The organism is Paraburkholderia sp. RCC_158, from assembly GCF_041355255.1.
Taxonomy (GTDB): Bacteria; Pseudomonadota; Gammaproteobacteria; order Burkholderiales; family Burkholderiaceae; genus Paraburkholderia; species Paraburkholderia graminis.
Genome location: NZ_JBFUPM010000006.1, coordinates 227213 through 284161, shown reverse-complemented (window position 1 = coordinate 284161; position 56949 = coordinate 227213). Strand labels below are relative to the sequence as shown.

Genomic DNA, 56949 nt, shown 5'->3' with positions numbered 1-56949 from the left:
CTGAAGTCCGGTGACAGGCCGCTCTGCGCTTCAAAGCCGGCTTGCAAACCGGCCGCATGATCGCGCGACTGCCCGAGAAGATCCATGTCGACGAGCAGGTCGACGCCTTGTCCCATTCGGCACGCGCAAAGCACCCACAGCGCGACAAACGCACGATACGCGTTATTGCCTTCCGCGCTGCGTGCATAGTGTTCGCACGCGATTGCATAGGCGTCATCGGAAGCGGGCACAGCGGGCGGCAATTTAACGTCGCACAAGTCGATGATCTGTTTGACCAACGGTTCCGCGCGATTCAATCCGAGTACGCGAAACGGCGCGGCCACAAAAAACGGATTGCGCCACTGCTGATTCAGCAGCCAGCCCGAAGCAAACTGCGACGCGGGATTGCGCAGCACGCCGACGTGCATCGCATCCGGAAACGCCTGTCTGAGCCACGGCAATCTTCCCGACGAGCGACAGAACTTGAACACCGGCACACTGCTCTGCTTTTGCGCGTACTCGCAAAGGCTGCGCAAATACGCCGCCAGCGCGGGGAATTCGGCGTCCGGAACATCGCCGAAACGGTCTATGCCGAATGTTCTCCGGTATCCGCTCACACCGCGCACGCCTTCCTGCAGGAACGGCCGGTATTCGTCGAAATACGGCGCATCGAGCGGCGGATGTCCCGAGGTTAGCGTCGGGAGGCTTGCGGACACGTCGGCGAGACTCAGATCGGCGAGCACGTTGCTAAGCGGCTCGTAAAACCCCGTCGCGCCGTTGAGCGCGCGAAGACAAGACCACACCCAGGTGCCGCCGCTGCGCCAGCCGGTATGCAGAAATATGGCTTTCATTCGTCTTCTTCCTCGAGACCGGCAAGCAGATCGTCGACGGCGCGATAGACCCGTTCGACGATCTCCGGACCCACCTTGCGCTCCAGTTCGCGGTATTGCGCCTCCAGTTCCTTCGAGATCACACGCACGAGTTCGACGCTCGTATCGGTGAGCGAAACCAGCACGCGGCGCTGATCTTCCGCGAAACGCTCTTTCGTTATCAGCTCCATGCTCTCCATACGCGCGAGTACGCCCGCCATGCTCGGACTCGAGATCGTGCAGATGTCGGAGATATGACGCGGCTCCATCGGGCCGTGCTCATTGAGCGCGCGAATCACGCGCCATTGCTGCTCGGTCAAACCGTGCGCCGTGATCAACGGACGAAAGCGCTCCATCATTTTTTCCCTGGCGCGCAGCAGCAGCATCGGCAGGTTGCGGTGCAAAACTCGTGTGGAAGCAGACGAAGACATAGTGGGCGATGAATGAAAGCAGCCGTCGAAACTTAAGGGAAAACCCGCGATCAGCCGACTGGCTATTGACCCCGGATCATATCAAGCGCAATACTACTAACATGTTAGTGTTTATGTCGAGTCTCCATTCAGAGGCATAGCCAGTTCATGTTTGCACTTGCCGATTATCTGTTGCACCCGGAAGGCGACGCGTTGCCTCGCGATGTCGATGCGCAAACCGCGGCGGCGCTGCTCGCGCGCGGCATGGCGTGCCGGCCGCCCGTGAGCGGCGCGGTCTACGGCACCTTGCTCAACGACCGTGCCGCGCTCGACGCGCTCGGCGATGCGATGCATGCCGCGCCGTACAAGGCGCCGCCGAAAGCGCCGGTTCTTTATCTGAAGCCGCGCAATACGCACGCGGGGCATCGGGCGAAAGTCATCGTGCCGGACGATGAGTTGGGCGTCGCGCCGGGCGTCGAGTTAGGCGCTTCGCTTGGCATCGTGATCGGGCGCACTGCGACGCGCGTCAGCGCGGAGCGTGCGTTCGACTATATCGCGGGCTACACGCTCGTAGCCGATCTCAGCGTACCGCATGCGAGCGTATATCGGCCGTCGGTGCGATTCCGGGCGCGCGACGGTTTTTGCGTGATCGGACCGGCGCTCGTTGCAGCGCGGCACGTTGCGAATCCCGACGAACTCGCCATTACGGTTGCGCTCAACGGTGCGCATGTGTTCACGGCGAGCACGGCGTCGTCGGTGCGCAATGTGGCGCAATTGCTCGCAGATGTCACCGACTTCATGACGCTCGCGCCAGGCGACGTCATCACGACCGGTGTGCGGCACGGCTCGCCCGTCGCGCATCGCGGCGACGAGGCGACGTTGTCAGTCGGCGCGCTGCCGCCGCTTCACGTCTCGTTTGTCGGCGCAACTCAACACGACGGAGAACAGTCATGATGCGCGGCCGCGTGGCCTATGCAGGCGCAATTCACGAAGCCTATCCGCACGCGCGAGGCGTGCAGCTTGCGGACGGACGTATATGCGCCGAAGAGCAGGTCGTCTGGCTCGCGCCTGTCGAAGTCGGCACCATCTTCGCACTCGGATTGAACTACGCCGAGCATGCGAAAGAATTGCAGTTCAACAAGCAGGAAGAGCCGCTGGTGTTCCTGAAGGGACCGGGTACGGTGCTCGGTCATCGCGGCTTCACTCGCCGCCCCGCCGATGTGGCCTTCATGCACTACGAGTGCGAACTCGCTGTGGTGATCGGGCAAACCGCGCGCAACGTACAACGCGAACATGCGATGCAGCACGTGGCCGGCTACATGATCGCCAACGACTACGCGATCCGCGACTACCTCGAAAACTATTATCGCCCCAACCTGCGCGTAAAGAATCGCGACGGCGCGACGATACTCGGCCCATGGTTCGTCGACGCTGCGGACATTGAGGAGGTCACGCAACTGGAATTGCGCACGTTCGTCAACGGCACGCTGCAACAACGCGGCAACACGCGCGATCTCGTGACCGACATTCCCGCGCTGATCGAATACCTCAGCGGCTTCATGACGCTCGCGCCGGGCGACGTGATTCTGACCGGCACACCGGAAGGCATCGTCAATGTGAATGCCGGCGACCAAGTGGTGTGCGAGATCGACGGTCTGGGCCGCCTCGTCAACACGATTGCATCCGATGCCGATTTTGGCCGCGCGTGATCGGCGCATAAAGAAAAGGGACAACGCAATGCGAATCGAACATCTGATCGACGGCAAGACAGCCGGCGCGAAAGACTACTTTGAAACGGTCAACCCGGCGACGCAGGAAGTACTCGCCGAAGTGGCGCGCGGCGGCGAGGAAGAAGTGCATGTCGCCGTGCGAGCCGCGAAAGAAGCCTTTCCCGCATGGGCGAGCAAGCCCGTCGCCGAACGCGCGAAACTGATCCGCAAGCTCGGCGAGTTGATCGCGAAGAACGTACCGGATATTTCGGAAGCCGAAACAAACGATACAGGCCAGACGATTTCGCAAACGCGCAAGCAACTCGTGCCGCGCGCGGCGGACAACTTCAGCTATTTCGCCGAGATGTGCACGCGCGTCGACGGCCATACCTATCCGACCGACACGCATCTGAATTACACGCTGTTCCATCCGGTCGGTGTGTGCGCGCTGATTTCGCCGTGGAATGTGCCGTTCATGACAGCCACCTGGAAAGTCGCGCCCTGCCTTGCGTTCGGCAATACGGCGGTGCTCAAGATGAGCGAGTTGTCGCCGCTGACCGCGTCGATGCTCGGCAATCTCGCGCTGGAGGCCGGCATTCCGGCCGGCGTGCTGAACGTCGTGCACGGCTTCGGCAAGGAAACCGGCGAGCCGCTCGTCGCGCATCCGGACGTGCACGCAGTGTCGTTCACCGGATCGACCGCGACAGGTAACCGGATCGTGCAGACCGCGGGGCTCAAGAAGTTCTCGATGGAACTCGGCGGCAAATCGCCATTCGTTATTTTCGACGACGCCGATTTCGAACGCGCGCTCGACGCCGCTATTTTCATGATCTTTTCGAACAACGGCGAGCGCTGCACTGCCGGCTCGCGCATTCTGGTGCAGAAGTCGATCTACGTGAAGTTTGCGGAGCGCTTTATCGAGCGCGCGAAGCGCCTCACGGTAGGCGATCCGCTTGCCGACAGCACGATCATTGGGCCGATGATCAGCCAGGGGCATCTGGCCAAAGTGCGCAGCTATATCGAACTAGGCCCGAAAGAAGGTGCGACGCTGGCGTGCGGCGGCCTCAATACGCCTGATTTGCCCGAGGCCATGCGCAAAGGCAACTTCGTAATGCCCACGGTTTTCGTCGATGTCGACAATCGCATGCGCATCGCGCAGGAAGAGATCTTCGGCCCGGTCGCGTGCCTGATTCCATTCGACGACGAAGCCGACGCGATCCGGCTCGCGAACGACATCTCGTACGGCCTCTCGAGCTATATCTGGACCGAAAACACCGGACGCGCGCATCGCGTCGCGGCTGCCGTCGAAGCCGGCATGTGCTTCGTCAACAGCCAGAACGTGCGCGATTTGCGGCAACCGTTCGGCGGCACGAAGGCGTCAGGTGTGGGACGCGAAGGCGGCACGTGGAGCTACGAAGTGTTCCTCGAACCGAAGAACGTATGCGTGTCGCTCGGCTCGCATCACATTCCGCGCTGGGGCGTCTGACACGCCGGACAATTTCACGCGAGGCCCGCAAGGTCTCGCGGCACAGAAGAGGAGACCGCGATGGGTAAGCTCGCGCTGGCAGCAAAAGTGACACACGTGCCGTCGTTATATCTGTCCGAACTCGACGGTCCGCATAAAGGTTGCCGTCAGCCCGCCATCGACGGCCATCATGAAATCGGCCGGCGTTGCCGCGAATTGGGCGTGGATACGATTGTCGTGTTCGACGTGCATTGGCTCGTCAATAGCGAGTACCACATCAATTGCGCGCCGAAATTCGAAGGCGTCTACACGAGCAACGAACTGCCGCATTTCATCAAGAACATGCCGTATGCGTATCCCGGCAATGTGGAACTCGGCAATCTGATCGCCGAAGCCGCGAATGAAATCGGCGTGAAAAGCCGCGCGCATAGCGAAACCACGCTTGAGCTCGAATACGGCACGCTCGTGCCGATGCGCTATATGAACAGCGATCAGCATTTCAAAACCGTGTCGGTCGCCGGCTGGTGTATGTGGCATCAATTGGAAACGAGTGCGCGCTTCGGGCTCGCGGTACGCAAGGCAATCGAAGAGCACTACGACGGCACCGTTGCGATTCTCGCGAGTGGGTCGCTGAGTCATCACTTTGCCGACAACGGCACCGCCGAGCAGTTCATGCACAAGGTGTGGAGCCCCTTTCTCGAACAGATGGACCGCCGGGTTGTCGAACTCTGGCAAGGCGGTGACTGGAAAACCTTTTGCGACATGCTGCCGCTCTACAACGAAAAATGCTGGGGCGAAGGCGGCATGCACGACACAGCAATGCTGCTTGGCGCGCTAGGCTGGGACCGCTATGACGGCAAGGTGGAAGTCATCACGCCGTATTTCGGCAGTTCGGGAACCGGGCAGATCAATGCGATCTTTCCGGTTACGCCGCTGCCCGCCTGAATCGAAACGGAGGAGTTATCGTGCCGCATCTGACACTGGAATACAGCGCTAATCTCGCCGATGGAGAAAGTATTAGCCGCTTATGCAATACGCTCGCTGAATGCCTCGCCGCGCAGCGCGACCAGGAGAAGAGCGTTTATCCAATCGGCGGCATTCGCGTGCGCGCGCTGCGTTGCGAGCACTATTGCATTGCCGATGGACGCGCGGATGCAGCGTTTCTACACGCGAACCTGAAGATTGCCGCAGGCCGCTCCGACGCGATAAAAAAAGCAACCGGCGACGCGTTATTCGAAACGATCAAGCAGCACTTCGCCAATGAGTTTGAAACGAGCGGGCTCGCGTTGTCGCTGGAAATCAACGAGTTCAGCGAAGCCGGAACGTGGAAACACAACAACCTGCATGCGCGGCTCAAAGCGCAGTAGCGAGCCGGCACACACTCATAGCGGCTCAATAGAGAACCATCATGCTAGACCAACAAACTATTCGCGAACTCGCGGCGCAGCTCGATCATGCGGAGAAGACGCGCACGCAATTGCGCCACTTTTCCGCGGCGTATCCGCAGATGACGGTCGAAGACGGTTACGCGATTCAGCGCGAATGGGTGAAGCTCAAGCTCGCCGAAGGCCATGTAATCAAAGGACGCAAGATCGGCCTCACGTCGCGCGCAATGCAACGCTCATCGCAGATCGACGAACCCGATTACGCGCCGCTGCTCGACAGCATGTTTATCGAAAACGGCCAGGACATTCGCGCGGATCGCTTCATTGCGCCGCGTGTCGAAGTGGAACTGGCGTTCGTGTTAAGCAAGCCGCTCAAAGGCCCGGGCATCACGCTATTCGATGTACTCGACGCCACCGCGTACGTCACGCCCGCCGTTGAAATCATCGACGCGCGCATCGAGCAGTTCGACCGCGGCACGCGCGCGCCGCGCAAGGTGTACGACACGATTTCCGACTTCGCGGCCAATGCGGGCATCGTGCTCGGCGGGCGTCCGGTGCGTCCGCTCGATGTCGATCTTCGCTGGGTCGGCGCACTGCTGTATAAAAACGGCGCCGTCGAAGAAAGCGGACTCGCGGCCGCAGTGCTCAATCATCCGGCGACGGGCGTCGCGTGGCTCGCGAACAAGATTGCTCCGTACGACGAAATGCTCAACGCAAACGACGTGATTCTGAGCGGCTCGTTCACGAGCCCGATCGCCGCGAAGGCGGGCGACACCTTTCACGTCGACTATGGTCCGCTCGGCGGAATTGGTTTGAATTTCATTTGAGTGCGCACATGTCCTTGCCGCAAAACACATTCAAGCGCGCGCTGCGCGAAGGCACGCCGCAATTCGGCTTGTGGGCCGCGCTCGCCGATGCCTACGTGACCGAGTTGCTCGCCACCGCCGGGTTCGACTGGCTGCTGATCGACAACGAACACGCGCCGAACGACGTGCGCAGCACGCTCGCGCAATTGCAGGCGGTGGCCGCGTACGCATCGCATCCGGTCGTGCGGCCGGTGCGCAGCGACAGCGCGCTGATCAAGCAGTTGCTCGACATCGGCGCGCAGACTTTGCTTCTACCGATGATCGACACCGCCGAACAGGCCGCCGATGCCGTCGCGGCCACGCGCTATCCGCCGCACGGCATTCGCGGCGTGGGCAGCGCATTGGCGCGCGCGTCGCGCTGGAACCGCGTGCCCGATTACCTGAACCGCGCCGCCGACGAACTGTGTGTGATCGTGCAAGTGGAGACGGTGCAAGGCATGGACAATCTGCCGGCGATTGCAGCGGTCGACGGCGTCGACGGCGTTTTTTTCGGTCCTTCGGATCTGAGCGCGTCGATGGGTCTGCTCGGCAAGCCGGGCGATAGAAGCGTGCGCGAAGCGATTCGCGGCGGCATACAAACCGTGCGGCGTGCGGGCAAGGCTGCCGGTGTGCTCGCGCCGGATCGCGCGATCGCCGACGAGTATCTTGCGGCAGGCGCTACGTTTGTCGCGGTCGGAACGGATACGGGGTTGTTGAGCCGCGCGGCGTCGGATCTGGCCGCGTCGTATAAAGGCCAAGCTCAGACGGATGCGGCCGTGAAAGGCGGGTACTAAAAGCGAGCGAGCGGCCGACGATCTAAACGCCGCTCACTCCCCCGCCGGCCAGGGCAACCCTTGCGCCGACCAGTCCAACTCCACCCCAATCACCGAGCGCTCATCCGCGAACTGCGCCGCAAGCGTCACTGCAATACACGGTCTTCCACTCGCGAGCGAAAGATAAGGATTACTGGCAATCGCCACACCCGGCAGCAGCACGGCATTGCGATAATACGGCCGATGATCCCACCGCGCATCGCGCGGATTGGCCACCGGATGCAGCGACGCGCCTTCCATGCTCCACGCCGGCCCCGGCACTTCCGGGCCGACCTGCCGGCCGGAATCGTCGAGAACAAAGCAGCTCACACAACGCTCGAACGACGCAAGTGCAGCGAACGCGCGCTCCATCGCGGCCCCCGCGTGCAGCGCGTCCGCAGCCTCGCGCAGCGCGAGGCGATACGGCTCCACCACAGACTCGAACAACGCATGCTGATGTGCGCGGCCTTGCGCGATGACATCGAAAGCATCGTCGATTCGCAAATGCACCGAGCCTGGCGGCGCGATCTCCGGCGCGGGCCGCCCGAGCAGATAACCTTGCGCGAAGTCCACATTCGATTCGACCGCGAGTATCAGTTCCTCGGTCGTCTCCACGCCCTCCACCACGACTAGCATGCCCGCCTGATGCAGCAGCGACACGAGCTTCGGCAAGATCGGCTGCTCGGTGCCGTGCCCGGTCGCGCGTATCAGTTCGCCGTCGAGCTTGACGATGTCCGGACGGATGCGCAGCAGCCGGTCGAGGTTCGATTGACCGGCGCCGAAATCGTCGACGGCAATCAGGAAGCCGTGCTCGCGGTACAACGCCGCCGCGCGCGACATCTCGTCGACGCTGCCGCCGTGCGATTCCAGAATCTCGAGGATCACCTGCTCCGGCGCGAGCCCCACTCTGCGCACGATCCCGGTGAGTTCATCGGCATAGCCCTCGGCGACGAAAGTGGCCGGCAGAATGTTGAGGAAAAGCCAGCCGTCCGAGGGCAGCGACGCGCGCGCGTTCGCCAGATGCACGGCATGACTCGCGCGGTCGAGCACCCCTTCGTCGTTGGCGGGCTTGCGCGCGAACAGCACCGCGGGCGGCAGCAAGGTGCCGTCGTCGAGTTCGCCGCGCAACAGCGCCTCGAAGCCGACCTGCTTCTGATGCGACAAACTGAAGAGCGGCTGAAAGTGCGAGGTCAGGTAATAGTCTTCCCATTTATGCCGCGAGCCGCCGGCGCCCGCTGTGCCGCAGGCGTCCTCGATCAGCAGTTGCAGCGGCGCGTCCGGCACCGGCCGCTCGGCGCACACGCGATTCCTGCCGGATTGCTTCGCGCGCAGCAACGCTTCGTCGGCGCGATCCAGCAGGACCATGATGTTTTCGTCGCCGCGATGCTCGGCCACGCCGAAGCTCGCGGTCAGATGACCGTCCGGGCGTTCGAGCGCGGCAATCGCGCCGCGCAGCCGCTCGGCAAGCCGCAGCGCGCCGGCAAGTCCATCGCAGGACAGCACCGCGAATTCCTCGCCGCCGATCCGGCTCACACTGTCGCCGCGCGTGGTTTGCTCGAGCAGAACCTGGGCGACCTGGCGCAACGCGAGGTCGCCCACCGCATGACCGAACCTGTCGTTGAGCGACTTGAAATTGTCGATGTCGAGAAAAATCGCGCTGGCCTCGCCGCCGCGCGCGAGTTCGGCGAGGCGCCGCTCCGCCTGCGCGACGAACGCACGGCGGTTTTGCAGGCCGGTCAGCGGATCGGTCGCGGCCAGTTGCGCGAGCTGATCCTCGAGCAGAAAGTGATTGCGCCGGAACCCGTAAAAACCGAAATGAAAGACGACGGCGGTCGGCATGCCGATCGCGGCGATCCACATCCACACGACCACGTCGACGTCGGCCGTGTGCGGCGCGGCGGGCAGCAAGCCGATCGCCGCCGCATAGAAAAGCGCGCTGCCGACCACGAAATGCGTCGGCGTCAGCCACAGCGGCGCGGCGCAAACCGGGATCACGACCATCGCCGGCAAGGTCCACAGCAACGGCTGCTGCACGCCCGCCACGTTCAGCGCGAGACCGGCGACGAGCGTCAGCGAGAAGGCCACGCCGATCGCGCCGAACGTCCACGTCGATTTCGCGAGCGGAATGGCCAGCACCAGCAAAGCCAGCACGAGCGCGCAGCCGAGCCGGTACGCGAGCGGCTCGGCGGGTCCGGCAACGAGGCCGCGCGCCGCCACCAGACAGAGAAACGCGACGACTGTGAACGCCATCGTCACCGTCGAAAGCGGGCGCTGATGTTCAAGCGAGCGCTGGTGAAAGCGCTGGCGCAGGCCGGCATCGGCGGAGTGCTGCGGCGAGGTCAGGAGCATAGGAAGGGCTAGCAGGCGGGTCCGGTCACTCTACCGATGTATATCGGCAATCATCGGACGAATATTTAGCCCTTCGTGAAAATAACCGCGCTTCAGCCCTCGCCGACGCCCGTTGCGTATTTGCGGCAATGCTCGAGATAGCCGGCCGCGTGAGTGCTGACCAGTTGGACGATGCTCTTCCACAGCCAGCCGGGCGCATCCAGCGTTTTCGAGCGGTTCTTGCGCAACTCGGCCAGCCATGCCTTGCGTTCGGCGAGGTCCATCTGCCGCGCGTGCGCCTTGCCGACCACGAGCGCGAGAAAGCGCGCCGCCCTCGTCGCTTCGTCGCGGGTCAGTTGCTCGATGGTCAGCTTCATGTCCTGCGGCAGCAGTTCGCGCAACACGACGGGGCGGTCCGTGAGGCGCGCGGGCCTCATCCGTTCGCCGAGCGATGGCGACAGATGCCGCGCGCCTTCCACCACGCGCTCGGCGTGATCGCGCGGCATTCTCACCCCCGAGCAGCGCGGCGCCGCGGCCTGCGCGGCTTCCTTGATGTCGACGAGGCATAGGTCGTCGCCGTCGGCCGCGGCGCCGTCGATGTCGAGCAGCACCGCGTAGCGCAACCGTCCGAGCGAGCTGCAGCCCTTGACCCAGTACGCGGCGTCGAGCACCTGGACTTGCGCGTCGGCGCCCGCCCCGCGCAATGCGGTCGCGAGCGCTGCGATCGACCTGGTCCTGCACAGCTTGTCGATCTCGCGGCGCTCGGTTTTGTCGAGCGGCCAGAAACGCGAACCCAATGGAATATACGGCTCGGCGTCGTCGATACGCTCTTCGGCGAGATGACGCCACGTACGATGGATCGCCTCCTTCATCACGACGCGTACCGCCTCGGGTTTTTCCGCGTGAATGTCGGCCTCGCCCGCGGTTTCGTCGAAGGCGCGTTCATAGCCGTCGGCGAGCGCTTCCATCATGTGGACGATCGTCACGCCGGGCAGATCGGAGCCGCGCGCGGCCGTCGCAAGCGAGAGCCCGAGGCGAATCAGATCGTGCGCGGGATTGCCGATCACCGTCTGATCGAAGTCGCGCATCTGGATCTCGACGCGCCCGTAGGCATCCGCGACCGGCCCGATGTTGCCGGTATGGCAATCGCCGCAAATCCACACCGCCGGACCTTCGGGCAGCGCGTGGCCCTCGATGCCGTCGAGCCACTCATAGAACCGGCTCGTGCTGCCGCGCACATACGCATGCGCCGAGCGCGCCATTCTCGCGTTGCGGCGCGCGGTCAGGAGCGGCTGCCGGCCGTCGGCGCGAGGCATTTTCCTGGAACGCTTGCTGGGAGATTTCTTCGCCAGCTTGCTGGTTGCGACGGGCTTCTTCGGCATCGTACGGTCCGCTCTTATCGATCTGCGAAGCCGGCGACATTCGCCGTCGCCAGCGCTCGCGGCGCGCATTCGTCGCGCGCGCGTGCACTCGACATCCAGCAGAAAACGAGCCTATCGCATGAAGGATTCTGTAAGGACGCGCAGCGCAACAACGACCATCGCGCGAACGATGAACCGCCGCAAAAGCAAACACGCAAAGGCTCGCTTCGACAGAAATGCGCATGCGCTTATTGCCGCTTTCGAATGCGCGCGCGAGCGGCGCAGGTAAAACTTGCGAGCGTTTAAGGTGCGCGCGCAACTAAACGGCATACGCGGCGTATCGGCCCTTTACGCGGAGAATGTGAAACGGCAGACTGGACACCCACCTCATTAACGCGATCTCGTGGAGCGACGCATGCCCTTTCCGGCACAAGATCATGGCTGTACAGGCTGGAGCGGCGAAATGGCGCGGCGCATCAGTGAATTCGACTGGGCGGCGACCGGCGTCGGCGCGATCGCGGACTGGCCGCGCAGCCTCACCGCCACGGTGCAGTTGCTGCTCGCTTCGCCGGTGCCGCTCGTGCTGCTGTGGGGCCGCTCCGGCTACATGATCTACAACGACGCCTACGCGGTTTTCGCGGGCGGACGGCATCCGTATCTGCTGGGATGCCCAGTCGAAACAGGCTGGCCCGAAGTCGCCGAATTCAATCGCCACGTCATGACTACGTGCCTCGCGGGCGGCACGCTCTCGTATCGCGACAAGGAACTCGTGCTGCTGCGTGAAGGCAAGCCCGAGGACGTGTGGATGGACCTCTACTACAGCCCCGTCGCCGACGACAGCGGCGCGCCCGCGGGCGTGCTGGCGGTCGTCGTCGAAACGACTGGGCGCGTGCTGACCGAGCGCTGGCGGCAACGCGCCGAAGCGGAGCTGCACGAGACCAACGAACGTCTGCAACTCGCGCTCAATACAGGCGCGGTGCTCGGCACTTGCGTCGTCGACATGCAGACCGGAAAGATCACCGGCGACGAGCGCTTTGCCCGCACGTTTTCGTTCTCCGTCGAAGAAGCGGCGCGAGGCGTCGACCACAGCGCCGCGGCCCGAATGATTCATCCGGACGATCAGTCGCTGCTCGAACGCCTGAGCGCGGATGCGCTGCAAGAAGGCAAGCCGTTTCGCGCCGAGTACCGGATTCGCCGCCCTGACGGCGACTATGTGTGGGTGCAGGCAAACGGCCAGTGCGAGTTCGACGAACACGGTCAGCCGACACGCTTGCCGGCTGTGCTGATCGATATTCACGAACGCAAGATCGCCGAACAGTCGCTGCGCCAGTTGACCGAGACGCTCGAACAGCGCGTGGCCGACGCGGTCGCGGCGCGCGCGCTCGCCGAAGAACAACTGCGCCAGGCGCAGAAAATGGAAGCGATCGGCAGTCTCACCGGCGGCGTTGCGCACGACTTCAACAACGTGCTGCAAGTGATCAACGGCAACCTGCAGATGATGGCCGCCGACGCGAGCGGCAATCCGGCCACGCTGCGCCGTTTGTCGGCAGCGACCGACGCGGTGAAGCGCGGCGCGAAACTCGCCGCGCATCTGCTTGCGTTCGCGCGGCGCCAGCCGCTGTCGCCCACTGTGCTGAACCCGCGCCGCCTGCTTGCCGGCATGAGCGAGATGCTGCATCGCGCGCTCGGCGAAACCATGCGGATCGAAACCGTATTGAGCGACCATTTGTGGCACGTACAGGTCGATCGCAACCAGTTGGAAAACGCGCTGCTCAATCTCGCCATCAATGCACGCGACGCGATAAAGGCCGACGGCACGCTCACCGTGCGCGCCGCGAACCGCGTGCTGGACGCAGCGTTTTGCAGCGACAAGCCGGAGCTTTCGCCGGGCGAATACGTGGTGTTTTCCGTCACCGATACCGGCGCGGGCATGCCGCCCGACGTGCTCGAGCATGCGTTCGAACCGTTCTTTACGACCAAGCCTCACGGTCATGGCACGGGCCTGGGTCTCAGCATGGTGTTCGGCTTCGTGAGGCAGAGCGGCGGGCATACGCTGATCGAAAGCGAGTTGGGGCGCGGCACGACGGTATCGCTGTTTTTCCCGCGCTGCTGCGAGCCCGAAACGGCCGAAGCCGCCGATGAAACCAGCGCGCCGGTGGGCGGCGGCGAAACGGTCCTCGTGGTCGAGGACGATGCCGACGTGCGCCTGACCGCCGTCGAAATGCTGGTGCAGCTCGGCTATAAGGTGCTGACGGCGTCGAGCGGCGACGCGGCGCTCGAATTCATCGACAGCGATGTGCCGATCGACCTGCTGTTCACCGACGTCGTCATGCCCGGCAAGATCAAAAGCGTCGAGTTGGCGCGGCGTGCCGCGGCCCGCTCGCCGTCGGTGCCGACGCTGTTCACGTCGGGCTACACGCGCGATGAGATCGTCCACCACGGCAAGCTCGACGCGGGCATCACGCTGCTGTCCAAGCCCTACCGCCGCGACGATCTCGCGCGCAAGGTGCGCGGCGTGCTGCGCGCCGCCGCCGGCGGAGCTGGCGGCACGGCGGCTGTCGGCAAGATGACGGATCGCGAAATCGCCGCTTGTGTGCCGAGCGTTGCGTATGATCCGGCGAGTGGCGATGCGTCGGGCGTCGCTACGTCGGGCGTCGATGCGCCGGGCCTCGCCACGCCGTTGACTCCAACACCCAAGGCAGCCGCAAACGAGAGCGAGTCCGCATCGACCGACGCGCCCGCGCGCTCGCCGGCTCATGTGCTGCTCGTCGAGGACGACGCCGATTCGCGCGAGGCGCTAAGCTGCCTGCTCGGCGCGCTCGGGCTCGATTGCACGTCGGTCGGCAGCGCCGAAGAAGCGCTGCCGCTGCTGCCGGCGCAGCGCTACGACATTCTGTTCACCGACATCACGCTGCCCGGCATGTCGGGCGACAACCTCGCGCGCGCCGTGTTGCGCGAGCAGCCGGATGTGCAGGTGCTGCTGGTGTCCGGCTATGGCGCACAGGCGCCGATCGGCGAGCGCATCCCCGGCGCGCGACTGCTCGGCAAACCCTTCGACCTCGCGCAACTGCGGCGCGAACTGGCGCAATGGGTCAATCCGATCGAAGCGGCATCGTAACGCCGGCACGGCCACGCAAGCGATGAGCTTTTAGCCCCATGCCGCGGAATGCGGCATATATTGTTTTATATCGATGCAAGCACACACGGCGCGAAGTGCGCGACACCTGCGCGCCCTGGTATGATGCCGGGCACGCCTGTTCCGCTGTCGAATGGGCGCCTTGCGAATGGGCGCCTTGCCCTCCGCCGCTTTTTGTCACGAGAGTCATCATGCCTGCTCAACACGACCCCGCCGCCAGCCCGAGTCCCGCGAAGGCGACGCGCAAAGAGCTGTCCATTACGGTGCGCAATCTTCTGATGGTGGCCGTCGGCGTCATCGTCTTCGCGGCGGTCGCGGGCGTGGTGCTGTATGAGCCGATTGCTTACGGCGACGCCATTCCGAACTTCGGCATCATTCTGATGCTCACGGTGCCGGTGATTGCGGGCGTGGCGTTTCGCGTGGGGCTGGATGCGTGGCTGGATAGGCAGTAAGCGTCATCGCGACGTGAGTTAGCCACGCACTGCCAGTGGCAGTAGCCAATTCCTTCGGCAACATAACCGCAACTTCTAATCGATCTCCCTCGCGCGGGTAGATTCCGCGCGTTGCGTCACCTCCTTGCGCCATCTCCTTGCGTCACCTCGTTGCGCCATCTCAATGCGCCGTTCCAGCGCGCAGATCAGACTTCCCAATCCGACCTTCCGGCCGCACTCCCGTTGTCCTGAAGAATCGGGGAACGCCACTTGCTCGTACATTATCGCCGTCCACCTTTTTTGTCGCCTCTTATCGGATACGCCAGATGAGCTACCAGAACCTGGACAACGAGATCGCCCATCTCGAGCGGGTGTTCGGGCGGATCTCGGTGAATGACGCGATTCCGCTTTCGTACTGGGACAGTCGCTTGCGGATGCTGGCGAATGCGCCGCTCGTGCCCGCGCAACAGGCGCGGCTCGCGCGGCTCGAAGCCACGCTTGCCGCGCTGCGGGAGCCCGAGGAAGCGGTCTGCGAAGCGCCCGGCCCGCGCCCGAAGGATGCCCGCTGATGACCGATGCCACGCGCGAAGAGCAACGGCAGTCATCCGCCGAATCGACGGAATTCGCCGGCAACGACGTCCCGCGAGCCCAGGACGCCGGCGCCGATTCCCCGCATCTGAACGAGGGCGAGCAGGATCAGGCGGCGCATCACACCGCCCCGCACGCGCTCGTGCTGCATGAGATCGTCCGTGAAGAGGGCGAAGCTGCACTCGAGCGGACGATTGGCGCGCTGATCTGGTCGTCGCTCGCGGCCGGGCTTTCAATGGGCTTTTCGTTTCTCACGCAAGCGGTGCTCGAAGCAGGACTGCCGGATACGTCATGGCGTCATCTGGTGTCGAGCTTCGGTTACTCGATGGGTTTCGTGCTCGTCATCATGGGACGGCAGCAGCTTTTCACCGAAAGCACGCTCACCGTCGTGCTGCCCGTCTTGACGCGGCGCGATCCGAAGACGCTGCTCAAAGCCATGCGTCTGTGGGCCATCGTGCTGTTCTTCAATCTCGTGAGCACATGGATTTTCGCCGCGATGCTGCGCATTCCCGATGTGTTCGCGCCCGCCGTGGTGCAGGCATTCGGCGAGGTGTCGCGCGCCGCCGTCGGTTCCGAACATATGCTGCCGACGATGGTGAAAGCGGTTTTCGCGGGCTGGCTGATTGCGTTGATGGTGTGGCTATTGCCGAGCGCGCGTTCGGGCCGCCTGCTGACGGTGCTGCTGATTACCTATGTGGTGGCCGTGAGCCATCTGTCGCACATCATCGCCGGATCGACGGAAGTGGCGTATGCGTTTTTCAGCGGCGACGCGAGTCTGCGCGATTATTTTCTGCGCTTCCTCGTGCCGACGCTCGTGGGGAATACCGTGGGCGGAATGTCATTGGTCGCGCTGCTGAATCACGCGGCGATCGCGCCGGAAATCAACGGTCATCGCTGACGTATGAAAGCGGCGGCGCCGTGATCCACGGCGCGTCAGCCGATCAGAATGCGTGCGCCGAGCGCGAGCACCAGCGCCGGCAGCATCACCACGACGCCCACCTTCAGGAACTTCATGAAGCTGACGTCCTCGCCTTCGCGACGAATCGCGTTGAGCCAGAGGATGGTCGCGAGCGAGCCGGTGATCGACATGTTGGGCCCGAGATCGACGCCGATCAGCAGCGCGTCGATCACGCGCTCGGGACTATGCGCCTGCATCACCGTCGAACTCGCGATCAGGCCGGCCGGCAAATTGTTCATCAAGTTGCTGCCGATCGCGATCGCCATGCCGGCCCAACCCGCCGTGCTCGCTTCGTTGTGCGCGGCGCCCTCCTGCGTCAACGCGGCCAGCATGCGGATTACGCCGGTATGGTCCAGCATTTCGACGAGCACGAAGAGCGCGGCCACGAGCGGCAGCACGCTCCACGATATTTCGCGGATCATCGGCAACGGCGATTTGCGCTCCTGGATCAACACGACGATTGCGGTCAACGCACCGAGTATCGCCGTGGGCAAGCCCAACGGAATATCGAACGCGGATACGGCCAGCAGCACGACGGCCGTCACCGCAATGCCGGCCAACGCAACGCGTCCACTCGACGAGAGCCGCAGCGGTTCGAGATTCGCCTCGCAGATGCCGGCAAGCGCGTCGCGCTGCGTCCAGCGCAGCAGCACGTAAGTCGCGCCGATCGACAGCAGCGACGGCAACGCGAAGCGCATCAGCCACGGCCCGAGCGCGGGCGTGTGGTTGCCGTACAGCACGATGTTGGCCGGGTTCGAGATCGGCAGAACGAAGCTCGCCGCGTTGGCAATGAACGCGCAGACGAAGAGCAGCGGCAACGGATCGGTCTTCGCTTTCTTCGCGGCGGCAAACACCGCGGGCGTGAGCACGACCGCGGTGGCATCGTTCGAAAGAAAGGCGGTGATCACCACGCCGACCAGATAGACCAGCATGAAGAGCTTGCGCGGCGAGCCTTGCGCATGATTCACGGCGAGCACGGCGACCCAGTCGAACAGCCCTTCGCGGCGGCCGACTTCGGAGAGCAGCATCATGCCGAACAGAAACAGATAGACGTCGGTGCCCTTGCCGACGGCTTCCATCGCGAGATGCATCGGCAGCAGCCCGAGCGAGACCAGCAGCACCGCGCCCGCCACCGCCCACACTGCCTCGGGCCATTTGAAAGGCCGCGTGATAACGCCGGCTGTCGCGAAGGCGGCGATGCCCCATGAAAGGAAAATCGAAGTCAAAACTAACGTCCTGAATGATGGTTGTACGTGGGCCGTGCCCGGTGCGCAGGATAACCCAACTCGGTTCGGCCTCCGCCGTTCGTCGGTGCGCGTTGCAACGCGCAGGCCCGGACGGCATTAACGTCATCCGTAGAACGATGTGTTCTCTCGCATCCGGCTATTCGGTTCTTCTTGACATCCCTATCATTCGCAGTCAGCGCGGCAACGGCTTGCTCGCCGATTCGCTACGGACTGTTGGCAATCAAATTCCCCACTGTGTGCAATGAACGCGCATGGGTTCGATAGGATGCGTACCACCATGAAAACGATACTTCATCACTCCATCCTGGCGGGCGCCGCCGCGCTTTCGCTGTTCGGCGCGAGCCTCGCGCATGCCGACGTCGACACCAGCAAAAGCACCGTGATCGCGACGACGAAACAGATGAACGTGCCCGTCGACGGCAAGTTCAGGAAGTTTTCGGCGCAGCTATCGTTCGATCCGGCGAAGCCGACGGCGGGCAGCGCGAACGTGTCGATCGACACCGGCAGCTACGACCTCGGCGCCGACGACTACAACAAGCAGGCGCAAGGCAAGGAGTGGTTCGACAGCGCCGCTTACCCGGCCGCTACCTTTGTTTCCAGCGCGATCGCGCCGGCGGGCGGCAACCAGTACAAGATCACCGGCAAGCTGACCATCAAGGGCAAATCGCAGACGGTGGTCGTGCCGGTCACCATTGCAAGCCAGGGCTCGACGCAAACCTTCGACGGTTCATTGCCGATCAAGCGCTCGCAGTTCGACGTCGGCACTGGCGAATGGAAAGACACGTCCGTCGTCGCCGACGAAGTCGTCATCAAGTTCCATCTCGTCGCCTCCAAAAAGTAATTAGAAACCCGAAACAAATCATCAAAGCGCCGTAGCGCTTTTCAAAACCTGGAGAACATCTTGAAGAAGCAATTCCTGCTCGCCGCCGGCGCTCTCGCCGCCGCCCTGTCGTTCAACGCAATGGCCGCCGACACGTATCAGCTCGATCCGACGCACACGGCCCCGAGCTTCGAAGCGGATCACTTCGGCGGCGTGTCAATCTGGCGCGGCAAGTTCAAGAAAAGCACGGGCACCGTCGTGCTCGATCGCGCGGCGAAAACCGGCACGGTCGATGTGACCATCGACATGAGTTCGGTGGACATCGGCAACGACAAGCTCGACGCGGAACTGGTCGGCGAGAAGTTCTTCGACGTCGCGAAGTATCCGAGCGCGACCTACAAGGGCACGCAAATCCGCTTTGAAGGCGACAGGCCGGTGGAAGTGATCGGCACGCTGACCATGCATGGCGTGACCAAGCCGGTGAATCTGAAGATCGAGTCGTTCAAGTGCTTCGTGAACCCGATGCTCAAGCGCGAAGTGTGCGGCACGGAATCGACGGCGACGTTCAACCGCGACGATTTCGGCGTCGACTTCGGCAAGACGTACGGCTTCAAGATGCAGACCACGCTGCATATTCAGGCTGAAGGCATCAAGCAGTAAACCTCGTTAAGGCGGGCGCCGCTGCGCGCCCGCCATAGTCGCTATTTACGCGGCATTATTTCCGCTTTCCCGACGACGCCGGACTTGAGCCGGAAGAGCCACCGAAATCGCCCGCTTTTCATGCATTTGAACTGCGCGCGCAAATCGTAAAGTCCCCGCATGCAATTGATTTTTGTCGGGAGACAAGCGGTGGTGCAGGTGAAACGGCAGGTAAAAAATGCGGCGCTGGCCGCGGTCGCGGCGATGGCGGGGTTGGTCGCATTGACTAATACGGCGCACGCGCAGGAGATTTATGCGCACGGCGGCACGCTCGGCGCGGGAATCGGCGCCGCGTTGCCGCTCAATTCATGGACGGGCGTGCATGCGGAATTCGAAGGTCTCGGCTTCTCGCATTCGGTCAACGTCAATGAAAACGAGTACGACGGTCACCTGAAGCTGCTGCAAGGCGGCCTTTATCTCGACGTGTTCCCTTTCCGCTCGAGCGGTTTCCGCCTGACGGCCGGTGCGCTCATCAACGACGACGAACTCTCGGCGCACGCCGTGCCGAATGCGCAAGGCAACTACAAGATCGGCGACGACTACGTGCCGGCAGTCGGCCCCGCGCCGTCGGCCACGGTCACGCTGCCGCGCGTGATGCCTTATGTCGGCATCGGCTACGGACACAAGCCGGTCTCGAAGGGCTTCGGTCTGACTTTCGATGTCGGCGTCGCGTATGGCCGTCCGCGCACGCACTACAACGTGCCCGCGATTTATTCGATGTTCACGACGCAAGCGAATATCGACGAGCAGGAACAGAAGATTAATGACAAGGTCGAGCGGTATAAGTTGTATCCGGTGGTGCAACTCGGTGTGAGTTATCGGTTCTAGACCGCGCTCGCCGGCACTCCCGCGGCCGACCAAGGTACTATTACGGTTACCTTCCGTTTCCGCCCTCCATGAGTTCAGCAAGCCGCCGTATCGCGCATCTCGACATGGACGCGTTCTACGCGTCCGTCGAGCTATTGCGCTATCCGGAATTGCGCGGCAAGGCGGTCGTGATAGGCGGCGGCCGCAACAGCGCGCCTGAAACGCTCGAAGACGGCAGCCGCCGTTTTGCGAAGCTGCGCGATTACGCGGGGCGCGGCGTGGTCACCACGTCCACTTACGAAGCGCGCGCGCTCGGCGTATTTTCCGCGATGGGCATGATGAAGGCGGCCGTGCTCGCGCCCGACGCGATCCTGCTGCCCACCGACTTCGACTCCTACCGTCATTACTCGCGGCTCTTCAAGGCCGCAGTAGCGACGTTCACGGATCGCATCGAAGATCGCGGCATCGACGAGATCTATATCGATCTCACGGAACTGCCGGGCGAGCCGCGCGACATCGCCGCGCGCATCAAGCAGGCGGTCAATGAGGCCACCGGCCTCACGTGCTCGATCTGCGTGGCGCCGAACAAGCTGCTCGCGAAGATCGGCTCGGAACTCGACAAGCCGGACGGGCTCACGATTCTCACGCCCGAAGACGTGCCGCTGCGCGTGTGGCCGCTGCCTGTGCGCAAGGTCAACGGCATTGGTCCGAAGGCGGCGGAAAAACTGACGGCGCTCGGCATCGCCACGGTCGGCAATCTGGCGGCCGCGGACGCGGGTCTGTTGCAGGATCACTTCGGGCACAGCTACTCGGCGTGGCTCACGCGCGTCGCGCGAGGCGAGGACGAGCGGCCGGTCGTGGTCGAATCGGAACCGAAGTCGATGAGCCGCGAAACCACCTTCGAGCGCGATCTGCATCCGCGTCACGACCGGCCCGCGCTGTCCAGTTCGTTCACCGGCTTGTGCGTGCGGGTCGCGGAAGACCTCGTGCGCAAGGGCTATGTCGGCAAAACGGTCGGCATCAAACTGCGCTACGACGATTTCCGCACGGTCACGCGCGACCTGACGCTCGACACGCCCACCGCCGACGCCGCGGAAATACGCCGCGCGGCCACCGAATGTCTGCGCCGCGTCGAGTTGAACCGCAAGCTGCGCCTGCTCGGCGTGCGCGTGAGCGCACTGAGCCTCGCGAGCGCGCAGCCGCCGCAGCGGCGTCTACCGGTTCAGGCGGACTTGCCCTTCACGAGCGATGAATAGGAAGCCGGCGAGGAAGCCGGCGCCGATGTACCGCCCGCGTTCGCCGCGGCATTGGCCGCCACGTTCGCACGCGCGGGCGGCGTGACGCTTTCCACACGCGACGCCGCAATCGAAAACGCAAACGTGTTGACACCGTTCGCGCTCTGCACCGACACGCTGCCGCGATGCATCTCGGCAATCGCCTTCACGATCGCGAGACCGAGGCCGTGATTCTCGCGGCTATTCGTGCGCGACGCTTCCACGCGATAAAAACGGTCGAACAGATGTTCGAGCACCGCGGGCTCGATCGGCTCGCCGGGATTCGCGACTTCGATCCGCACCTGCTCCCCCTCGCGCACGATCCTGACGCCGATCGCGGCGCCCGGCTGGCAGTGTTGAATCGCGTTCATCAACAGATTCGTGCAGGCGCGGCCGAACAGCGAGCGGTTCACCTGAGCGACGGCATCGCCATCGAGGCGCGCATGCACGCGAGCCTCTTCCAGCGGAATCTCGAGAAACTCCAGCGTATGCGCGACTTCGGCCGCGAGCGACACTTCCATGAGACCGGTCGCGCGCTCGCCCTGATCGGCGCGCGCGAGAAACAGCATGTCGTTGATGATCGCGCGCATGCGTTCGAATTCCTCGAGGTTCGATTGCAGCGTGTGACGCAGATCGTCGACGGAACGATTGCGGGTTAATGCGACTTCGGTCTGGCCGATCAGAATGGTCACGGGCGTGCGCAACTCATGCGCGACGTCCGCATTGAACGACTCGAGCCGGCAATACGCGCCGTCGAGCCGCTCCAGCGCGCCGTTAAACGAATTCGCGAGGTCGTTCAACTCGTGCGGCAACGAGGCGGTATTCAACCGTTGCGAGCGATTGTTCGGACTGACGGCGGACGCATCGCGCGTGAGACGCGTCAACGGCGCAAGACCGATACGTGTGACCGAGTAACTGAGTAGCAGCACCGCGAGACTGCCGAGCGCCGACAGCGCGGCGAGCGCGAAGCCGAACACGCGCATCGTGCGAATGTTCGGCAAGTAGCTCGATGCGACCTGCAACTGCATCGGCGGACGCGTCGAATAGCCGGGAATGGAGACGGTGGTGGTGAGCATGTCGTCGCCGCCGCCCGCCGGTTTGACGCGCGCGTAGCCGCCGGGCCAGCTCTTCACGATCGTCCCTTCGATCGGTTTGCCGTAGTTGTAGGACGGCTCGATGCTCGTGACCGCGTACACGGTGCTGCGGTCATGCGGCGTCATGTCGGTGAGCTTTTCGCGCGACATGCGCCATTTGTCAGGCGTCATCCCGTGATTGCAGATCAGCCGCGCGATTTGCGCGCGGTCGTCGAGCGATTCGCGCAAATGGCTTTCGAGCTGCGAGCGCAACACCGCAAAAAGCCCCGCGCCGATGACCGTAAATACGAACAGCGCGACGAGCGCGAACATCAGGGCGAGGCGTCGCGCGATGGAACGGTTCATGACGGCTCCCCGTCTTCGTGCAGTTCGCGCGCTTCGCGCACTTCGAGTACATAGCCCATGCCGCGCACGGTATGCAGCAGCTTCGACGGAAACGGGCCGTCGAGCTTCGCGCGCAAGCGCTTGATCGCCGTCTCGACCACATTGGTATGACTGTCGAAGTTGACGTCCCACACAAGCTCGGTGATGGCCGTCTTCGACAGAATATCGCCTTGTCTGCGGGCTAAAACGCTCAGTAGCTGGAATTCTTTCGCGGTCAGATCGAGCCGTACGCCGTCACGCGTTGCGCGCCGCCCGATCAGATCGACAAACAGATCGCCGACGGAAATCAGCGTGGATTCCTGCGAACGCGTGCGGCGCGCCAACGCATGCAGACGCTCGACGAGTTCGAGAAAGGAGAATGGTTTGGTGAGGTAGTCGTCCGCGCCTTCGCGCAAACCGCGCACGCGGTCGTTCACGTGATCGCGCGCGGTCAGCATGATGACCGGCGTCGACTTGCGCATGCGCAGCGCCTTCAGCACGCTAAAGCCGTCGCGCTTGGGCAGCATGACGTCGAGCACGATCACGTCGTAATCGAATTCGGTGGCCAGATACGTGCCCTCTTCGCCGTCGAGCGCGACGTCCACGACCCAGCCCTGCTCCGTCAAGCCGGAGCGCAGATAGTCCACGACCTTGTGCTCGTCTTCAACGATCAGCAACTTCATGCGCGTCCCCTAGTGTCTGCATTATACGAAACGCCCTGCATTGCCTGCTCCCGTGCTTGCTCGCTTGTTGCGCCACGCTGCACCGCGCGTTACTTACTGCGCAGCGGCGCGCGTTTGCGCGTCATGTTGCGCGGCGCCCGCGTCCGCGCCCGCGAGCGCGGGGTCCGCGTCCCAGCCGCCGCCCAGCGCCTTCACGAGCGCCACCGACAACGTCATCTGCTGCCCGCGAATCTGCGCGTCCTGGCGCTTGCTGTTAAGCAGCGACTGCTGCGCGGTGATCACGTTCAGATACGCGACGAGGCCGCCGGAATAGCGGTCGTTCGCGAGCCCGAGCAGGCGCTCCGAGTCCGCGACCGCTTCTTCCGATTGCTTCGCCGCGCCGTCGAGCACGGCAAGACCCGTGATGCCGTCCTGCACCTGCTGGAACGCGTTGAGCACCGTCTGCCGATAGTTGGCCTCGGTCGCCTTGTAGCCTTCGCTCGCGAACTGCACGTTGGCCGCGCGCCGGCCGCCGTCGAACAGCACCTGGCCCGCAGCCGCGCCGAGCGTCCACATCAGCGTCGGCGCGCTCAGCAGACTCGCGAACTGCGTGCTTTCCCAACCGATGCCCGGCGTCAGCGTGAGGCTCGGAAAAAACGCGGCTTTAGCGACGCCGATCTGCGCATTCGCCGCCGCCATCGCGCGCTCGGCGGAGGCTATGTCGGGCCGGCGCTGTAGCAGATCGCTCGGTACGCCGAGCGCGATGGCCGGCACCGGAAAGCTCAACACTTTCGGTTCGATGGCGAATTGCGGCGCGGGCACGCCGACGAGCGCCGCAATCGCGTGCTCGTATTGCGCGCGCTGGTTCAACAGCAGTTGCGCCTGCACACGCGTGGTATCGAGCAGCGACTTCTGCTGCAATACGTCGAGGCCCGACACCGCGCCGAGGTCGTGTTCGGCGTTCACGTAGTCGAGCGCCTTCTGTTGAAGTTTCACCGATTGATTCAGCACGTCGATCTCGGTGTCGAGTTCGCGCAGCGAGAAGTAATCGGTCGCGACCTCGGTGGTCAGCACGAGCCGCGCGTTGGCGAGGTCGTCGGCCGACTGTTCCGCGGATGCCGCCGCGCCTTCCACCTGACGACGTATGCGGCCGAACAGGTCCGTGTCGTAGTTGATCGTCGGGCCGATTTGCAGATTGTTTTGCACCGTCGACATGGTCGGCAGCGCGTAGTTGGTGCGCGGCCTGTCCGCCGAAATGCGAAAGCGCGACGCCGATGCCGCCAGGTCCACTTCGGGAACCTGCTGCGCGCGCGTATTGGCCAACGTCGCTTTGGCCTGCTCATAGTGCGCGCTGGCGGCGACGAGCGTCTGGTTCTGCGCGAGCGCCTGCGTTTCGAGCGAGGCGAGCGTGGCGTCGCGATAGACGTTCCACCAGTCCGGGTCCATCGGCGCATGCGAAGGCGCCGCGACGCGCCAGTATGAATCCGTGTTCCATGCAGGCGGCACCTCGGCCTGCGGCCGCTTGTAGTCCGGTCCAACGGTACAGGCAGCAAGCATGACCGCGCTCGCCACAACAGCCGTCATCGCCCCCGCGGCTGCAAAACCGCTCACTGCGCGGCTCGCGCGTTGCGGCTTCACGACGCCTCCTTCCCGCTCTTTTGCGGCTGCGCGATTTCCACATGATCGCCGTCCGCAATCGAATCGCTCGGGTTGATGACGACCCTATCGTTCCCGTCGATGCCGCTTTCTATCTCGAGCGTCTGGCCGAGATCCTGCGCGATCACGATCTTGCGCAACTGCACGTTGCCCTTCGCATCGACCACGGCAAGCCGCGGACCTTCGGCGCGAAACAGCAATGCATTGCCGGGCACCATCCATTCGGCGCGCGCCACCGAAGGCAGCGCGACCTGCACATACGCGCCGGGACGCAGCGTGTTGTCCGGATTCGGCAACGTCACCTCGACTTGCAGCGAGCGAGTGGGCACGTCGATCGCGCCGGAAATGTGCGTGACGCTGCCATGAAACTGTTGACCGGGCAGCTCGGCCTGCGTGACGACCACCTTCTGTCCGACCGATACGTTCTGCGCATACGCCTGCGGCAATTGCACATAGACGCGCAGCGGGTCCGACTGCGCAAGCGCGAACAACGCGCGGCTCGTGCCGCTGCCGGCGTCGATCAGATCGCCGACATCGACATTGCGCTGCGTGACCACGCCGGCAAACGGCGCGACGATCCGTTTGAACGATTCGAGCTGACGCAAGCGCTGCACGTTCGCATCGGCGGCGGCGAGGTTGGCGACGCTCTGCGCGTATGTGCTTTGCCGCTCGTCGAGTTCCTGCTGCGAGACCGCATCGCGTTGACGGAGCTGCTGCCAGCGTTCGAGCGAGCTCTTTGCAAGCGCAAGACTCGAACTGATCTGCTGACGCTGCGCCGAGGCCTGCGCAAGCTCCTGATCGATCTCGGGCGTATCGAGTTCCGCGAGCAATTGGCCCTGCTTCACTCGCGTGCCGATGTCCGCATACCAGCGCAGCAGATAGCCGGTCGAGCGCGCATAGATCGGCGATTCGACGCTGCCGCGCAGCGTGCCCGGCAAGGTCGTCGCGCCGCCGCTTTCGGCCGGCGTCGGGCTCACAACGTTCACGTATTGCGTGGCGTTCTGCTTCGTCGTCTGCTCGACGGCGCGGTTTTGCATCAGGTTCGCGATCACCGTGCGCAACGCGCCGAGCGCGAGCAACGCGAGCACGATGAAGATGGCGATCTTCGCGCGCTTCCATTCGCGATTACGCGGCGGCAATGCGTGGCCGCTTTCCGTCTCGCGCGACGGAATCGCCAGCGATGCATGAGTTTTTTCGGTCATCTCAGTTGGCCATCTCGGTTAGCTAGCTCCGTGAGTTGAGTAGCCGGTTTCTTGACGTTTTCCACGATTCGCTGTTCACGCTCAGGCTTTAGGCCGGCTCGCCGGCACTACCGCTTTCGCCTTCGCTGTTGCCGTCGTCTTCATGATCGTTGCGATGACGACGCGCGAGGCGCGTATGAATGCCCGCGAACACGAGCGGCACGAAAAACAGCGTGGACACCGTTGCAAACAGCAATCCGCCGATCACCGCGCGGCCGAGCGGCGCGTTCTGCTCGGCGCCTTCGCCGAGACCGAGCGCCATCGGAATCATGCCGATGATCATCGCGAACGCCGTCATCAGCACCGGACGAATGCGGCTCGCTCCCGCTTCGAGCGCGGCGGTCAGCGGCGGCGCGCCGGCCGACAGGCGCTGACGCGCGAACGCGACCATCAGAATACTGTTGGCGGTGGCGACGCCCATCGTCATGATCGCACCGGTCAGCGCAGGCACGCTCAGATGCGTGCCCGTCAGAAACAGCATCCATACGATGCCGGCCAGCGCCGCAGGCAAAGCGCTCACGATGATGAGCGGATCGACCCACGACTGGAAATTCACCACGATCAGCAGATAGACGAGCACGATCGCCATCGCCACGCCGAGACCGAGACCCAGGTACGAAGTGCGCATCGTTTGTACCTGGCCGCGCACGGTGATCTGACTGCCGCGCGGCAGCGTCGCGCGCGCTTTCTCGACGAGCTTGTCGACCTGATTCGCGACGCTGCCCAGGTCGCGCTTGTCGACGCTCACATAGAGGTCGATCACCGGCCGGATGTTGTAATGCGTGACGACCGCGAACTGGTTTTGCGGCGATACGCGCACCAGATTGCCGAGCAGTTGCGTCGGTCCCGTTGACGATGCCGAGACCGGCGTGCGCAACAGATCGTCGATGGAAGAAATGCGGTACTGCGGCGTTTGCACCGCCACGTTGTATTCGACGCCGTTGCGGTCGTTGTACCAGAAGCCCGGCGACGTCTGCGAGCTTCCCGATAGCGAAACGAGCAGGTTTTGCGCGACATTGCTCGCGGTGAGATTGAGCTGCTGCAAACGCGTGCGGTCCATTTGCAGGTTGATCGCGGGTTCGTCGAGCTTTTGCTGGATGTGCGTATCAACCGTGCCGGGAATCAGGCGCACTTCTTTCAACAGCTTGCGCGCGACGTCGAAATTGCCTTGCTGGTCCGCGCCGGCAATCTGCACGTCGACGGCCGCGGGCAACCCGAAGTTGAGAATCTGCGTGACGATGTCGGCAGGCTGGAAGAAAAACTCGACGCCCGGAAAACGCTGCGGCAGCATCGCGCGCAGTTTGTCCACGTAGACCTGCGTCGGCTCGTGGCCTTCCTTCAACGCGATCTGGATTTCGCCGTCGAGCGTGCCGATCGTGCCTGCATTGCTGTATGAAAGATTGATGCCGCTATACGGCAGGCCGAGATTATCGAGGATCGTGCCGAGTTCGTTCGCGGGCACCACTTCGCGGATCACCTTCTCGACTTCGTCGGCAAGACGCGCGGTTTCCTCGATGCGCGTGCCGGTCGGCGCGCGCATATGCAGGCGGATATTGCCCGCGTCGACGCTCGGGAAAAAGTCTTCGCCGAGCACGAATGCGAGTCCCATCGAGACCACGCAGAAGCCGAGAAATATGCTGCCGAAGCGGCGGCGGCGCACGAGCAGGCTGCTGAGAATCACAATGTACGCAGCGCGCATGCGCTCGAAACCGTTGTCGAAACGCCGGTAAATGCGCTGGAAAAGACCGGGTTTTGCAGCGGCTTTCGGTTTGTGCGCGTGGCCCATCAGCAGCATGGCAAGCGTCGGCACGAGCGTGCGCGACAGAATGTACGACGCCAGCATCGCGAACACAACGGCTTCAGCGAGCGGCACGAACAGGTAGCGCGCCACGCCGGTGAGGAAGAACATCGGCACGAACACGATGCAGATGCACAGCGTGGAGACGAGCGCGGGAATCGCGATTTCGCCGGCGCCTTCGAGAATCGAATCGTGCAGATTGGTGCCCATATGCAGATGCCGTTCGATATTTTCGATCGTCACCGTCGCGTCGTCGACGAGAATGCCCACCGCGAGCGCGAGGCCGCCAAGCGTCATGATGTTGATGGTCTGCCCGAGCGCATGCAGTGCGATCAGCGACGAGAGAATCGACAGAGGAATCGAAATTGCGATGATGCAGGTGCTGCGCCAGTTGCCGAGGAACAAGAGAATCATCGCGGCCGTGAGCGCGGCGGCCACCACCGCTTCGTGCACCACGCCCTGCACCGCCGCCTTGACGAATACCGACTGGTCGAACAGCGCCGTGATGTTGAGGTCCGGCGGCAATGCCGCGCGCGCCGCCGGCAGCAAACCGTGCAACGTATTGACGATCGACAGCGTCGACGCACTGCCGTTTTTCAGCACCGAAATCAGCACGCCGCGATGACCGTCTTGCCGCACGATATTCGTTTGCGGCGAGAAACCGTCGCGCACGTGAGCGACTTCTCGCAGATAAGTCGTCGCGCCGTTCACCGTGCGCACCGGAATGTCGTTCAGACCTTCCAGCGTCGACGGCGAGCCGTTCATGTTGATCGTGTATTCCTTCGGTCCGATCTTTGCCGTGCCGGTCGGCAGAATCAGGTTTTGCGCGTTGAACGCGCTGACCACATCGAGCGGCGTCAGACCTTTGGCGAGCAACGCGCGCGTATTGAGGTCGACGGAAATCAGCCGCGATTTGCCGCCATACGGATAAGGCACGGCCGCGCCGGGAATCGTCACGAGTTGGGGCCGCAGGAAGTTCAGCGCGGTGTCGTTGAGTTGCTGCTCGGAGAGCTTCGTGCTCGACAGGCCGAGTTGAATCACCGGAATGCTGGACGCCGAGTAGCTGATCACGAGCGGCGGCGTGGCTCCCGGCGGCATCTGCTTGAGTTGCGCCTGCTCGACGGCCACGGTCTGCGCGATGGCGGTCTGGATGTTCGCATTCGGCTGCAGAAACACCTTGAGGATCGTGATGCCCGCGAGCGAATTCGACTCGATATGCTCGATGTCGTTGACGGTCGTCGTGAGACTGCGCTCGTTCACCGAGGCGATCCGGTGCGCCATGTCCTCCGCGGACAAGCCGTTGTATGTCCAGATGATGCTGACGACCGGAATATTGATTTCCGGCAGCACGTCGACCGGCGTGGTGAACAGCACAAAAGGCGTCGCCAGCACAATCAGAATGGCCATCACGATGAACGTGTATGGCCGCTTAAGCGCAACGTTGACAATCCACATGAAACGCGCCTGAAGAAGTGCAGGTCACTGCGGCTGAGCAGCGGGAGGTGGGCGAACTGGCGCTTATGCTAGATCGCCTGGACCAACACCTGCATGGCGCCAAAATGGCGGAATTGTCAGGAAGCTTATCGTAAGGAAAAAGCGTTGACGGGCGGCCCTTTTCGAAAATCGGGCCGCACTTTTATTTCAGTTTGCCTACGCGCTTTTCATGTTTTCACTCGCGCGCTCTGCTTGCTCTACTTGGCGAACAGCGACGACATATCGGCGAACGCCTTGAATTCGAGCGCATTGCCCGACGGATCGAGGAAGAACATCGTGGCCTGTTCGCCGACTTCGCCCTTGAAGCGCACATGCGGCTCGATGATGAAGTCGATGCCCGCCGCTTGCAGCTTGTCCGCGGCGGCCTGCCATTGCTCCATCGAAAGCACGGCGCCGAAGTGACGCACCGGCACCGCGTCGCCGTCGACCTTGCTCGTCTGGCGATGCCCCGCTTCTTCCGGCGCGAGATGCGCGACGATCTGGTGCCCGTAGAAATTGAAATCGACCCATTGATCCGAGCTGCGGCCTTCGGGGCAACCCAGCAATTCGCCATAGAACTCGCGCGCGGCGGCGATGCTATGGACGGGAAACGCGAGATGGAACGGCGGCAAGGTGGTGTGCGTAACGCTCATGATGTGGAACTCGCTGTAGATGATGCGATGGACGATAGAGATTGACTCGTCAAGTTTAACCACAAGCAAAAGTGATCGGAAACGATATATATTTGAGCTGACCATCACCGGAATCGATCAGTTGAAACATGCTTGCAGAACTTAGAACCTTGATCGCCGTTAGCCAGTACGGCACGTTTTCCGCTGCGGGCGCGCGGATCGGGCTCACGCAGTCGGCTGTCAGCGCGCAGATGCAGCGGCTCGAAGAGGAACTCGGGTTTGCTCTGTTCGACCGCACGGGCCGCTCCGCGATACTCAACGACGCGGGGCGCGAAACGCTCACGCTCGCCGAGGAAATCATCGCGCTCTATGCGCGGCTTTCCGAACGCGGCGCGGTTGCGGCGGAGAGCGGCATGCTGCGCGTGGGCGCGATTGCATCGGCGCAAGTGTCGTTTCTCGCGGACGCGCTCGCGCGTTTCCGCGACGACCGTCCGGGCTGGCGCATTCGTGTCGTGCCCGGCGTATCGCTGAATCTGCTCGGACAGGTGGACTCGGGCGAACTCGATCTCGCCGTCATCATCAAGCCGCCGTTTGCGCTGCCTTCGGAACTCGAATGGCGCACGCTCGTCACCGAGCCGTTCGTGCTGCTCGTGCCCAAAGTGCTCGCGCGCGGCAAGCGCGGGTGGCGCGAACTGCTCAAGAGCGAGCCGTTTATCCGCTACGACCGCAGTTCGTTCGGCGGGCGGCTCGTCGACCGTTTTCTGCGGCGTTCGCGGCTGAACGTGCACGACGTGCTGGAACTGGACGAGTTGCAGGCGATCGCGCAGATGGTCGCGCGCGGCATCGGCATCGCGCTGATTCCCGATACGGCGGGACTCGGCAAGTGGCCTGCGGGCGTCGCCGCGTTGTCGCTCGAAGACGCGACGTTTCATCGCGAGATCGGGCTCGTGCAGCGTCCGCGGCATAGCCGGCAAGCGGTGGCGGATGCACTCGCCGATTGCATCGGGAATGCGGCGCAGGGATAACAACCGCGCGCGGCTCATGCCCGATTGTGCCGATCAGCGCTTCATCAACTGTATCTGTGCGGTCGATGCAGCAGCGCGCAAAATCGTGATTCCTCTGGCCGCCCGCGAGTCTTAACTGATGACGCCCACCGCTTTCCTCACCGCCGATGTCCTGATCGCCTACAGCGCGTACTTCGTCGGCACCGCAAGCCCTGGTCCGAGCAATCTCGCGATCATGTCGCTTGCGATGAGCGCGGGCCGCCGTTCGGCGCTCACGTTTGCGCTCGGCGTGGTGTCCGGATCGTTCTTCTGGGCGCTGCTGGCGTCGCTCGGTTTGTCGGCGCTGCTCGCCACCTATTCGGAATGCCTCGTCGCGATCAAGATTGCGGGCGGCGTCTATCTGCTTTGGCTCGGCTTCAAGTCGGCGCGCTCCGCGTTGGCGCCCGCTACGTTGCCCGCTGGCGACGCGCGACAGAACGAACCGCTCAAGCGGCTCTATCTGCGCGGCCTGTTGCTGCATCTCACCAATCCGAAAGCGATTCTCGTGTGGATGTCGATCGTGTCGCTCGCCATGTCGCCGGCGGGCGGCGCGCATACCGCGCCGGTGGTGCTCGGCTGCATGGCTATCGGCGTGTCGGTGTTCAGCAGCTATGCGCTGCTGTTTTCGACGGCATCCGCGCGGCGCGTGTATCTGGCGATCCGGCGCTGGCTCGACGGCTCGCTCGCGATCATGTTCGGCATTGCAGGCTTCAAACTGCTGACGTCGAAAAGCTAACGCGCGTATTTGTCGGCGGGCTCCGCAACGCCTGCCGCGCGCAGCGCTTCATGCAAGGTGCCGAAAATGCAGCTTGCGTCGACAATCGGCGTGATGCCGTGCCGATCCATGTCGGAGCGCAAATAGCGGTTCACGCGCGCAAAAATCACGTGGATGCCGCTACGCTTTAACGCGGTGCATAGCTCGCCGACCGAGCGCGCCGCCGAATAATCGAGGTCGGTAATTGCGCTTGCATCGATCACGAACCAGCGCACCTTCGTCGGCGCATGGTCGATCAGGCGCCGCGTATCGTCGACGAAAAAGTGGTCGTTCGCATAGAACAGGTCGGCGCCGAAGCGATAAACGATCAGCCCCGGCGCGGTCTGTCTGCCGGGAACGGCGGGCACCGGCATCCACATGCCGTCGTCGCCGGGCTCGAGAATCATCGTATGCGGACGGTAGCTGTGGCGCACGTGCCGCAAGAGCGACACGGCGACCGCAATCAGAATGCCGTGCTCGACGCCGATCAGCACGACGGCCGCAGCCGTGAACACCGCGAGCGCGAATTCGCCCGGACTTTCGCGGCGAATCGCAAACAGCGTCTTGAGATCCACGAGTCCGACGGCGATCGTGAATACGATGCTGGCCAAAATGCAGCGCGGCAAATACTGCAAAAACCGGCTGAAAAACAGCAGCACCACGACGACCACCGCCGCGAAAACGATCTGCGCGAACTGGCTGCGCGTGCCGGCGCGATCGGCCATTGCAGTCTGCGTCGGGCTGCCGTTCACGACGAACGCGCCTGAAAATGCTGCGGCTGCGTTGGCCGCCGCGATGCCCAAAAGATCCGCGTTGGTGTCGGCCACCTGATGATGCCGCTCGGCAAACACGCGGCTCGCCGCAGCGCTTTGCGCGACGATCATCACGAAGCAGGAAGCGGCGACCGGCACGAGGTCGAGCGTCTGCTGCCACGTCACAGACGGCATGCGAAGCGGCGGCAGCCCGCCCGCGACCGGACCGAGCACCGCGATGCCGTGCGCGGCGAAACCGTACACATCGCTCGCGACGATTCCCCCGACGACGGCGATCAACGGCATCGGCACGCGCGGCCGCACGCGTTTGAAAAACAGCACGGACGCGACGACCAGCACCGAAACGGCCAGCGTCGGCCTGTTCAGTTGCCCCCACTCGCGCACGACTAGAACCAGTTGATCCACGCTGCGCGACGCGTGACCGGGCAAGCCGAGCATATCGCCCAGCATCGCAATGCCGACTTGCACGCCGACGCCCGCCAGAAAGCCGACCAGCACCGTGCGCGACAGGAAATCGGCGAGAAAGCCGAGCCGGAAAATGCGCGCGACGAACAGGAGCGCGGCGGTCAGCAACGCGACCATCGCGGCGAGCGACGCGTATTCCGCGCTCGAGGCGGGCGCCATGGTCGCGAGGCGGCTTGCGAAGATGGTGGCGGTAGCGGAATCGGCGGCGACGACGAGTTGCCGCGACGCGCCGAAGAACGCGAACGCGATAAGCGGCAGAAAGACGGTGTAAAGCCCGGTAACGGCAGGCATGCCGGCAATGCGCGCATAGCCGAGCACTTGAGGAATATCCATCGACGCAAGCTGGACGCCCGCGAGCGTGTCGCGCATCGCCGCCGCGCGGTTCAATGGAAGCACGCCCTTGAGCACGCCCGCGCGCGCCGTCCAATTCGCCAGAAAATCTCGCATACGCGATGCCGCCCCAGAGCCAGGTTATCGCGCATCGTGCCGCGACCCGGCACCGGAAAGCAAGGCCCGTGGACAAATTGCCAACGGCTAATGCTAATAGCTAGTAGAAAACAGCTAATGGCTAACCGGGCCGGCAACGGAACTCACTTGCCGGCTTTGCTCGAACCCGCGACGTTGAAAATCAACGCTTGAAGTGACCTGTCCGCGGATCGACATGCCGCGCAAAACCGAAAAGCGCCGCAATGCAGATTGGACAGGCGATGAAGAAAACGGCCAACATCTCGCACCCCGTAACCATTTTTTGTTAGTACAAGTCTACGCGATAAGCCGGTGAATTAAATGAGGGAAAACAGCAAATCACTGTTGCCGACTATTACACCATTGTCAGGTAGCGGCGCATTTTAGGCCCTGAAATAGGGCATAAAAAGCGACGAACATGGCATGGGCTGATGAGCGGGCAAGCGTTTGTTTGAAACCGCAAACGTTTCCGCCGCACTACCCTTTGAACGCGCCGCGATCGTAAGCCTCGCAATACGCTTTCCAGTCCGCCGCGACTTGCGCCGCGCATTGCGTCGCGAGTTCGATCAACGGCGCCTGCCAGTCGGTGCGATTGCCGAACGCGATCAACTCATCCGCAATCGACGACTTCTGCCGCCCGCCGCTGCGCAAATGCGCCCATGCGCTCAGTTCCGCCATGCTGACGACGACGCCCTCCAGCCTCGGCAGCTTGCCGTCCCAGTCCTTCAACGCGACGCGGTCTTCCGAAGGCTGCAAACTGCGCAGCACGTACGAGCGCCGATTGAAATCGACCGCGTGCAGAAACGCCTGCGACACCGCCTGATTGCGCCGCTGAATCTCGACGACGCGCTCGGCCTCGCTTCGCCATGCGGGCTGCGGCGTGCGCATATGCGGTACAACTGAAGAAGGCAGCGCTTCTTTAAGGTCGATCAGATAGTTGCCGTCCGGCGAGCCCTTGCCTTCGACGAGAATCACATAACGGTCCACGCCGAGGCTTCCTGTACCCGCGATCCGGCGTGCAACGTCGAGCACGCGATAAAAGCCCGGATCTGTCTCGCCCGCAGCGAACTGCAGCATGAACTGCGTGATTGCGGCACGTCGCTCATCGCTCACGGGCAGCGCTTTCTTGCCGTCCACCTTGAGCGTGCGCGTCTTGCCCTTGAGCGTCGTGCGGCGGTCCAGATGCGCGGCGCGCGTGCGGCTCGCCAATCCATCGAACAGATCGCGCACCATGCCGGACGATGTCTCGCGTTCGACCCAGCGCGCCTTGCCGAGCGCGAGCGCCGCGCCATATGCGTGCACGGCCGTATGACACAGCGCGAGCGCCTGCGCGCGGCTCAGCTTGAGGTCGGCCGCGCCGACCAGCACGCTCGTCAGCAAACGCACGAGTTCGTACAGATTCGGCGCGAGGCACGCTTCATCAAAGTCGTTGTTGTCGAAATAGACGAGGCGGTTATCCGCTTTGTAGCTGCCGAAATTTTCGAGGTGCATGTCGCCGCAAATCCAGACGGGCGGTGCATCGTCGAGTAAGGGCTGTTGCGGCAGGCGCTCATAAAACAGATGACATGTACCGCGCAAAAACACGAAAGGCGACGCACACATCGCCCTGTATTTCATGGCCAGCCGTTCGGGATCGCGCCCGGCGTTAAAGCGCGCGATAGTCTCTGCGATGTCGATCATCTGGTTTCCTTGCAAGCAGCGTGGCGCGTGGTCCTCATCAAGCTACGCCGTCGGCGCGCCGAACTTCTTACGATACGCTCCGGGACTCGTCAGCGCTATGCGCCTGAAGTGCCGGCGCAGCGATTCCTCGGAACCGAAGCCGGCGAGTTCCGCGACGCGCGCCATCGGCAGCGCGTCCTGCGCTTCGAGCAACTCACGCGCGATGGCGACGCGCTCGCGCACCAGCCATTCGTACGGGGCCATCCCCGTCGCGTCATGAAACTGGCGTTGCAGCGTGCGCGGACTCATCGCCGCGCGTTCGGCGAGCGAGCGCAGCGTGTGCGGCAACGCGGGATGACCGCGCACCCAGTCCATCAGCCGCGTGAGGCGCCCGCTTTCGTCGTGCGGCACCGGGCGCGGCACGAACTGCGCCTGGCCGCCCTCGCGATGCGGCGCGACCACGAGCCGCTGCGCGACCCGGTTCGCGACCGCGCTGCCATGATCGCGCCGCACGAGATGCAGCAACATGTCGAGCCCCGCCGCCGATCCCGCCGACGTGATGATCTGCTTCTCGTCGACATAGAGCGCGTCCGGCTGCACGCGCAGATGCGGATAGCGCTCCTGCAATTTCGCGGCATAACGCCAGTGCGTCGTGACGGTCTTGCCGTCGAGCACGCCCGCGGCGGCCAGAACGAACACGCCAGAACAGATCGAACAGAGGCGCGCGCCGCGGCGATGCGCGGCGCGGATCTTCTTGAGCAACGGCTCAGGCGGCAGTTCATCCACATGACGCCAGCCGGGTATCACGATGGTGTCGGCGCGATCCAATAGCCTCAGCGTGTACGGCGCGGCGATCGTGATGCCGCCCGCCGCGCGGATCGGACCGGGCTCCGCTGCGCAGACCGCGAAGCGATACCAGTCCACGCCGAGTTCCGGGCGTTCGAGCGCGAACAGTTCGGTCACGCAGCCGAATTCGAAGGTGCAAAGCCGGTCATAGGCCAGCGCAACGACAAGATGATTGTGCATGGCGTGATGTTACCGCTCCCCCGCGAACGCGGCTGCTTCAATGCGCGCTGTCAGGCAGCCGCGGCCGCATTCAGTTCGAAGCCCTCGTCGAGCCAGCCGGTCACGCCGCCGATCATGACCTTGACCGGCCGGCCCAGTTGCGCGAGCCGCATCGCACCACGCGTCGCGCCGTTGCAATGCGGGCCCGCGCAGTAGGTCACGAACAACGTCTCGGGCGGATAGCCGGCGAGCTTCGACGCCACGATCTTGCCGTGCGGCAAATTCACCGCGCCGGGCACATGGCCGCGCGCGAACAACGCGGGACTGCGGACGTCGAGCAACACGAAGTCGGCGGCGTTCGGGCCGTGTGCCATCGCCGAGTGCACATCGGCACAATCGGTTTCGAAGGCGAGCGACGCGCTGTAATGCGCGAACGCAGCGGCGCTGTCGGCGGCGGGTATGGCGGACACTTCGGACATGTCTGGCTCCTTCGCGTGTTTGAATGCGGACCATTATCCTGACGCGGCCCATCAGGCGACAGTGGCCATATCGACAACTTCCGGCAACATCACGCCACGGCCATTGCATCACGGTTCGTCGATTGGGCGCGCCGCGTCCGGTCAGCTTGCAACCTCCGCTGTGATCGCTGGCGAACTGATCGCGGCTCCGGCTCTCGATCTAATTGCGTGCACGGCTCCTACAAAAACTCGGGGCAGCCACGCTTTGCGATCAAGCGTATGCTGGGTTCCACTTCTATATATAAGAGAGCTACTCGTCCCGTGCCGCAGTGCACGAACGAGTCGGTCAGCGGGCTGTTCCGCAACTGGAGGATGACATGCTGGTTGGCGTACCCAAGGAAATAAAGAACCACGAATACCGGGTGGGACTGACGCCGTCGTCGGTCCGCGAAATGGTGGCGCACGGTCACACCGTCACGGTCGAGCAAGGCGCGGGAAGCGGCATCGGCGCGTCGGACGCCGTCTATGAAAAAGCCGGCGCGACGATCGTCCCGCGCGCGGAAGATGTATTCGCCGCGGCCGAGATGATCGTCAAGGTGAAGGAGCCGCAAGCCGGCGAGCGCGCCATGCTTCGCGAAGGCCAGATTCTTTTCACGTACCTGCACCTCGCGCCCGACCCGCAACAATGCGCCGATCTGATCAGGAGCAAGGCCGTCTGCATCGCCTATGAAACGGTCACGCAGGCCGCCGGCGGCTTGCCGCTCCTTGCGCCGATGTCGGAAGTCGCCGGCCGCATGTCGATCCAGGCGGGCGCGTATTGCCTCGAGCGCGCGCATGGCGGCAAGGGCATCCTGCTGGGCGGCGTCGCGGGCGTGCCGTCGGCGAAAATCGTGATTCTGGGCGCGGGCGTGGTCGGCTCGAATGCGGCGCAGATCGCGGTGGGCACGGGCGCACAGGTCGTCGTGATCGACCGCAATCTCGACGCGCTGCGGCGCATCGACCGGCTGCTCGGCGCGCGCGTCATGACGGTGTTTTCAAACCAGGACAACGTCGAAAAGCATGTTCTCGAAGCCGATCTCGTGATCGGCGGCGTGCTGATCCCCGGCGCGGCCGCGCCGAAACTCGTGACCAAGGCGATGGTTGAAGCGATGCAGCCCGGCTCCGCAATCGTCGACGTGGCGATCGATCAAGGCGGTTGCTGCGAGACCGCGAGGCCGACCACGCACGCGGACCCGACGTACATGGTCGGCGACGTGGTTCACTACTGCGTCGCCAACATGCCGGGCGGTGTGCCGCGCACGTCGACCTACGCGCTGAACAACGCGACGCTGCCTTTCGCGCTGCAGATCGCCGACAAGGGCTGGCGCAAGGCGTTGCAGGACAACGCGCATCTGCGCAATGGCCTGAACGTCGCGTTTGGCAAGGTGACGTGCAAGGAAGTGGCCGAAGCGCTCGACTACACGTGGGAAGCGCCGGAATCCGTCATGACGATGTGACGCGGCGGCTGAGGCCGCTGCCGGCGGCTTAGCATGACGCCGGCAGCAGGCTAAGCGCGCGGCTGCGCGCCCTCGCGCCCCATCTACCGCTTACTCGACATGCACCTTCACATGCTCGGGCCGCCCCGCTGCATAGCCGAACCACGCCGCCACCACGCAAACGCCCGCGCACAACGCAGCCAGGCTGTACAGCGAGCCGGTTGCATGCAACAGCGATCCGGCGATGAACGGTCCGCATGACGCGATCAGATAGCCGATTCCCTGCGCCATGCTCGACAGTTGCGCGGCGACATGCGAGTCGTACGAACGCAATCCGATGACGGTCAGCGCGAGTGTGAACGACGCGCCCTGCGCGATGCCGAGCAGCAAAGCGAACATCCACATGATCGGGAAAGGCCCGAAGAAGCAGCCCATCAGACCGAGGCCGGTCAACAGCAGCGCAGCCACGTTCACCACGCGCTGATCCCGCAGACGCACAAGCAGGAACGGCAGCAGCAACGACGCCACCGCCTGCGTGACGACGCTCAGCGAGAGCATGAACCCGGCATCGACAGCGCTCATGCCGCGCGTGCGAAGCACCGTCGGCAGCCAGCCGAACACGATATACGCCAGCGACGATTGCGAACCCATGAACAGCGTGACCTTCCACGCGAGCGGATCGCGCCACAAGCCGCGCACGACGTGCACGCGTCTTCCCGCATGCACGGCTTTGGCAGGCAGATTCACGCCCCACACGAGCGTAGCCAGTGCCACAGGCAACGACCACAGCGCCAATGCCCACGCCCACGCGTTGCCGCCCGCGCCGTCGAATAGATGCGCGATGGCGTTGGCCGCCGGCACCGTGGTAGCGGCTGCCGCAGCGGCGCCCGCGCACATCGCGGCGCTGTAGACTCCGGTCATCAGCGCGACGTGATGCGGGAAGTCGCGCTTGACCACGCCCGGTATCAGCACATTCATCAAACCGATCGCAAAGCAGGCCACGATCTGGCCGACATACAGCACCTGCCATGCGGGAACCACACGCAATGCGGTGCCGATAGTCAGCAGCATCAACAAAGCCAGCAACGCGCGTTCGCTGCCGAGGCGCCGCACGAGCATCGGTGCAAGCGGGCCGAATAGACCGAAGCATAACGACGGCAACGTGGTCAGCACGCTTGCGCCGGTGCGCGACAGGTTCGTCGCCCGCACTGCTTCGAGCAGTATCGGACCGACGCTCGTGATCGGCGTGCGCAGCGAAAAAGCGATCAGCGCGAGGCTCGCGGCAAGCGCAATGCTGCGAGCGCGCGAATCGTGCGGAGGAGCGTCCGCGACCGGCCGCGCGGTGCCACGGCGTTCAGTCGATGCAGTTGCAGCGTCTGCCGCCGCACGCTGGGAATGATCGGAAGGGTTGGGGGCGGTCATCAATGAGGCGGTTGTGGGGTTGCCTGCCATTGTATTCGGCAAAAGCGCTGGACAGCGGGCATCCGGCATCCGCCATACCGCAGATAAGGCATTAGGTATCGACGCGCGACGGCGCCCGGCAGCGCACGCGCAAGGCCGGGCGCGGCAATCGCTAACATATTGAAAATTAATTAAATAAACGCGCCGACTGGTCGATAACTAGTTCAGCCGCTTTTCCATCGCGGTTGGACTTCACATGCAGAGCTCATACAATCCCTGGCTGGTGGCAATGTCGTTTGTCGTGGCGACGCTTTCGTCGTACACGGCACTCGATCTGACCGCCCGCATCTTCGTGCTGGCGTCGCCGCGGCTGCGGCACGTCTGGCGTATGGGCGGCGCGGCGGCGCTCGGCGTCGGCATCTGGTCGATGCACTTCGTGGCCATGCTCGCGTTTTCCCTACCGATTCCGCTCGGCTACGATTTCGCGGAGACCGCTTATTCGCTCGCGCTCGCCATCGGCGCGTCATATCTGGCGCTCTGTCTGACCACGCGCGCGCGGCTGACGGTCGCGCGCCTGATCGGAGGCGGCGCGTTCATGGGCCTCGGCATCGCCGGCATGCACTATAGCGGCATGGCCGCGTTGCGCATGTCGCCCGCCATTAGCTATCGGCCCGTGTGGTTCGCCGCCTCGCTCGCGATAGCGATCGGCGCGTCCACGGCGGCGCTGTGGATGGCGCGCGCCCTCAGCAACGACGACGAACAGTATGTACTGCGCAAACGCTGCGGCGCGGCGCTCGTGATGGCGATTGCGATCAGCGGCATGCACTACGCCGCGATGGCCGCCGCCGACTTCGCGCCGGGCGCGATCTGCGGCGCGGCGGCCGGGGTGAATGCCGCGTGGCTCGCGACGTCGGTGATTCTTTTCACGTTCGCGATTCTCGTCGTGACGTTGCTGCTGTCGCGTTTCGACGCGCGCACGAGTTTCCTCGTCGGCGCGTTGTCGAAGCTCAACGGACAGATCGTGCGCCTCGCCACGCTCGACACGCTGACGGGCCTGCCGAACCGCGCCACGCTGACCGAGCGCATCGAGCGGGCGATTCATGCGGCGCGCCGTCAACGGTCGCTGTTCGCGATCCTCTTCATGGATCTCGACGGCTTCAAGACGATCAACGATTCGCTCGGCCACTCGGCCGGCGATCAGGTGCTGTCCGCGTTCGCACAGCGTCTGCTCGTCTGCGTGCGCGCGGGCGATACGGTCGCGCGCCTCGGCGGCGACGAATTCGTCGTGCTGTCCGAGAACCTGGCGTCGCGCGACGACGCCGCCACGCTCGCGGAAGGCGTACTCGAACGCATGCGGCACGACACGTGGGCCGATTCGCAGCCGCTGCAGGTGATGCCGAGCATCGGCATTGCGTTGTTTCCCGAGGACGGCGATACCGTCGACACGCTGCTCAAGCACGCGGACGCCGCGATGTACGAAGCGAAGCGCGCCGGGCGCAGCACGTATCGGTTCTTCGAACGGAGCATGAACGAAGCGGCGATGCGCACGCTGCAGATCCAGAACGCGTTGCGCGATGCGCTTGCCGAACATCATTTCACGCTGCATTTCCAGCCGAAATTCGACGGCAGCAGCGAGTCGCTCGCGGGCGCCGAAGCGCTGATCCGCTTGCACGATCCGCAACTCGGCACGCTCGCGCCGCTCGAATTTATTCCGATCGCCGAACGTTCGGGGCAGATCGTGCAGATCGGCTACTGGGTATTGCGCGAGGCATGCCGGCAAATCAGGCGCTGGATCGCGCAAGGGCTGCCGCCGATCAAGGTGGCCATTAATCTGTCGCCGCGCCAGCTATTGCAGGCCGATCTCGTGCCGACCATGCTCGAGATCGTGAAGACGGAAGGCGTGAAATGCGATCAGATCATGTTCGAGATCACCGAAACGGTCGCGATGCAGGACGCGCCCCGCACCATCGACATGCTTCGCGAGTTCCAGGCAAGCGGCTTTGAAATCGCCATCGACGATTTCGGCACCGGTTATTCGAGCCTCGCGTATCTGCAACGTTTTCGCGTGAAGCAACTGAAGATCGACCGCTTCTTCACCAACGGTCTCGACGCGCACGGCCCGGAAGGCAGCGCGATCGTTTCGGCGATCATCGCGCTTGCGCATTCGCTCGAAATGGACGTGGTCGCGGAAGGCGTCGAAACCGAGTCGCAAATGCACATGCTAAAGGCGATGCGCTGCGATGAAATGCAAGGCTTCCTGCTCGGCAAGCCGTTGACCGGCGAAGCCTTCGGCGATCTGCTGCGAGGACGGGCCATGACCGCCGACGCCTGCTGATTCGACACGCGGGGAATGCGCGTGAAATGCGCGAGAAAAGTTATTCCGCCGTAGCCCGATCCGACGATAAACAATAAAAGCTGCACAGGTGCTGGAGACTTCATGAGATTCGATGTAGCGACGTTTACCGCGTTGTGGCTAATCACGTTTCTGTGCTGCGCACTGATCGCTACCGTGCTTGCGCGGATGTTCGCGCAAGTGAGCGCGTTCCGCTTCTGGGCCGCCGCTTTTTATCTGCTCGCGATCGCTTCCGCATGCTTTGCGTTGCATCTGACGTGGCATACGGATCTGCTGCTCTTCGCAACCGCGGCGCTCGCGCTGCAAAGCCGCATCCTGCTCTGGGCCGGCACGCGCAAACTGTTCGGTGTCCCGGTTTTGTGGCGCACCACGATTGTCGTCATGGGCGCATTCTGCGTGTTGTATGGCGGGGCGTTGTTGCTCAAGCTGCCCATGCTGCCGCGCGCCGTTCTGCTCGCGCTGTTCTTTGCGCCGTATCGCGCCGCCACGCTCTATGAGGTGTGCCGCCGACGCCGTCCGCAACTCGGTCTTGCGCGGACCATCGTCGCGATCGGCGCTGCCATCGCGACGCTCAGTGCGATCGTGCCGCTCATGCTGGTGCTGCTCGACCGCGCGAATCTCGCGTTGCTGCTCGGTAATCCGCAGACCACGTCGGCGGTCTACGCGGTCGTGTTCGCGGGCGACGTGCTGCTCGCGAGCGGGCTCATGGTGCTGGCGTTCAAGCTGCTGATTCTCGAACGCGACATGCTCGCGACGCTCGATCGCAGCGCCAGTCAACGGCTCGCCGTCGTGCGAAATATGCGGGGCATGACGGGCTCGAATGCCGCTCACGATTATCTGCCGGGCGCCGACGAACCCACGCAACGCTGCCCGCTGCCAGGCGCGGTGTGAACTTCAGCACCTCATTGCACCACGTCATTACGCTTCGTTGAGCGCCATCGAGTTCGATTCGCGTCCGGCGTCGAGCATCGACGTGAGCGGTGTCGGCGCATTGCCTCCGTCGCGCCGCGTGAGCTTGCCGTCCACCGACGCGCCGCAATCCATGCGCAATTGCTGATAGTAAATGTTGCCTGTCACATGCGCGTTGGCCTGCAACTCGACGAAGTGATCCGCTATTACGTCGCCGACAATCTTGCCGTTGACGACCACGTCGTAGCCATGCACGTTGCCTTCGATCGAACCGCGGTCGCTCAGCACGAGCAGCGTCTGGCCGCCGGGCTCGCCGCTGACATTGCCCTTCACGTGGCCGTCGAGACGCAGGCCGTTGGTGAACTGAAGATCGCCGACGATGCGCACGTCGTGTGCAATCAAGGTGGCAAGCTTGGTTTGCTGAATGCCTGCGGCTTTTTTCTTGCTGAACATACGGACTCCGGAAAAAAATGGATGACGCGAATCACGCGCGGCGGCGCGCCTAGCGTCGCGGCGCTGCCCTGCTTTGCCCGCGCAGGAACTGCAACTGGTCGTTGAGCCGCGCGACTTCCGCAGCGGCGCTGTCCGCCGTTTTCTGCACCGACGCGCGCGCGGCCGACTCTTGCGCCAACGCGAGGCGCGCACGAGCCAGTTCGGTCTCCTCGGCGCTTTTATCGACGGGAACCGGCAGGCATTGCCTGAGCGGCAAACCGGCGCGCCACGCGTCGGCGGCGATCACCGCGGCCGCGCCGGCCAGCGCGCTCAGTCCGCAGACAAGTGTCCACACGACGATGCGAACGCGCAGCGGGCGCACGGGTGCGAGTGCATAAGCGCCATGCGCCACACGGCTTGCGTCGCGGGAAAGAAAGCGGTCAGCCATGAGAAGGAGGCGCGAAAAGCGCGAGATAAGCCGCGGGATCGACGGGCGCGCCGTTGACCAGCACTTCGAAATGCAGATGCGGGCCGGTCGAGCGTCCGGTCGAGCCGACATCGGCAATGTATTGGCGCGGCAGCACGAGGTCGCCGACATGCACGACGATGCGCGACGCGTGGCCGTAACGGGTCATCAATCCGTTGCCGTGATCGATCTCGACGGCATTGCCATAACCCGACTTCTCGCCTGCGAAGACCACCCGGCCACCCGCGGCGGCGAGAATCGGCGTGCCTGTTTTCGCGACCAGATCGAGGCCCGGATGAAAACTCAGCCGATGTGTGAAGGGATCGGTGCGGTTGCCGAACGGCGAACCGAAACGCGCGCCGTCGGCGGGCATGCGGCCGGGGAACGCGGCGTACGCGACCGCGTGTGCCGCCGTCTGCTGCTCGAGCGCGCCGAGCGTCGCGGCGATGCAATTGAGTTGCTCGCCGGTGCGCTCGGCGTCGAGGCGCGCGCCGAGGTATCGCGGCGCGTCGACGCAGCGTCGTGGCGGCAACGAAGGGCCGCCCTCGCCTTCGCTGTCGGTGGCCGATGAATCGCCGCTCGACGCGGGCAGCGTGGGAGAAGCGCCAGGCGAGGCGCCAGGCGAAGCGGCCGGCGAGGCAATGGGCGCGAGCGGCGCGGGACGCGGCGTATTCAGACGGGTTTCGAAGTCGCGCAGCGCACCGACCTGCGCGGTGAGGCGCGCAATGCGCGGCTCGATTTGCGCGACCGACGCGTTGAGCTTGCCGAGCTGGTCGATTGCGTAATCGCGCTCGATGCGGTTCGCGCTTTGCATACCGGAGACGCCGCGCGCGGACCAGTACTTGCCGATCGCAATGCCGGCCGCGAGTGCGAGCACGGCAGCGGCAAGCGCGGCGCCGAGCGCGAGCGCCGTCGCCGAACGGCGCGTGATCAGTCCCACGGAACCGCTGGAGAGCCGGTCGCGCGCGCGAAACACGAACGCCATCAGCACGCTCCCCGGCGCGAGCGGCATGCAGCTCGCCGCGCACGGCGCGTGAGCGGCATATTCAGGACAAACACGAATCGGACGAACTTGACTGACTGCATGCGGCATCCGCCGGACGGATGCCGGCGGCGATAATCGATAGAGGGCGCCGATTATCGCTTCATCGCCGAAAGCAGCATCTCAAATATTAGGGACGCATCTCGCCGCGCAGTTCGCCGCGCAGTTCGCCGCGTGGTTTGCCGCGTGGTTTGCCGCGTGGTTCGCCGCTCCGCTCACGCGCGCTCCAACGCGGCGAGACGCTGCGCCAGGATTTCGCTCGCGCGCGTCATCGGCAGACGAAGTTCGTCGCGGATCAGCCCTTGCAGCGCGAGCGATGCCTTCACCGGCGCAGGATTCGGTTCAGCGAACAACGCGTGAATCAACGGCACGAGCGTGTGAAAAATGCGCCGCGCTTCGTCGAGCGCGCCTGCCGCCAGCGCGCGATACAGCGCGACGAAGCGTTCCGTGCGCACATGCGCCGACGCCGCAATCGCGCCGCTGCCGCCCATGCACAGCGTGTTGAACATCTGCAGGTCTTCGCCCGCGAGCACCTGCAAGCGGCCGTCGCGAATCAGCGCGAGCGTGGTGTCGAGCGAACCGGCGCAATCCTTCACCGCCTGAATCCGCGGATGCCCGGCGAGCGCGAGCAATGTGTCGAGTTCAAGCCGCACGCCGGTTCGCTGGGGAATGTCGTACAGCACGACCGGCTTGTCGCTGGCATCGGCAAGCGCCATGAAATGACTGACGATGCCGGCCTGCGACGGCCTCACGTAATACGGCGCGGCCATCAGCACGCCGGCGATCGGCAGCGAATTTAGCTCTTGAATGCGCTCGCGCATGCTCGCAGTGTTGTTGCCCGATACGCCGACGACCACGGGCAACGGCGCATCGTGCGCCGCTTCCAGAATGGTCGCCAGCACCGCGTCCTGTTCCGCGGCGTCGAGCGCGGCCGGCTCGCCCGTCGTGCCGAGCGCCACAATCCCCGCGACATCCGCGTCGGCATAGCGGCGCACGAGCGCACGCAACGCGGCGTGATCGACCGCGCCGTCGGCGAAAGGCGTGATCAGCGGAATCCAGATACCCGAAAAAATAGACATGTCTTTCCTCTTGCGTCGATGAGCGACCGTATCGATTCCGGCAGCGTGCGAAGGAGAAAGACAGGAAGGACCGCCGAAGCGCGTGGTCCGCTGTTCCGTCGCATCTGACGGAACAGCGTGCTCCGGTCAGATGAGCGGCTGTTTTTTGGCTTTGGCGCTGAACTCCAGGCTGCATTGCTCGACGCGCGGCGCGTTCGAGAGCGAGCGGCGCGCGCGGCGCGCGGCCGCCGCGTCTGCGAATGCAGAACGAAGCGCGGTCGACGGGCAGAGTCGGAGAAGTTGGCCGGAGAGCATGAAGCGCAGTGTAACCGCGCCGCGCGCAGCTTGGCAAAGCGCATCTTGAAATTGCTTGACTTCTATCGCGCGCAAATTAATATACGCATCGCGTATATCCGGCGCAACCACTCAGATAGACAGGTGCCTTCATGAGCGTCCCGCAACAAGCCTTTCTCCGCGACGCCATGCGGCGTCTGAACATGACGCGCGAGACCTTCGCGGGCCGCATCGGCGTGTCGCGAAGAGCGCTGGATACGTGGCTTCTGCCGGACGACTCGCAGGAATCGCGCGCGATGCCGGAGATTGTCGAGCGATTCGTGTCCGAGATCGTCCTGCATGGCGAGCCGGGTGAAAAGTATACGCAGAGCGTAGACTCGCAATCGCTCGCGAGCCAGATGCTGTGGGAGGGCAAGCCGCAGTTGCTGTCGGTCGATCAGTTCTCGCGCGACTCGGTGGAAGCGCTGTTTCGCGTCGCCGACATCATGCAGCCCATCGCGCGGCGCCGAAAAATCTCGCGCGTGCTGGAAGGCGCGGTGCTCGGCAATCTGTTCTTCGAGGCCAGCACGCGAACCCGCGTGAGCTTCGGCGCGGCCTTCTGCCGGCTCGGCGGTTCCGTCTGCGACACGACCGGCTTCACGTTTTCGTCGATGGCCAAGGGCGAGTCGATCTACGACACGAGCCGCGTGATGAGCGGCTACGTCGACGCGCTGGTGATCCGCCATCCCGAGCAAGGCTCGGTGGCGGAATTCGCGCGCGCGACCAACGTGCCGGTGATCAACGGCGGCGACGGCCCCGGCGAACATCCGAGCCAGGCGCTGCTCGACCTCTACACCATTCAGCGCGAATTCTCGCGGCTCGGCAAGATTGTCGACGGCGCGCATATCGCACTTGTCGGCGACCTCAAATATGGGCGCACCGTACACTCGCTCGTCAAGCTGCTGGCGCTCTATCGCGGCATCAAGTTCACGCTGATCTCGCCGCCCATGCTGGAAATGCCGGGCTATATCATCGAGCAGATTTCGCGCAACGGGCATGTGATCGAACAGACTCACGATCTGCCGAGCGGGCTGCGCGGCGCCGACGTGGTGTACGCGACGCGCATTCAGAAAGAACGCTTTACCGACGAATCGTTCGAAGGCTACACGCCCGACTTTCAGATCAACCAGGCGCTGGTGGACAGCGTGTGCGGCACCGATACGCTGATCATGCACCCGCTGCCGCGCGACAGCCGGCCGGGCGCGAACGACCTGAGCGTGGACCTGAATCACGATTCGCGGCTTGCGATTTTCCGGCAGACCGATAACGGCATCCCGGTGCGGATGGCGATATTCGCGGTGCTGCTCGGCGTCGAAAAACTGGTTCAGCATTCGATGCGCGACGCGGCCTGGCGACCGCCCGCGTATCTCGGCCCGGACGACGCCGTGTTTCATGGCATCGACTGAAGCTGCCTCGGTAATTTAGTTCGGTTACCGAAATAAAACCCGGCAGTGGTAGTGACAGTGCATCAAGCTACCGCGCTGCTGCCGTTGCGTCTGAAACCGGCCGCAAAAAACTGCACCTGGTACTGAACTGCATTCGCCCAGTACTTCCACGTATGACCGCCGGGCCGCTCGGCATACCGATGCGGCACGCCAAGTTCGACGAGCCGCGCATGCAGCATCCGGTTCGAGTGCACGAGCGAATCGTTCGTGCCGCAGTCGATCATCAGCGCCATGTGCGCGCTCGCGAAGCTGCGCGCGTGTTCGACAATCGCCTCGCTGTTCCAGAAGTCCGCGTGCCGCGCCGGATCGCCGAACACCTGATCGATGCCCGGCTCGTCCTCGCAACCGCGCGGATCGACTGCGCCGCTCATGCTGCCGGCCGCGCCGAATTCGTCCGGCCGGTCGAGCGCGATATGCAGCGCGCCGAATCCACCCATGCTCAAGCCGGTGATCGCGCGCGCGTCTTTGGTTGCAATCGTGCGGAAATGCATGTCGATGTAGGCGACGACTTCGGTGCCGACATACGTGGCGTAGCGGCTACCCGCATCGACGGGACTGTCGATGTACCAGCTTTCGCGCCCGCCGTCCGGCATCACGAGGATCACGCCGTAGCGGTCGGCGAGTCTGCCGATAGGCGAATTGGCGGTCCAGTCGGTGTAGTCGCCGCCCGAGCCGTGCAATAGATAGACAACCGGGAAGCGGTCGGCCGCGTTGCTGCGCGCATAGCGGTCGGGCAACACGACTGTCGCTTCCAGAGACTTGTGCATGGCCGCGCTCGGAATGGTCACGACACGGGACTGGAACGCCCATGCGGGAGCGGCGGCAAGCAGCATCGCGATCAGCCAGACAAGACGTGCTGTACTCATATTCGTCGCTCTCCCTTCTACATGTGCGGACAACACAGTCGATGCAGCAGGCGGCTCTGCATGCGGGGCGGCAAATTCCAGCGACGACTCTAGCAACGGCGACTTACAGCCAAATTTCAACGAACCCTACGATTCGCCTCACTCCATGCGCGACGCATGCATCGGCAACATGCGCGCGCGATTCCGCTATTTGACATGCACGCTCAGGCCCTCGCGGCCCGGCGCGATGTCGTCCTTCAGCGTCAACTCGGGAATCAGATAATCGCCGCCGTTCTGCGGACGGAACGGTATCGGCGCGGTATCCCAGAGATTGTCCAGACGCTTGCCGAGCGCATCGCGTACTTCAAGATATTTTTCTTCGTCGATGCGGCTCGTGCGATACACGACGAACGGCGGCAGCACGTCGAAGCCGGGGTAATAGAGAATGCCGTGCTGGATCGGGAACAACACGTCGTCGATGGGACCATTGATGCCGCGCGGACTGTAGTGCGATTCCCAGCCGCCCGTGGTGACGACGAGCATCGCGCGCTTGCCGGCTAACATGCCTTCGCCGTAGCGGTCGCCCCAGCGCGCATCGGAATGCTCGCCCACGCCGTACGCGAAACCATAGGCGTAGACGCGCTCCACCCAGCCCTTCATGATCGCGGGCATCGAGAACCACCACAGCGGGAATTGAAAAATGACCGCATCGGCCCATTTCAGCTTCGCCTGTTCCGCGGCGATGTCCGGGCTTTGCAGTCCATTCTCGAATGCATGCTTCGACGCGCGCGACGGATCGAAGCGTTCGCCCGTTGCAGGCGCGAGGCTATCGGCTGCATCGAGTGGCGCCTTCCAGTTCATCGCATACAGATCGGAGACCTGAACCGCGTGCCCCGCTTCCTGCAGGCGCTTGACGGAGAAGTCCTTCAGCGATCCATTCAACGACCGCGGTTCAGGATGAGCATAAACAATCAGAACGTTCATTTTGCGTTGCCTTGATTCATGTGGGAATGCACCCACGATAGTGGCCGGCGCGGTATATTGGAAATGAATTGCTGATATGACAGGTATAGCCGTGAATAATCTGCGCAAGCTCGACTTGAATCTGCTCGTCACGCTCGACGTACTGCTCGCGGAACTCAACGTGACGCGCGCGGCGGAGCGGCTGAATTTCTCGCAGCCGTCAGTAAGCGTGCATCTCGCGAAACTCCGCGATGTGCTCGGCGATCCGCTGCTGCTGCCGGGGCCGCGAGGCATGCGCGCCACCGCGCGCGCCGAGGCGCTGCGCGAGCCGTTGCGGCAGGCGCTCGAAGCATTGGAGCAAGCGGTCGCGCCCGCGCGTCCTTTCGACCCGGCGCAGGCGACGCAAACCTGGCGCATTGCCGCGACGGACTACGCCGAGTCGACCATCGTTCTCCCGGCGTTGCAAGGGCTGCGCACCGCAGCGCCCGGCACGCGGCTCGCGGTCGTCGAAGCCGTGCCGCCGCGTATTGCGAAGCAGGCGGAACAAGGCGAGATCGACCTCGGCTTTCATACCAGCGAAGACGCGCCCGCCGGCTTGCGGCGGCGCGTGCTATTTGCCGAGCGTTATGTGCTGGCCGGACGCGCGGATCATCCGCGTCTCAAACGGCGGCCCACGTTGGCGCAGTTTTCGAAGCTCGAGCACGTGATCGTGTCGCCGGACGGCGGCGGCTTTGCCGGCGTCACGGACCAGGTTCTGGCCCGCGCCGGTCTCACACGCAAAGTCGTGCTTTCCGTTCCGCACTTTCTGTTCATGATCTCCGCGCTCGCGAACAGCGACCTCGTGGCGATGGTGCCCGCGCGGCTCGTCCGCGATAACGCTGCGTTACGCGTGGTCGAGTCGCCCGTCGAAGTCCCCGGCTATGAAATGGCGATGCTGTGGCATGAGCGCTCGCATCGCGATCCGGCGCATCAGTGGTTGCGCGCGCATATTGCCGGTTCGGTTTGATGAAGCGTCATGCGCTGGCTAACTCTGGCCGTCAACGTGACCATTGCCGCGGCCGATCGCATCCAGCTTCGCGAGAATCTCGCCGCTCAGTGTCAGGCTGGCCGCCGCCAGGTTCTCGCGTAGATGCGCGACCGACGAGGTGCCCGGGATCAACAGAATGTTGGACGCGCGCTGCAGCAGCCAGGCGAGCGCCACTTGCATCGGCGTCGCGCCGATGGTTTGCGCGATCTCCGTCAAAGCCGACGACTGGATCGGCGTAAAGCCGCCCAGCGGGAAAAACGGCACATACGCGATGCCTTGCCCGGCCAGTTGATCGATCAGCGCGTCGTCGGTGCGGTGCACGAGGTTGTAGTGGTTCTGCACGCAGACAATCTTCGCGATGCGCTGCGCCTCGGCCACTTGCGCCGGCGTCGCGTTGCTCAGGCCGATGTGGCGAATCAGGCCGCGCTGCTGAAGCTCGGCGAGCGCGGTGATCTGCTTTTCGAGCGACCCTTCGCTCGGCGCGTGCACGTCGCCCATCAGCCGCATGTTGACCACTTCGAGCGCGTCGAGCCCGAGGTTGCGCAGATTGTCCTGCACGCCGCGCTCCAGATCCTGCGGCTCCTGCGCCGCCAGCCACGCGCCGTCGCGGCCGCGCACCGCGCCCAGCTTCGTGACGATCACGAGATCGGCGGGATACGGATGCAGCGCCTCGCGAATGAGCTGGTTGGTGATATGCGGGCCATAAAAGTCGCTGGTGTCGATGTGATTCACGCCTTGCTCCACCGCTTCGCGCAGCACGGCAAGCGCCGCGTCGCGATTCTTCGGCGGGCCGAACACGCCCGGTCCCGCGAGTTGCATTGCGCCGTAACCCATGCGCCGGATCTGGCGGCCGGCGAACGGGAAGGTGTCGGTGATTTCGAGGTTCGGCATCAGGCTCTCCTTGCTGGTAGTTGAAGCGCAGTATGGCCGGGATTGCACCGTTTAATAAAGCGGGCTAACGTGCACGGGTCGTGCAAAAAAACGAACAATCAAAAACGAACCATCGCCATGGAATTAAACGACCTGACCGCGTTCATCTCGGTCGCACGTGCGGGCGGCTTTCGCGACGCGGCGCGCAGCAGCGGCGTTTCCGCGTCGAGCCTGAGCGTCGCCGTGCGCCGGCTCGAAACAAAGCTCGGCTTGCGTCTGCTGAACCGTACGACGCGCAGCGTCGCGCCGACCGAAGCAGGCGTGCGTCTGCTGGAAAAGCTGACGCCGCTTTTCAGCGAAATGGAAGCGGCGCTCGACGTGCTCAACGGTTTCCGCGAGCAGCCGAGCGGCACGCTCAAACTGAACGTGCCCGCGAGCGCCGCGCGCATCGTGCTGCCCGATATCATCGCGCCGTTTCTGAAAGCGTATCCGGACATACGCGTCGAAGTGTTCGTCGAGGACGGCTTTGTCGACGTGCTCTCGATCGGCTGCGATGCCGGCATCCGTTACGACGAACGGCTCGAGCAGGACATGATCGCCGTGCCCATCGGTCCACGTGTGCAGCGCTTTGCGACGGCTGCCGCGCCGGACTACCTCGCGCTTCGCGGACGCCCGCAACATCCGCGCGAGCTGCTTTCGCACGCTTGCCTGCGCGGTCAGTTTGCCGGCGGCGCGATGCCGACCTGGTACTTCGAGCGCGACGGCGAAGTGGTGCAACTGAATCCATCCGGGCCGCTGCTCGTGCGGCCGGGCGCAGCAATGGACCTGCTGATCAACTCGGCCGTCGCGGGCGTCGGCGTGATCCATCTGTTCGAACCCATGCTTCGGCCGCATCTCGACAGCGGTGCGCTCGAACCGATTCTCGAACCGTGGTGGCAGCGCTTTTCCGGACCTTTTCTGTATTATCCCGGCCACCGTCATGTGCCGGCGCCGCTGCGCGCATTCGTCGATTTCCTGAGGGACCGCAACGCATGACGTGACCGGCCCGCAATTTCGACGCCACGCCGCCGATTTGCGGTGATAATGAGCTGCCGCCATTGCAGCGACGCACTTCCCAAAACCTGATCGACCGCGCCATCATGAACGACAAACGCGTTAGCCCGCTGCGCAACTTCGCCGGTTTCATTCGCGCCGAGCGGCTCCGACTAACAGAGCAATGGATGAACGCGGTTTTCGGCGACGCCGACCTCGTGGAAGCCGACAAGCTCACGTATCAGCAACTCGCCGACCATCTGCCGGAAATTCTCGAAGGCTTGTGCGCGGCGCTCGATATTGAAGACCTGGAAAGCGTCGAACCGGCCATCGAACGCGATGCCCGAAAGCACGGCCTGGTGCGCTGGCGCCAGGGCTATCGCATCGAAGAACTCGTGCGGGAACTCGACCTTTTCCACCAGGTTCTCGCCGATGCACTCGAAGACTACGCGTCGCGCGACGGCACATTCACGCGCCGGCATGAGCGGCGCGCGCGCCGCATGATCGCCGAAACGCTGAGCGTCGTCACGCTCACGTCGATCAGGGAAGTGGTCAGCGAACGCGACCGCAAGATCGACGAATACACCGGGCGGCTCGAACGCGCCAATCACGAACTCACGCTGAAGCAACGGCTCGTCGGCGAATTGTACGAGTCGCGCATGCACATCACGCGCAGCGTGGTTCACGATCTGCGCAACTTCCTGAACGCGTTTTCGATGGCGCTGCAACTGATCGCCCGCGCGCCCGCGAAAGCCGACACCGCGCTGACTCTGGCCAACCGCCAGGCGGAAGACATGAAGGCGCTCGTCGAGCAGATGGTCGAGTACTCGGTGATACTCGGCGACGGCGCGCCGTTGACGCCCGAACAGGTCGATCTGCATGAACTCTTCGAGGAACTGGTTGCGTCGTCGCGGCCGTCCATCGAGGCAAAGGGGCTGACGCTGCGCTCGGCATTCGATCCCGCGCTGCCCGCTGTGACGTCGAATCGTTTGAAGCTCAAGCAGATCGCCGTGAATCTGCTTACCAACGCGATCAAGTACACGCAATCAGGACAGGTCGAGTTGCACTTTGCGATGGCCGGTCCGGAGCATTGGTCGATTCGCGTGTCCGATACCGGCGTGGGCATCGCGCCCGCCGATGCGGATCGCGTCTTCCATGAATTCGAGCGCGCGGCGGACGACGACATTCCCGGCACCGGGCTCGGACTCGCCATCGTGAAGGAACTGTGCCGCGTGCTGGGCGGACACATCGAGTTCGTGTCGCGCGAGGGCGTGGGCACGACGTTCACGATCCGCTTTCCGTTGACGCTCGAGGAGGAGCGGTTGCAGAACTAACAGCACCCGCCACCGCGGCTACGGAAAATAGCGGCCGAATTCCGTTGACAGAGCGTGCGGCAAAACGGCACACTCGATTCATGTTCACGCACACCTCCATCGCCGTCGCGATTAATCACCCGAAGCGAGCCGTCATCGGCTGGCCTTTGGGAGCATGTGCGCGTTAGCAGTCTGAATCTGTAAAACAAGCCCCCAAGGCCCCGCCGGTAACGGAAGGGGCCTTTTGTTTTGTGGGCGCCTCCGTCAGCCGGCTCTATAACGGAGAGCAAGATGGATCAGGCAAGCCCGCAGTGCATGGACGACGACGCACGTGTTCTGGCGTATCAGCAGGACGAGCGTCTGCCGAAGGTGGTGGTGCATTTCCCCGTCGCGCCCGGAGCGACGCTGACATGGCGCGTCGAAGCCGACAGCACGCTCGCGGTGAACGGCGCGCGTCTTTGGCTGACGCGCGTTAGTTCGCCTTACGATCACTGGTTGGTGCCGGGTCAAACGTTCAGCCTGCAGCGCGGCGAACGCATATGGCTCAGCATCGACGGCGAGCGCACGGCGCATGTCTCGCTGACTTATCTGTTGCCCGCACAGGGCTTGTTCAGGCGTTGTCTAAGCCGGCTCGCCCGCCTGGGCCTGGGACCGCCGACACCGCGTTGACATGCTTCCCGCGTGCGAAACACGCTCGCGAAAAGTGCAACGGCGCGATGGTCTCTTGCAGGCCATCGCGCCGCGCAAATACTCATGCTTTACCGAATTGTGTCTTACTGCGTATCTTGCGGCGTGACCTCGACGGCCGCAGCGGAGACGAACACCGCATGGATCGTATCGCCCACTTTCACACCGGTCAGATCGACTTGCGGACCGGCTTCTAGCGTCTGCGTCTGATAGGCGCCGCGCAGCGTGACGAGGCGCCGTTTGCGGTCGATCTTCTGCACGGTGGCAAGCACTTCGACCTGGCGCGCCGATTCGAAGCCGCCCGAAGCCGGCGCATAAACCTGCGTATCGACACGTTCGCGAATGCCCTTGCCTTTGCCGTCGACCCGATCCGCCTTCACGAGCAGCGCGTTCTTGTAGAGCGCATCGACACGATCGCCGACTCTGAGCTTCTCGAAGCCGGCAACTTGCTGACCCACGAGCACGACCACCACGTTACCGCCTGCGCCCTTCAGCGTCAGCGCGCGGCTGCCGGGATCGATGCCCACGATCGTGGCCTTCAGATGCACCGGCTGTACCGCGCTCACAATGTCTTGCGCGGCGCTCGCCATCGCGTCTTGCGCCCATGCCGGTTGAGCCGCCGCGAGCATCGCTGCTGCCAATGCCGCTGCAATCGTCGCTGACTTCATTTACGCTCTCCTCGATGAATCGCCCTTTATTCAATGCGCATTTCGCATCGCTCAATACGCATATATTCAGGACGCTTGATTAAAGGTGCAGCGCAAAGATTGTACATGCCTTACAGAAAGCTTCAATCGCGCGAAGGGCCGCAGGCATCCATGCAAAAAAACAGCCTCTTCGCTGTTGGGCGAAGAGGCTGTTGTGCGCGGAGCGTTATCTAACGCAGACGCGTTCAGAACATCACACGCGTTCGATTGCGATTGCAATTCCCTGTCCGACGCCGATGCACATCGTGCACAACGCGAAGCGCCCTTGCGTGCGTTGCAACTGGTACATCGCCGTCGTAACGAGACGCGCGCCGCTCATGCCGAGCGGATGACCCAACGCGATCGCGCCGCCGTTCGGGTTCACGCGTGCGTCGTCGTCGGCCACGCCGAGCGTGCGCAGCACCGCAATGCCTTGCGACGCGAACGCTTCGTTCAGCTCGATCACGTCGAACTGATCGATCGTCATGTTCAAACGCGCCAGCAGTTTTTGCGTGGCGGGCGCCGGGCCGATGCCCATCACACGCGGCGCGACGCCGGCCGTCGCGATGCCGAGCACGCGCGCGCGCGGCGTGAGGCCGAAGCGCTTCGCGGTTTCTTCGTTGGCGAGCAGCAGGGCCGCAGCGCCGTCGTTGACGCCCGACGCGTTGCCCGCGGTCACGGTGCCGTCAGGGCGCACGACGCCCTTCAGTTTCGCGAGCGTCTCGAGGCTCGTTTCGCGCGGATGCTCGTCTTGCGACACGGTGATCGGATCGCCCTTCTTCTGCGCGATCGTCACACCGACGATTTCCTGCGCGAGCGTGCCGTCCTTCTGCGCGCGCGCGGCTTTTTGCTGGCTGCGCAGCGCGAACGCATCCTGATCGGCGCGGCTGATGTTGTAGTCGCTCGCGACGTTTTCGCCGGTCTCGGGCATCGAGTCGACGCCGTACATCTGCTTCATCAACGGATTGACGAAACGCCAGCCGATGGTCGTGTCGTAGATGTCCGCCTGGCGCGAAAACGCGCTGGTCGCCTTGCCCATCACGAACGGCGCGCGGCTCATGCTTTCGACGCCGCCTGCCACCATCAACGCGGCCTCGCCCGATTTGATCGCGCGCGCCGCGATGCCGACCGCGTCCATGCCCGAACCGCACAGGCGGTTCACGGTCGAGCCGGGCACCGCTTGCGGCAAGCCCGCGAGCAGCAGCGACATGCGCGCGACGTTGCGGTTGTCTTCGCCGGCCTGATTGGCACAGCCGTAGATCACGTCGTCGATGGCGTTCCAGTCGACGTTCGGGTTGCGCTCCATCAGCGCCTTGAGCGGCACCGCGCCCAGATCGTCGGCGCGTACCGACGACAGCGAACCCGCATAGCGGCCGATGGGTGTGCGAATCGCGTCGCACAGGAATGCTTCGGACATGTGATGTCTCCAGTGATGTACTGCGCGCGGCGCCGGCAGAAGCGCACGGATGAGTCGGGCATCGGCCGGACGGGCTGCCGGGCGGTACTCGCGGGAATTCAGCTTAGCGCAGGATAGTGAACGATGCGTTCGAGTCACCGGCTGTTTTGTTCTTTATGCGAACAGACGGTCATATATCGAACAACAAGACTCGATGATAGGCGCGCGGCGGAAACGCTGTCAAGCAAACGCCGGCTTGCACCAGGGAATACGTGAGAAGCCGGAACGCGCACGGCAAAGCGTCTGACGATTGAGGCGCTCGCGCCGCGGCCCGTGTTTGCAAGGCTGCGGCGCGAGGCTGAAGGGGCGTTTGAAGGGACGCTAAAGGGACGTCAGCGGAGCGAGATGCCTTCGTCGGCGATATAGCCGCGGATCACATCGGCGAAACTTTGATCGCCGCGCAAGCCGAGCTGCTCGGCGCGCGACGTATCCCATCGTCCGGGCCAACTGCCGACAATCTTTTCCACGCGCGCATCCGCCTGCCACACGATC

General features: G+C 63.7%; 52 protein-coding genes (2 of these 52 only partly in view). 25 read left to right on the top strand and 27 right to left on the bottom strand.

The window, feature by feature from the left end:
• Together AB6809_RS15020 and hpaR are read right to left on the bottom strand one after the other, a co-directional pair.
• On the bottom strand, nt 1–830 hold the 5' portion of the coding sequence (locus AB6809_RS15020) for a hypothetical protein (protein ID WP_029966297.1). It extends 196 nt beyond the left edge of the window; the window shows 830 of its 1026 coding nt (coding positions 1–830); its start codon is at nt 828–830; its stop codon lies off the left edge, out of view.
• Entirely contained in the window at nt 827–1234 is a 408-nt protein-coding gene (gene hpaR, locus AB6809_RS15015) for a homoprotocatechuate degradation operon regulator HpaR (RefSeq protein WP_006049320.1), read from the bottom strand. Before hpaR ends, AB6809_RS15020 begins: the two co-directional genes overlap by 4 nt.
• Before the next feature lie 192 nt (nt 1235–1426).
• Between hpaR and AB6809_RS15010 the strand changes: the two genes are divergently transcribed.
• Genes AB6809_RS15010 through hpaI form a run of 7 tightly spaced genes read left to right on the top strand, consistent with a single transcriptional unit; the run spans nt 1427 to nt 7456 of the window.
• The gene (locus AB6809_RS15010) at nt 1427–2212 is read left to right on the top strand and encodes a fumarylacetoacetate hydrolase family protein (RefSeq protein ID WP_371026855.1); all 786 of its coding nucleotides are present in this window, start codon (nt 1427–1429) and stop codon (nt 2210–2212) included.
• Nucleotides 2209–2967: a fumarylacetoacetate hydrolase family protein gene (locus tag AB6809_RS15005; protein WP_029966304.1), complete on the top strand. Its 759-nt coding sequence runs from the start codon at nt 2209–2211 to the stop codon at nt 2965–2967. Before AB6809_RS15010 ends, AB6809_RS15005 begins: the two co-directional genes overlap by 4 nt.
• A gap of 28 nt (nt 2968–2995) precedes the next feature.
• Nucleotides 2996–4453, top strand: a complete 1458-nt coding sequence (gene hpaE / locus AB6809_RS15000) for a 5-carboxymethyl-2-hydroxymuconate semialdehyde dehydrogenase (RefSeq protein ID WP_029966305.1) — start codon at nt 2996–2998, stop codon at nt 4451–4453.
• A 60-nt stretch (nt 4454–4513) separates the two neighbouring features.
• Nucleotides 4514–5377, top strand: a complete 864-nt coding sequence (hpaD, locus tag AB6809_RS14995; RefSeq protein WP_029966307.1) for a 3,4-dihydroxyphenylacetate 2,3-dioxygenase — start codon at nt 4514–4516, stop codon at nt 5375–5377.
• A gap of 20 nt (nt 5378–5397) precedes the next feature.
• The gene (locus AB6809_RS14990; RefSeq protein ID WP_029966309.1) at nt 5398–5799 is read left to right on the top strand and encodes a 5-carboxymethyl-2-hydroxymuconate Delta-isomerase; all 402 of its coding nucleotides are present in this window, start codon (nt 5398–5400) and stop codon (nt 5797–5799) included.
• Between the two features lie 41 nt (nt 5800–5840).
• Nucleotides 5841–6644, top strand: a complete 804-nt coding sequence (hpaH, locus tag AB6809_RS14985; RefSeq protein ID WP_029966310.1) for a 2-oxo-hept-4-ene-1,7-dioate hydratase — start codon at nt 5841–5843, stop codon at nt 6642–6644.
• Nucleotides 6645–6652: 8 nt separating this feature from the next.
• Complete coding sequence (gene hpaI / locus AB6809_RS14980; protein ID WP_029966314.1) at nt 6653–7456, top strand: 4-hydroxy-2-oxoheptanedioate aldolase; 804 nt, start codon at nt 6653–6655, stop codon at nt 7454–7456.
• 33 nt (nt 7457–7489) lie between these two features.
• On the opposite strand, the gene AB6809_RS14975 is transcribed toward hpaI, so the two are convergent.
• Together AB6809_RS14975 and AB6809_RS14970 are read right to left on the bottom strand one after the other, a co-directional pair.
• The gene (locus AB6809_RS14975) at nt 7490–9823 is read right to left on the bottom strand and encodes a bifunctional diguanylate cyclase/phosphodiesterase (RefSeq protein ID WP_029966315.1); all 2334 of its coding nucleotides are present in this window, start codon (nt 9821–9823) and stop codon (nt 7490–7492) included.
• Nucleotides 9824–9915: 92 nt separating this feature from the next.
• Nucleotides 9916–11184 (bottom strand): DUF2252 domain-containing protein, encoded by a 1269-nt coding sequence (locus AB6809_RS14970; RefSeq protein WP_006049311.1) that lies wholly within the window; start codon nt 11182–11184, stop codon nt 9916–9918.
• Between the two features lie 394 nt (nt 11185–11578).
• Here AB6809_RS14970 and AB6809_RS14965 point away from each other — a divergent pair, with 394 nt between their 5' ends.
• The 4 genes from AB6809_RS14965 to AB6809_RS14950 all read left to right on the top strand — a co-directional run bounded on the left by AB6809_RS14965 (nt 11579) and on the right by AB6809_RS14950 (nt 16216).
• Complete coding sequence (locus tag AB6809_RS14965; RefSeq protein ID WP_029966316.1) at nt 11579–14281, top strand: response regulator; 2703 nt, start codon at nt 11579–11581, stop codon at nt 14279–14281.
• 209 nt (nt 14282–14490) lie between these two features.
• Nucleotides 14491–14751 carry a hypothetical protein gene (locus AB6809_RS14960; RefSeq protein WP_029966318.1) on the top strand — a complete coding sequence of 87 codons (261 nt, stop codon included), beginning with the start codon at nt 14491–14493 and terminating at the stop codon, nt 14749–14751.
• A gap of 305 nt (nt 14752–15056) precedes the next feature.
• Nucleotides 15057–15299 (top strand): hypothetical protein, encoded by a 243-nt coding sequence (locus tag AB6809_RS14955; RefSeq protein WP_029966321.1) that lies wholly within the window; start codon nt 15057–15059, stop codon nt 15297–15299.
• A complete protein-coding gene (locus AB6809_RS14950; RefSeq protein WP_029966322.1) occupies nt 15299–16216 on the top strand; it encodes a formate/nitrite transporter family protein in 918 nt (305 codons plus the stop codon). Before AB6809_RS14955 ends, AB6809_RS14950 begins: the two co-directional genes overlap by 1 nt.
• Before the next feature lie 35 nt (nt 16217–16251).
• Here the strand turns inward: AB6809_RS14950 and AB6809_RS14945 are convergent, their stop codons facing one another.
• Nucleotides 16252–17502, bottom strand: coding sequence for an arsenic transporter (locus AB6809_RS14945; protein WP_029966323.1), 1251 nt, complete (start codon nt 17500–17502; stop codon nt 16252–16254).
• 298 nt (nt 17503–17800) lie between these two features.
• On the opposite strand from AB6809_RS14945, the gene AB6809_RS14940 reads away from it, so the two are divergent.
• The 4 genes from AB6809_RS14940 (at nt 17801) to dinB (ending at nt 21105) form a co-directional block, all read left to right on the top strand.
• Nucleotides 17801–18364: a YceI family protein gene (locus AB6809_RS14940; protein WP_107709079.1), complete on the top strand. Its 564-nt coding sequence runs from the start codon at nt 17801–17803 to the stop codon at nt 18362–18364.
• A 60-nt stretch (nt 18365–18424) separates the two neighbouring features.
• Complete coding sequence (locus AB6809_RS14935; protein ID WP_029966325.1) at nt 18425–19003, top strand: YceI family protein; 579 nt, start codon at nt 18425–18427, stop codon at nt 19001–19003.
• A gap of 159 nt (nt 19004–19162) precedes the next feature.
• Nucleotides 19163–19870 (top strand): hypothetical protein, encoded by a 708-nt coding sequence (locus AB6809_RS14930; RefSeq protein WP_370882132.1) that lies wholly within the window; start codon nt 19163–19165, stop codon nt 19868–19870.
• A gap of 68 nt (nt 19871–19938) precedes the next feature.
• A complete protein-coding gene (gene dinB / locus AB6809_RS14925; RefSeq protein WP_029966327.1) occupies nt 19939–21105 on the top strand; it encodes a DNA polymerase IV in 1167 nt (388 codons plus the stop codon).
• Here dinB and AB6809_RS14920 read toward each other — a convergent pair.
• From AB6809_RS14920 to AB6809_RS14895, 6 genes are all read right to left on the bottom strand, one after another.
• Nucleotides 21072–22562, bottom strand: coding sequence for a heavy metal sensor histidine kinase (locus tag AB6809_RS14920; protein ID WP_029966329.1), 1491 nt, complete (start codon nt 22560–22562; stop codon nt 21072–21074). The genes dinB and AB6809_RS14920 overlap by 34 nt on opposite strands.
• On the bottom strand, nt 22559–23263 hold the full coding sequence (locus AB6809_RS14915) for a heavy metal response regulator transcription factor (protein WP_006049300.1): 705 nt from the start codon (nt 23261–23263) through the stop codon (nt 22559–22561). The genes AB6809_RS14920 and AB6809_RS14915 overlap by 4 nt, the downstream gene beginning before the upstream one ends.
• A 93-nt stretch (nt 23264–23356) precedes the next feature.
• Nucleotides 23357–24826: an efflux transporter outer membrane subunit gene (locus tag AB6809_RS14910; protein ID WP_051153877.1), complete on the bottom strand. Its 1470-nt coding sequence runs from the start codon at nt 24824–24826 to the stop codon at nt 23357–23359.
• A 50-nt stretch (nt 24827–24876) separates the two neighbouring features.
• Complete coding sequence (locus AB6809_RS14905) at nt 24877–26100, bottom strand: efflux RND transporter periplasmic adaptor subunit (protein ID WP_006049298.1); 1224 nt, start codon at nt 26098–26100, stop codon at nt 24877–24879.
• A gap of 88 nt (nt 26101–26188) precedes the next feature.
• Nucleotides 26189–29392 (bottom strand): efflux RND transporter permease subunit, encoded by a 3204-nt coding sequence (locus AB6809_RS14900; RefSeq protein ID WP_029966333.1) that lies wholly within the window; start codon nt 29390–29392, stop codon nt 26189–26191.
• Nucleotides 29393–29628: 236 nt separating this feature from the next.
• The gene (locus AB6809_RS14895) at nt 29629–30063 is read right to left on the bottom strand and encodes a VOC family protein (protein ID WP_029966336.1); all 435 of its coding nucleotides are present in this window, start codon (nt 30061–30063) and stop codon (nt 29629–29631) included.
• Between the two features lie 128 nt (nt 30064–30191).
• On the opposite strand from AB6809_RS14895, the gene AB6809_RS14890 reads away from it, so the two are divergent.
• Entirely contained in the window at nt 30192–31067 is an 876-nt protein-coding gene (locus AB6809_RS14890) for a LysR family transcriptional regulator (protein WP_029966338.1), read from the top strand.
• 118 nt (nt 31068–31185) lie between these two features.
• Entirely contained in the window at nt 31186–31821 is a 636-nt protein-coding gene (locus tag AB6809_RS14885; protein ID WP_029966339.1) for a LysE family translocator, read from the top strand.
• Here the strand turns inward: AB6809_RS14885 and AB6809_RS14880 are convergent.
• The 4 genes from AB6809_RS14880 to AB6809_RS14865 all read right to left on the bottom strand — a co-directional run bounded on the left by AB6809_RS14880 (nt 31818) and on the right by AB6809_RS14865 (nt 36685).
• Complete coding sequence (locus AB6809_RS14880; protein WP_029966340.1) at nt 31818–33524, bottom strand: SulP family inorganic anion transporter; 1707 nt, start codon at nt 33522–33524, stop codon at nt 31818–31820. The two genes, AB6809_RS14885 and AB6809_RS14880, sit on opposite strands and share 4 nt — an antisense overlap.
• A gap of 495 nt (nt 33525–34019) precedes the next feature.
• On the bottom strand, nt 34020–35222 hold the full coding sequence (locus AB6809_RS14875) for a DUF2252 domain-containing protein (RefSeq protein ID WP_029966341.1): 1203 nt from the start codon (nt 35220–35222) through the stop codon (nt 34020–34022).
• Between the two features lie 42 nt (nt 35223–35264).
• Nucleotides 35265–36227 (bottom strand): transcriptional regulator FtrA, encoded by a 963-nt coding sequence (ftrA, locus tag AB6809_RS14870; RefSeq protein WP_029966343.1) that lies wholly within the window; start codon nt 36225–36227, stop codon nt 35265–35267.
• A gap of 50 nt (nt 36228–36277) precedes the next feature.
• Nucleotides 36278–36685, bottom strand: a complete 408-nt coding sequence (locus AB6809_RS14865) for a rhodanese-like domain-containing protein (RefSeq protein WP_029966344.1) — start codon at nt 36683–36685, stop codon at nt 36278–36280.
• 356 nt (nt 36686–37041) lie between these two features.
• Here AB6809_RS14865 and ald point away from each other — a divergent pair, with 356 nt between their 5' ends.
• Nucleotides 37042–38160 (top strand): alanine dehydrogenase, encoded by a 1119-nt coding sequence (ald, locus tag AB6809_RS14860; RefSeq protein WP_006049289.1) that lies wholly within the window; start codon nt 37042–37044, stop codon nt 38158–38160.
• A gap of 90 nt (nt 38161–38250) precedes the next feature.
• On the opposite strand, the gene AB6809_RS14855 is transcribed toward ald, so the two are convergent.
• Nucleotides 38251–39561, bottom strand: a complete 1311-nt coding sequence (locus AB6809_RS14855) for an MFS transporter (protein ID WP_307258826.1) — start codon at nt 39559–39561, stop codon at nt 38251–38253.
• Nucleotides 39562–39796: 235 nt separating this feature from the next.
• Between AB6809_RS14855 and AB6809_RS14850 the strand changes: the two genes are divergently transcribed.
• Together AB6809_RS14850 and AB6809_RS14845 are read left to right on the top strand one after the other, a co-directional pair.
• Nucleotides 39797–41875 carry an EAL domain-containing protein gene (locus AB6809_RS14850; protein WP_029966348.1) on the top strand — a complete coding sequence of 693 codons (2079 nt, stop codon included), beginning with the start codon at nt 39797–39799 and terminating at the stop codon, nt 41873–41875.
• 102 nt (nt 41876–41977) lie between these two features.
• Nucleotides 41978–42784 (top strand): hypothetical protein, encoded by an 807-nt coding sequence (locus AB6809_RS14845; RefSeq protein ID WP_029966350.1) that lies wholly within the window; start codon nt 41978–41980, stop codon nt 42782–42784.
• A gap of 27 nt (nt 42785–42811) precedes the next feature.
• Here AB6809_RS14845 and AB6809_RS14840 read toward each other — a convergent pair whose 3' ends face one another.
• The 5 genes from AB6809_RS14840 to AB6809_RS14820 form a co-directional block, all read right to left on the bottom strand.
• Nucleotides 42812–43255 (bottom strand): polymer-forming cytoskeletal protein, encoded by a 444-nt coding sequence (locus AB6809_RS14840; RefSeq protein ID WP_006049285.1) that lies wholly within the window; start codon nt 43253–43255, stop codon nt 42812–42814.
• Nucleotides 43256–43304: 49 nt separating this feature from the next.
• On the bottom strand, nt 43305–43682 hold the full coding sequence (locus AB6809_RS14835; RefSeq protein WP_029966352.1) for a hypothetical protein: 378 nt from the start codon (nt 43680–43682) through the stop codon (nt 43305–43307).
• Nucleotides 43675–44685 (bottom strand): M23 family metallopeptidase, encoded by a 1011-nt coding sequence (locus AB6809_RS14830; protein WP_371026862.1) that lies wholly within the window; start codon nt 44683–44685, stop codon nt 43675–43677. Before AB6809_RS14830 ends, AB6809_RS14835 begins: the two co-directional genes overlap by 8 nt.
• A 272-nt stretch (nt 44686–44957) precedes the next feature.
• On the bottom strand, nt 44958–45821 hold the full coding sequence (gene dapA, locus AB6809_RS14825; protein WP_029966356.1) for a 4-hydroxy-tetrahydrodipicolinate synthase: 864 nt from the start codon (nt 45819–45821) through the stop codon (nt 44958–44960).
• A 126-nt stretch (nt 45822–45947) separates the two neighbouring features.
• On the bottom strand, nt 45948–46226 hold the full coding sequence (locus AB6809_RS14820; RefSeq protein ID WP_029966357.1) for a hypothetical protein: 279 nt from the start codon (nt 46224–46226) through the stop codon (nt 45948–45950).
• A gap of 20 nt (nt 46227–46246) precedes the next feature.
• Between AB6809_RS14820 and AB6809_RS14815 the strand changes: the two genes are divergently transcribed.
• Nucleotides 46247–47539, top strand: a complete 1293-nt coding sequence (locus tag AB6809_RS14815) for an aspartate carbamoyltransferase (RefSeq protein ID WP_006049281.1) — start codon at nt 46247–46249, stop codon at nt 47537–47539.
• Between the two features lie 62 nt (nt 47540–47601).
• On the opposite strand, the gene AB6809_RS14810 is transcribed toward AB6809_RS14815, so the two are convergent.
• Nucleotides 47602–48444 carry an alpha/beta hydrolase family protein gene (locus tag AB6809_RS14810; RefSeq protein ID WP_029966358.1) on the bottom strand — a complete coding sequence of 281 codons (843 nt, stop codon included), beginning with the start codon at nt 48442–48444 and terminating at the stop codon, nt 47602–47604.
• A 186-nt stretch (nt 48445–48630) separates the two neighbouring features.
• Nucleotides 48631–49407, bottom strand: coding sequence for an NAD(P)H-dependent oxidoreductase (locus AB6809_RS14805; RefSeq protein WP_029966359.1), 777 nt, complete (start codon nt 49405–49407; stop codon nt 48631–48633).
• A 76-nt stretch (nt 49408–49483) separates the two neighbouring features.
• On the opposite strand from AB6809_RS14805, the gene AB6809_RS14800 reads away from it, so the two are divergent.
• Nucleotides 49484–50392, top strand: a complete 909-nt coding sequence (locus AB6809_RS14800) for a LysR family transcriptional regulator (protein ID WP_029966360.1) — start codon at nt 49484–49486, stop codon at nt 50390–50392.
• A gap of 18 nt (nt 50393–50410) precedes the next feature.
• Here the strand turns inward: AB6809_RS14800 and AB6809_RS14795 are convergent, their stop codons facing one another.
• A complete protein-coding gene (locus AB6809_RS14795; protein WP_029966362.1) occupies nt 50411–51304 on the bottom strand; it encodes an aldo/keto reductase family oxidoreductase in 894 nt (297 codons plus the stop codon).
• Nucleotides 51305–51421: 117 nt separating this feature from the next.
• Between AB6809_RS14795 and AB6809_RS14790 the strand changes: the two genes are divergently transcribed.
• The 3 genes from AB6809_RS14790 to AB6809_RS14780 all read left to right on the top strand — a co-directional run bounded on the left by AB6809_RS14790 (nt 51422) and on the right by AB6809_RS14780 (nt 54297).
• Nucleotides 51422–52318, top strand: coding sequence for a LysR family transcriptional regulator (locus AB6809_RS14790; protein WP_029966363.1), 897 nt, complete (start codon nt 51422–51424; stop codon nt 52316–52318).
• A gap of 104 nt (nt 52319–52422) precedes the next feature.
• Nucleotides 52423–53649, top strand: coding sequence for a sensor histidine kinase (locus AB6809_RS14785; protein ID WP_006049275.1), 1227 nt, complete (start codon nt 52423–52425; stop codon nt 53647–53649).
• 270 nt (nt 53650–53919) lie between these two features.
• Complete coding sequence (locus tag AB6809_RS14780) at nt 53920–54297, top strand: DUF2917 domain-containing protein (protein WP_006049274.1); 378 nt, start codon at nt 53920–53922, stop codon at nt 54295–54297.
• A gap of 104 nt (nt 54298–54401) precedes the next feature.
• On the opposite strand, the gene AB6809_RS14775 is transcribed toward AB6809_RS14780, so the two are convergent.
• From AB6809_RS14775 to denD, 3 genes are all read right to left on the bottom strand, one after another.
• Complete coding sequence (locus AB6809_RS14775; RefSeq protein WP_029966366.1) at nt 54402–54983, bottom strand: hypothetical protein; 582 nt, start codon at nt 54981–54983, stop codon at nt 54402–54404.
• A 232-nt stretch (nt 54984–55215) separates the two neighbouring features.
• Nucleotides 55216–56418, bottom strand: coding sequence for a 3-oxoadipyl-CoA thiolase (gene pcaF, locus AB6809_RS14770; protein WP_307258812.1), 1203 nt, complete (start codon nt 56416–56418; stop codon nt 55216–55218).
• Between the two features lie 371 nt (nt 56419–56789).
• Nucleotides 56790–56949 carry the 3' portion of a D-erythronate dehydrogenase gene (gene denD / locus AB6809_RS14765; RefSeq protein WP_029966370.1) on the bottom strand. It continues 821 nt past the right edge of the window, so the window shows 160 of its 981 coding nt (coding positions 822–981); its start codon lies off the right edge, out of view; its stop codon occupies nt 56790–56792.

Excerpts from the sequence above, each read along its gene's own strand:
- hpaR (WP_006049320.1), bottom strand. The coding sequence starts at position 1,234 with ATGCTGCTGCTGCGCGCCAGGGAAAAAATGATGGAGCGCTTTCGTCCG.
- AB6809_RS15010 (WP_371026855.1), top strand. The coding sequence starts at position 1,427 with ATGTTTGCACTTGCCGATTATCTGTTGCACCCGGAAGGCGACGCGTTG.
- AB6809_RS15005 (WP_029966304.1), top strand. The coding sequence starts at position 2,209 with ATGATGCGCGGCCGCGTGGCCTATGCAGGCGCAATTCACGAAGCCTAT.
- hpaE (WP_029966305.1), top strand. The coding sequence starts at position 2,996 with ATGCGAATCGAACATCTGATCGACGGCAAGACAGCCGGCGCGAAAGAC.
- hpaD (WP_029966307.1), top strand. The coding sequence starts at position 4,514 with ATGGGTAAGCTCGCGCTGGCAGCAAAAGTGACACACGTGCCGTCGTTA.
- hpaH (WP_029966310.1), top strand. The coding sequence starts at position 5,841 with ATGCTAGACCAACAAACTATTCGCGAACTCGCGGCGCAGCTCGATCAT.
- hpaI (WP_029966314.1), top strand. The coding sequence starts at position 6,653 with ATGTCCTTGCCGCAAAACACATTCAAGCGCGCGCTGCGCGAAGGCACG.
- AB6809_RS14975 (WP_029966315.1), bottom strand. The coding sequence starts at position 9,823 with ATGCTCCTGACCTCGCCGCAGCACTCCGCCGATGCCGGCCTGCGCCAG.
- AB6809_RS14970 (WP_006049311.1), bottom strand. The coding sequence starts at position 11,184 with ATGCCGAAGAAGCCCGTCGCAACCAGCAAGCTGGCGAAGAAATCTCCC.
- AB6809_RS14965 (WP_029966316.1), top strand. The coding sequence starts at position 11,579 with ATGCCCTTTCCGGCACAAGATCATGGCTGTACAGGCTGGAGCGGCGAA.
- AB6809_RS14960 (WP_029966318.1), top strand. The coding sequence starts at position 14,491 with ATGCCTGCTCAACACGACCCCGCCGCCAGCCCGAGTCCCGCGAAGGCG.
- AB6809_RS14955 (WP_029966321.1), top strand. The coding sequence starts at position 15,057 with ATGAGCTACCAGAACCTGGACAACGAGATCGCCCATCTCGAGCGGGTG.
- AB6809_RS14950 (WP_029966322.1), top strand. The coding sequence starts at position 15,299 with ATGACCGATGCCACGCGCGAAGAGCAACGGCAGTCATCCGCCGAATCG.
- AB6809_RS14940 (WP_107709079.1), top strand. The coding sequence starts at position 17,801 with ATGAAAACGATACTTCATCACTCCATCCTGGCGGGCGCCGCCGCGCTT.
- AB6809_RS14930 (WP_370882132.1), top strand. The coding sequence starts at position 19,163 with ATGCAATTGATTTTTGTCGGGAGACAAGCGGTGGTGCAGGTGAAACGG.
- dinB (WP_029966327.1), top strand. The coding sequence starts at position 19,939 with ATGAGTTCAGCAAGCCGCCGTATCGCGCATCTCGACATGGACGCGTTC.
- AB6809_RS14920 (WP_029966329.1), bottom strand. The coding sequence starts at position 22,562 with ATGAACCGTTCCATCGCGCGACGCCTCGCCCTGATGTTCGCGCTCGTC.
- AB6809_RS14915 (WP_006049300.1), bottom strand. The coding sequence starts at position 23,263 with ATGAAGTTGCTGATCGTTGAAGACGAGCACAAGGTCGTGGACTATCTG.
- AB6809_RS14910 (WP_051153877.1), bottom strand. The coding sequence starts at position 24,826 with ATGACGGCTGTTGTGGCGAGCGCGGTCATGCTTGCTGCCTGTACCGTT.
- AB6809_RS14905 (WP_006049298.1), bottom strand. The coding sequence starts at position 26,100 with ATGACCGAAAAAACTCATGCATCGCTGGCGATTCCGTCGCGCGAGACG.
- AB6809_RS14900 (WP_029966333.1), bottom strand. The coding sequence starts at position 29,392 with ATGTGGATTGTCAACGTTGCGCTTAAGCGGCCATACACGTTCATCGTG.
- AB6809_RS14895 (WP_029966336.1), bottom strand. The coding sequence starts at position 30,063 with ATGAGCGTTACGCACACCACCTTGCCGCCGTTCCATCTCGCGTTTCCC.
- AB6809_RS14890 (WP_029966338.1), top strand. The coding sequence starts at position 30,192 with ATGCTTGCAGAACTTAGAACCTTGATCGCCGTTAGCCAGTACGGCACG.
- AB6809_RS14885 (WP_029966339.1), top strand. The coding sequence starts at position 31,186 with ATGACGCCCACCGCTTTCCTCACCGCCGATGTCCTGATCGCCTACAGC.
- AB6809_RS14880 (WP_029966340.1), bottom strand. The coding sequence starts at position 33,524 with ATGCGAGATTTTCTGGCGAATTGGACGGCGCGCGCGGGCGTGCTCAAG.
- AB6809_RS14875 (WP_029966341.1), bottom strand. The coding sequence starts at position 35,222 with ATGATCGACATCGCAGAGACTATCGCGCGCTTTAACGCCGGGCGCGAT.
- ftrA (WP_029966343.1), bottom strand. The coding sequence starts at position 36,227 with ATGCACAATCATCTTGTCGTTGCGCTGGCCTATGACCGGCTTTGCACC.
- AB6809_RS14865 (WP_029966344.1), bottom strand. The coding sequence starts at position 36,685 with ATGTCCGAAGTGTCCGCCATACCCGCCGCCGACAGCGCCGCTGCGTTC.
- ald (WP_006049289.1), top strand. The coding sequence starts at position 37,042 with ATGCTGGTTGGCGTACCCAAGGAAATAAAGAACCACGAATACCGGGTG.
- AB6809_RS14855 (WP_307258826.1), bottom strand. The coding sequence starts at position 39,561 with ATGACCGCCCCCAACCCTTCCGATCATTCCCAGCGTGCGGCGGCAGAC.
- AB6809_RS14850 (WP_029966348.1), top strand. The coding sequence starts at position 39,797 with ATGCAGAGCTCATACAATCCCTGGCTGGTGGCAATGTCGTTTGTCGTG.
- AB6809_RS14845 (WP_029966350.1), top strand. The coding sequence starts at position 41,978 with ATGAGATTCGATGTAGCGACGTTTACCGCGTTGTGGCTAATCACGTTT.
- AB6809_RS14840 (WP_006049285.1), bottom strand. The coding sequence starts at position 43,255 with ATGTTCAGCAAGAAAAAAGCCGCAGGCATTCAGCAAACCAAGCTTGCC.
- AB6809_RS14835 (WP_029966352.1), bottom strand. The coding sequence starts at position 43,682 with ATGGCTGACCGCTTTCTTTCCCGCGACGCAAGCCGTGTGGCGCATGGC.
- AB6809_RS14830 (WP_371026862.1), bottom strand. The coding sequence starts at position 44,685 with ATGGCGTTCGTGTTTCGCGCGCGCGACCGGCTCTCCAGCGGTTCCGTG.
- dapA (WP_029966356.1), bottom strand. The coding sequence starts at position 45,821 with ATGTCTATTTTTTCGGGTATCTGGATTCCGCTGATCACGCCTTTCGCC.
- AB6809_RS14815 (WP_006049281.1), top strand. The coding sequence starts at position 46,247 with ATGAGCGTCCCGCAACAAGCCTTTCTCCGCGACGCCATGCGGCGTCTG.
- AB6809_RS14810 (WP_029966358.1), bottom strand. The coding sequence starts at position 48,444 with ATGAGTACAGCACGTCTTGTCTGGCTGATCGCGATGCTGCTTGCCGCC.
- AB6809_RS14805 (WP_029966359.1), bottom strand. The coding sequence starts at position 49,407 with ATGAACGTTCTGATTGTTTATGCTCATCCTGAACCGCGGTCGTTGAAT.
- AB6809_RS14800 (WP_029966360.1), top strand. The coding sequence starts at position 49,484 with ATGACAGGTATAGCCGTGAATAATCTGCGCAAGCTCGACTTGAATCTG.
- AB6809_RS14795 (WP_029966362.1), bottom strand. The coding sequence starts at position 51,304 with ATGCCGAACCTCGAAATCACCGACACCTTCCCGTTCGCCGGCCGCCAG.
- AB6809_RS14790 (WP_029966363.1), top strand. The coding sequence starts at position 51,422 with ATGGAATTAAACGACCTGACCGCGTTCATCTCGGTCGCACGTGCGGGC.
- AB6809_RS14785 (WP_006049275.1), top strand. The coding sequence starts at position 52,423 with ATGAACGACAAACGCGTTAGCCCGCTGCGCAACTTCGCCGGTTTCATT.
- AB6809_RS14780 (WP_006049274.1), top strand. The coding sequence starts at position 53,920 with ATGGATCAGGCAAGCCCGCAGTGCATGGACGACGACGCACGTGTTCTG.
- AB6809_RS14775 (WP_029966366.1), bottom strand. The coding sequence starts at position 54,983 with ATGAAGTCAGCGACGATTGCAGCGGCATTGGCAGCAGCGATGCTCGCG.
- pcaF (WP_307258812.1), bottom strand. The coding sequence starts at position 56,418 with ATGTCCGAAGCATTCCTGTGCGACGCGATTCGCACACCCATCGGCCGC.